This window comes from Dyella sp. (assembly GCF_035685805.1).
GTDB lineage: Bacteria > Pseudomonadota > Gammaproteobacteria > Xanthomonadales > Rhodanobacteraceae > Dyella_A.
This window is the reverse complement of record NZ_DASSAB010000045.1, coordinates 168,977-226,361: the sequence shown is the minus strand read 5'-3', so window position 1 is coordinate 226,361 and position 57,385 is coordinate 168,977. Positions and strand designations below refer to the sequence as shown.

The following is a 57,385-nucleotide window of genomic DNA, read 5'->3' as shown; positions in this document are numbered from 1 at the left end:
CCACTGGCTGCGGCGGCGGCGGTGCTGGGAGCGCTGCTGGCGGGCCTGTTGAGCACCGCACTGACGCTGCGCGAGACGCGACTGGCGCAGCGCCTGGCCGAACAGCGCCAGCACCAGCTCGAGCGGATCGTCCAGTTCCAGCAGGCCACGCTGGACAGCGTCAATGTCGATGCGATGGGCCATGCCATCGCCCAGGCCAAAGGCAGCGCATCGGACCTGTCCGAGGCGGGCTTCACCGATGTAGCCCGGCACGCGCTGGACACCTTCGTGGTGACCCATGCGCTCGATCGCCTGGATCATGACTTCGCCGACGCACCGCTGCTCGCCGCCGATCTGCGACAGTCACTGGCGCGGGTGCTGGTGGGCATCGGCAGCTACGCGCACGCGGCCACGGAACTGGGCAAGGTGCTGACCGCCCGCCAGCAGCTGGCGCCCGGTGACGTGCCGGCCCTGCTGGGAGCGCGCATCGACCTGGCCGACGCACGCCTGCGCCTGGGCGACACGCCGGCGGCAGCCGGGCTCTACAAGAGTGCATTGGCCGTCGCCGCGTCACGGCCGCAGACGGATCCACTGCGGATCCAGGCCGAAGCCGGCCACGCGCGCGTGCTCTTCGAGCAGGGGCACCTGCCGGCGGCGCAGGCGTTGCAGGAGCGCCTTTACGACAACCTGCGCCAGCACCTGCCGGAAGCCAACCCCCAGTTGCTGCGGCTGCGGCGCGACCTGGTCTCCACGCTGATCGGCATGGGGCTGCGCGACGAAGCCCTGGCGCAGGCCGAGCCGCTGGTGGCACTCGATCGCACCACCTTCGGCGCCGAGGCGCGGGAGACGCTCGACGCGATGGTGACGCTGGCCCAGCTGCAGCACTACCGGCACAACTACGAGCAGTCGCTGACGCTGGCCCGGGAGGTCGCCGCGACCCGGCTGAAGCAGCTGGGTGGCGACCACCCCGACACGCTGCGCGCCCAGTACATGGTGGCCATGGACGAGGTATATCTGGCGCAGGACGAGGCGGCGTTCGAGCGAGCCGGGGCCGACCTGCAGCGGGTGATCGACGCGCGTCGCCGGGTGCTGGGGCCGGATCATCCCGACACCATCGCCGCCATGACGCTGCAGGTGCGGCTGCTGGCCAAGCGCGGCAAGGCCAGCGACGACCCGCAGGTCTCTCACCGCTACATGGTGCTGGCGATCGCGCTGGAGCGGCAGATCCTCGCCTCGCACCAGCAGCAGCTCGGCGAGGATCACCCGGACACGCTGATGGCGCACGGCAGTCTGGCCAACCTGCTCAGTTACGATGGCCAGTACGCGGACTCCGTGCGCGAGGCACGGCTGACCCTGGCCGGGCAGCAGCGCGTGCTGGGGCCGGACCATCCCATCGTGTATTCCACCTACAACCTGCTCGGCGACATCGAGGTGGACGCTGGCCACTGGGCCGCCGCCCGCGAGCCCTACGAACACGCGCTGGCGGGTCGCGCCAGGCTGCTTGGTGACGACGATGCGCATACGGTGGAAACCGCCTCACGCCTCTACGAAGTGCTTGATCACGTGCGCGACGCCCCCGCCGCGCTGGCGCTGCGTCAACGCTATCTGGACCCGATCGTGGCGAAGGACCCGTCCACCCTCAACGCCAGCCTGAAGGATGTGCGGCAGTCCGCGCTGGATGCCGTGGCGCAGCGTGTGGTGCCGCAGGGGCCGTAACCGGCCCGTTGATTCGGCGGACGGGCGCGGGGCGCAATCGGCAAACGCCGCTGCACGGCGGCTGCGCTCGTCATCTCCCGATAGGCCAGCGCTGGCCGCTCGCTGCCAAAGAAAAAGCCCCGCGGCGGACCGCGGGGCCTTGGGTTTCGGCGCTGAGGCCGCTCTTACTTCAGCTTGGCGTCGGCGCGCAGGGCCTCGGCCTTGTCCGTCTTTTCCCACGAGAACGCGGTGTAGGTGCTGCCGTCGGCGGCCTTCACCTCGTACGGCGTGCGGCCGAAGTGGCCGTAGCTGGCGGTCTGCTGGTACATCGGGTGGATCAGGTCGAGCATCTTGATGATGCCGTACGGACGCAGGTCGAAGTGCTTGCGGATCAGCTTCTCGATCTTGTCGTCGCTGATCTTGCCGGTGCCGAAGGTGGTGACCGAGATCGAGGTCGGCTCGGCCACGCCGATGGCGTAGCTCACCTGCACCTCGCAGCGGTCCGCAATGCCGGCGGCCACGACGTTCTTGGCCACGTAGCGCGCGGCATAGGCAGCCGATCGGTCGACCTTGGACGGATCCTTGCCCGAGAACGCGCCGCCACCGTGGCGGGCCCAGCCGCCGTAGGTGTCGACGATGATCTTGCGGCCGGTCAGGCCGCAGTCGCCCACGGGCCCGCCGATGACGAACTTGCCGGTCGGGTTGATGTGGAACTTGGTGCCCTTGTGCAGCCACTTCGCCGGCAGCACGGGCTTCAAGATGTGCTCGCGCACGGCCTCGATCAGGTCCTTCTGCTTGACGCCCGGATCGTGCTGGGTCGACAGCACGACCGCGTCGATCGCGGTGGCCACGCCGTCCTCGTAGCGCAGCGTGACCTGGCTCTTGGCGTCCGGGCGCAGCCACGGCAGCGGCGAGTTCTTCTTCTTGCGGATCTTCGCCTGCTGCTCGACCAGGCGGTGCGAGTAGTAGATCGCCGCGGGCATGAAGTCCCTGGTCTCGTTGGTGGCGTAGCCGAACATCAGGCCCTGGTCGCCGGCGCCCTGTTCCTCGGGCTTCTTGCGATCCACGCCCTGGTTGATGTCCGGCGACTGCTTGCCGATCAGGTTGAGCACGCCGCAGGTCTCGCCGTCGAAACCGACCTCGGAGGAGTTGTAGCCGATGTCGACGATGACCTTTCGGGTCAGCGCTTCGAGGTCGATCCACGCGCTGGTGGTGACCTCGCCGGCCACGATCGCCACGCCGGTCTTCACCAGGGTCTCGCAGGCGACGCGCGCGCGCGGATCCTGCGCGAGGATCGCGTCGAGGACGGCATCGGAAATCTGGTCGGCGACCTTGTCCGGGTGGCCTTCGGAGACCGACTCGGAGGTGAAGAGATGGCTGCTCATCGCGGGTTATATCCTTCCTTTCGGATAAAGAGATAAATCAGGGCTGCGCATCATACAACGCCTGCCCGGGGTTTGCAGTGCGCGAAGCGGTGGCGGGTGCCTGCCGTTCAGCCGTCTGGACGGCCGCCCGGCGGGCGTCGCTCAGTCCAGCTCGCAGCGGTTGCGGCCGCCGCGCTTGGCCCGGTACAGGGCGCCATCGGCACGCTCGAAGGCGGTGTCGGGCGTGTCCTCGGGGCGCAGTACGGTCACGCCGCACGACAGGGTGATGCGCACCGGGCGCTTCTGGCCGTGGAAGCCGAGGTTCTCGATCCGCTTGCGCAGCGACTCGGCCACCCGCATGGCCGGCTCCGGCCCCGCGTTGGCCAGGATCACCACGAACTCTTCGCCGCCGTAGCGGGCGAGCATGTCGTCGGAACGGATACCGGCGCGCAGCTGCTCGGCCACGATGCGCAGCGCACGATCGCCGGCGGCGTGGCCGAAGTTGTCGTTGATCTGCTTGAAGCGATCGATGTCCAGCACCAGCAGGCTGGTCTGGGTGCCGGTGCTGGCCGCATGCAGGCAGGCCTGCGCCATGTGCTGTTCGAAGGCCAGGCGGTTGGCCACGCCGGTGAGCGGGTCGGTGGAGGCCAGCGCCTGCTCGTGCCGCAGCGAGTTCTCCATCGTGCGCGCGGCGCGCTCCAGATCCCGGATGCGTTGGCTCATCTCTTCGGTGCGCGCCTGCCACTCGCGCTCGCGCGCTTCCTCGCGCTGGCGGAATGTCCGCAAGTGGCCGGAGATTGCCCCCAGCCGCTGCTGTACCTGGCTCTGCAGTTCGCCCAGTTCACGCGCCTGCATCACCTGCTCGCCGAGCGCGCTGATCTCGCCGACCACTTCGCGGTCGAGCTGCTCGCGCGCGCTCTCGCCGTCGCGGTGGGACATGTCCTCGCGCGCCAGATAAACGGCCAGCTCCTCGAGCTGCTCGGTCACGTGCTTGAGCAGCCGCTCGGCAGCCAGCCGCGCCTCGCCCAGGCGCAGGCAGTGCCGGTTGACCAGGCTGGCCAGTGCCTCGGCCTGTACCGCCAGGACGCCGGCATCGGAGGTCGAGCAGATGGTGTCGCGCAGCGCGTCCAGCCGCTCGATCGCGGCGTCGTCCAAGCGCAGACGGTCCAGCAGGGCCAGCAGGATCTGCCCGGTGGAGAGCGACTCGGTGAATGTGGCCGGTGTGACTGGGCCCTTCGGCGGCGCCGGTGTCGGGACCTCGTCGAGCGTCTTGATCGCCTCGCTCAGCTCCGACAGCAGCGGCTCCAGGCCGGCTTCGTCGAGCGGATCGCGCACCTGTCGACGGATGCTGGCCAGGGCGCTGTCCAGCCGCGGCACGCGGCCGTCGGCGGCGTAGGTCAGCCGGGTGACCAGTCGCCGAAGCAGTACGTCGAGGCGCGACCAGCGTGCTTCGCTCTGGGCCAGAAGCTCGATAGCGTCCTGCTGTGAGAGGGGGTGACGAGCATCCATGAAGTGATTGCAGCGGCAGGGGTCGGGCTATCCTACGCGGCCGGCCCGAGGTCTGCACAAGTTCCTCGGAACCGGCTTTTTCTCCGGGACCGGGCGCGGCTCAGCGTGCGAGGTCGCCGCCGAAGTACTGCTTGAGCCGCTCGTGCCAGTCGCCGCGGTTGATCCGCTTGAGCAGCGAGCTGTTGATGTCGCGTCGCAGGGTGCTGTTGCGGGGCAGGGCGAAGGCGTAGTCCTGCCGGGCGAGCACCAGCGGCAGCACCTGCAGGCGTCGCGCATAGCGCTGGCTGATGGTGTAGCGCATCAGCGGCGCGTCGTAGACCACCGCATCGACAGTCCCCGCGTCGAGCGCGGCCAGGGCCTGGTCGAGCGTGTCGCTGTCCACTGCCTGCAACTGGTGGGTCTGCATCCATGCGGCGCTGGTGCTGCCGGGCACGCTCGCCACGCGCATGCTGGCCAGGTCGTCCGCACTGCGCACGCGCTGGCTGAGCTGGCCGACGGTGAGCGCGGAGGTGATCGAGGCGGTGAAGAACGACACCACGATCAGCGCGGTCAGCATCCACACCATGCCGAGCAGCCGTCCCGGTACGGTGCGCGGGGCAATGTCGCCGTAGCCGACCGTGGTCATCGTCACCATCGCCCACCAGAAGCCGGAGAAAATGCCGCGCGCCCGGCCATCGCCGAACTGCTCCGGGTTCTTGTGCCGCTCCAGCAGCCACATGCCGAAGCCGATCGCCAGCAGCAGCAGGCTGAGCGTGCCGATCACCTTCAGGAACGCCGCGGACACCAGCGCCTGAGCCACCGCCAGCCAACCTGCCGCCTGTTCATTGCGCACGGCAATGCCGAGGCCCGAGCTGGTCAGGATGTGCGAGAAATCCATGTGCTGCTCGCGTGCCGCCGTGGCGGTGATCGCACCGAGCCCGACGTCGACCTTGCCCTCGCCGACCGCGTCGAGCAGGCCGGCCAGGTCGTACGGCTGATAGCGGAACGTCCAGCCGTGGTCGGCGGCCGCTTCCTCCCACAGGTCGATCGCCAGGCCGTGGTAGTGGTCTCCGTCGGCGATGACGAACGGCGGCGCGGGCTTGACCCCCACCACCAGCGTACGTGGCGGTGCGTCCGCTGCCGGCGCCGGTGCGGTGTCGGCGGCACCGGCCGCGCATGTCAGCATCAGCGAGGCGATCAGGACGATCCATTGCAGCGTGCGGACCATGCGTGGGCACTCCTGTCTTTGCGGCAAGAGTGGCCCAGCATAACGGCTCGGCTCTGCAGCCGCGGCCGCACCCAGCGCAGGCCGCAATCAGCCGGCGCTCAGGCAGCGAGCTCGAGCGTGCCGGCAGCCAGCGCGGCAAAGTAATCCCGCGTGAGCGCCAGCTGCTCGTGCGCTGTCTCGGCCCGGTTGACCACCTGCCGGAAGGCCGCGTTCTCCGGCCGGTCCTTGGCATACCAGCCAAGGTGCTTGCGGGCGATGCGCACGCCGGCGGGCTCGCCATAGAACGCATGCAGGTGTTCCAGGTGACCGAGCAGGATGGCGGCCACTTCATCCGGGGTCGGCTCCGGCAGCGTCTCGCCGGTCGCCAGGTAATGGGCGATCTCGCGGAAGATCCACGGCCGCCCCTGCGCGCCGCGGCCGATCATCACCGCATCGGCACCGGTTACCGCCAGCACGTGCCGGGCCCGTTCGGGCGTGGTGATGTCACCGTTGGCAAGTACCGGGATGCGCACGGCGGCCTTGACCGCGGCGATGGTCTCGTATTCGGCTTCGCCCTCGTACTTGTCGGCGCGGGTGCGCCCGTGCACCGACAGCGCGGTGATGCCGCTGTCCTCGGCGATGCGCGCGATGGACAGCGCGTTCTTGTGGTCGCGATCCCAGCCGGTGCGGATCTTCAGCGTCACCGGCACCTCGACCGCCTCGACCACCGCCCGGCAGATGCGCGCGACCAGCGGTTCGTCCTGCAGCAGGGCCGAGCCGGACCACACGTTGCACACCTTCTTGGCCGGGCAGCCCATGTTGATGTCGATGATCTGTGCACCACTGGCGACATTGAAGCGCGCCGCCTCGGCCAGCATCGCCGGGTCGTAGCCGGCGATCTGCACGCTCACCGGCTCGGGCTCGCCGGCGTGATCCATCCGCCGCAGCGACTTGCGCGTGTGCCACAGCGTGGGATCGGCGGTGGTCATTTCCGACACGGCCAGCCCCGCGCCCAGCCGCTTGCACAGCAGCCGGAACGGCTTGTCGGTGACGCCCGCCATGGGCGCGAGCACCACGGGCGGGTCGATGCGGTAGGGGCCGATCTGCATCCGCCCAGTTTACCCGGCGGCGGCTCGTTCAGTGCCGCCGGCGCGTGCGCGCGCGCCAGAACAGAAACCCGGTGATCGCGAAGAAGGCTGGCAGCAGGCCACCCGCCACCACGGCGGCGCGGTACCCGGTGCCGCCGACCGTGCCGGCATGCAGCGGGTAGATCATGCCGTCGACGCGGGCGGCGGTGTCGCCTGCGCCGGCGTCGCGCACGGCCAGCACCCGAGCCGTGTACGGATCGAGCCAGATCATGCTGCGCCCGGTCTCGTTCCACTCGCCCGGCGCTCGCGCGCGCACCACCACCGTGGCATCCCCGCGCCGGCCCAGGCTGATGCGCGACAGCGTCGCGTGTGGCATCGCCGCCTGCGCGTTGTGCAGCAGCGTCGCCCAGTCGACCGGCTGGTCCCGGCTTGCCAGCGTCGGCGGCGGCGCGGCGCTTGGATCCTTGCCCAGCGTTGCTTCCAGCACCCGCCGGGTCGCGCCGTGGTAGGCCATCAGTGTGCCGGTGAGGGTGAGCAGCAGAAGCAACGGCAGCGTGATCGCGCCCAGCGAGCGGTGCCAGGTCAGCCAGCGGCGTATCGGCGGCTGAGCATAGGGCCGCAAATGCGCGCGCAGGCGTCCGCGCGCCGGCCACCAGAGCACCAGGCCGGAGCCCAGCAGGAACAGGCACACCCAGCCGATCACGCCGAGCACGTTCTCGCCGGTGCGCCCCGCCAGCAAATGGGTGTGCCAGTTGCGCAGGATCAGCAGCGGGTCTGCCCCGGCGTGGCGGGTGAGCAGCAGCTCGCCGCTGGCCGGGTGGAGATAGCGACGGCTGCCGTCGGCGAAATACAGCTGCCACACCGGCAGCGCGGCATCGGGCAGGTCCGCGCCGCGCAGTCCCTGCGGAGCCCACTCCCGGCTGACCCGCGCCATCACCTGCGCGCGCTGGGCCGCCGTGGGCAAGGGGTGCAGCGCGAGCTGGGGTTGGCTGATCCGCAGCAGCGGCTGCTGCAGCGCCAGCACGCTCCCGCTGAGTGCGATCAGCGCAAAGACCACGCCGACGCTGAGCCCGAGCCACAGGTGCAGACGCTTCAGCCACGCCTTGGCGCCGGCGCGGCGGGGTGGAGCCGGCGCCACCATCAGAACGTCTGCTGCCAGCTCAGCGACACCGTGCGGCCGCGCCCGGCGAAGTAGCTCGCGTCGTCGCCCACGGTCTGGGAGACGTAATTGATGTACTGGCGATTGGCCAGGTTCTGCACGCCCAGCGTCCACTCGCCGACATCGCGGCTGTGCCAGCGCACGAACGCATCAGCGGTGACATAGCCGTCGAAGTGGCCGCTCGCCACGCCGAGCGTGGCGAAGTCGCGGCTGGCCAGTCGCGACACCTGCAGCATGCTCGACCAGGCGTCGTCCCAGCGCTGGGTCCAGCTCAGGTTGAGGCGGTTCGGCGCGATGTTGGCGCCATCGAGGTCGGAGTCGACCCGCCCGTCGCCATTGCGGTCGGAACGGCCGTGGTTGATCGCGTAGCTCATCGCCAGCCGGGTGCCGTCCAGCGGCTTCCAGCCCGCACGTGCTTCCCAGCCGCTGATCTCGATGCGCTGGCGCGCCACGTTGTAGACCTGGTTTGCGGCATCGAACACCAGCACCGAGCCCAGGCGCGAGGTGGAGCTGTAGTGGCTCACCCGCGCCGAGAACGGCCCGTTGTCGAAGTCCGCTCCGACCTCGCGGTTGTCCGACACCACCGGCTTGAGGTCGAGAAACTCCGCCACGCTTTGACCCGGGCGGTTGATCGCCCGCAGCACGCGGCCCACGTCCGGCAGCGTGTAGCCCTCGGCGTAGCTGGCAAACAGGTTCAGGTGATCGCCCAGGTACCAGACCGCTCCCAGGTTCGGCAGGGTCTTGGTGAAGCGGGTCGAACCGCCCTGCACGGTCACGCCGTTGTAGAACGCCAGCGTGCGGAAGGTGGGCACGTTCAGGCGGCCGTGCTCCTGGCGCAGGCCGCCATTCACCGACAGCGACGGCAGCACCCAGTATTCGGCCTGGAGAAAGGGTGCCCAGCCGGTGTACGTGCTGTCCGGCACCCAGTTGCGGCCGGTCTGGATCAGTTCCTGATGGGTGGTATCGCGGTAGCCATCGACGCCGGCCAGCACGTTCAGGCGCTCGTCCAGCAGCCCACCGCGCGCCCAGGACAGCCGCGCGCCGCGCTTGAGCGACACGTTCTGCGACTGGTCGAACACGGTGGCGCCGTAGGCGGGATCCTGGAAGGTGCCAAAGGTGCCGCCGCCGAACAGTTCGCGGTTGCTCTGGTAGTAGAGCTGGGCACGCAGCTCGCCGCCGGCCAGGTGCGGGTCGCGGTAATCCACGCTGCTGGTCAGCACGCGGTTGCGCGGGGCTTCGCCCGGCTGGCTGCCGCGCACGGAGGTGGTCGGCACGCCGGCATCCATGTCGCCGGGCACGGCCAGATAGTCGCCGTGGCCCTGCAGCTGGAAGTGATTGATCGTCAGTTGCAGGTGCTGCTCGCCGGCGAAGTCGTAGCCGAGCTTGGCGAAGGCGTCCTTGCTGGTGGAATCCATCAGGTCGCCCTGCGTTCCGTCCACGCCGATCAGCCGGCCCTTCGCGTCGGAGTACATGCCGCGCTCGCGTTGCGACACGCCCACGACGGCATCGAAGGCGCCCTGACGCACGCCCAGAAGGTATGCGCCGGCGTAGCCCAGCCCGTCGCTGCCGCGGGTGGGAGCGCTCGCTTCCAGCGTCACCCGCTGCTCCACGCCGTCGGTCGTGGGCGGACGGCGCGTGATGATGTTGATGATGCCGCCCGACGCACCCAGCCCCTGCAGCGCGTTGGCGCCTTCGACGATCTCGATCCGCTCGATCATCGCCGGGTCGATGGTGTAGGCGTCGCGCGAGCCGTTGCGCAGCGGGCTGGATTGCGGCACGCCGTCGATCATGTACAGCGGGTTGCGCCCGCGCAACGTCTCGCCGCGGCTGCTGAGCTTCTGCGTGGCCGGCGAGAACGACGGCAGCAGCGCGCCGATCGCCTGGGACAGATCAGGCGTTATGGCCAGCTGCTGGCGCAGGTCTTCCTGGTCGATCACGGTGATCGTCATCGGCAGCGCCCCCTGGCTGCGCGGCATGCGCACGGTGCTCTCGGAAACCTCCACCCGTTGCAGTTGAACCGTCTGCGGTGCTTCGGCAGCCCGGGCTGGTGCGGCCAGGACAGATAGCAGGGCAAGGGCGAGCGGGCGAACAGCGGTCATGCGAAAGCTCCAGATCATTTCGCGAAATCTTAATGGGAACGATTCGCAATAACAATGAATCTGGACATGGGAGGCCCGCGCAGCCCGGGCTTGTTGTCCGGCACGACCGGCGCTTGTGCAGCACCGGTGAGCGTTGGGCGTGACATTGTCTGCACTGCGGGCGATCGCGCAGTGGCCGAAGTCTCGGGAGTCGGGCGCGATTGCCTGTTCGCCGTGCGGCTGCCGGATCCACGGGTGTGGCAAACGGGCAAGGCACGTACGGGTCAACGCGCGTCATGGCGGCGCCTGCAAGCGCCGCCGAACCCGCTGGCGCGCGAACGCGTTTCCGCGCCGCGTCGCCAGCGCGATCGCTGGTGCAGCGATCTAGTGCGCCAGGCTGGCGCCGCTGCCGAGCCCTTCGCCACGCACGTGCCGGTGACGGAACAGCAGCAGGAACAGCACCGCCACGACCGCGGCGTACAGCGCAAAGCTGATCCAGATGCCATGCCAGTCCTTGGCTCCGTCCGGCGCGGTGAAGAACGCCTCGATCACCAGGCCGCTGATCGCGCTGCCGAGCACGGCACCCACGCCGTTCGTCATCATCATGAACAGCCCCTGGGCGCTGGCGCGGATCGCCGGGTCGCTCTGCGACTCGACGAACAGCGAGCCGGAGATGTTGAAGAAGTCGAATGCCATGCCGTAGACGATGCACGACAGCACGATCATCCAAAGCCCGGGGCCCGGGTTGCCGTAGGCGAACAGGCCGAAACGCAGCGCCCACGCCGCCATCGAGATGAACATCACCGTCTTGATGCCGAAGCGCTTGAGGAAGAACGGGATGGCGAGGATGAACAGCGTTTCGGATACCTGCGAGATCGACATGATGATCGCCGGATACTTCACGGCAATCAGTCCGGCGTAGGCCGGCACCGTGGCGAAGTCGTGCAGGAAGGTGTCGCCGTAGGCATTGGTCAGCTGCAGCGCCGCGCCGAGCAGCATGGCGAAGATGAAGAACACCGCCATCTTGGCGTTGCGGAAGAGCTTGAACGAAGTCAGGCCGAGCGTATCGAGCATCGAGCGGCTCGAGGCGATGCGGTCCAGCTTGGGCGGGCACGGCGGCAGCGTGAACGCATACAGCCCCAGCACCAGCGCCGCCGCGGCGGCCACGTAGAACTGGCCCGAGGTGGTCTCCAGCTTCAGCAGGCTTACCGTCCACAGCGCAGCGATGAAACCCACCGTGCCCCACACGCGGATCGGCGGGTAGGTGGTCACCACGTCGGCACCGTCTTTCTTCAGCGCGTTGTAGGCCACCGCGATCGACAACGAGATCGTCGGCATGTAGCAGCACATGTTGACCAGCATCACCCAGAACAGCACTGCAGGCCGGTCGATCGCCGGCACGATGCACAGCACGATGGCGCCGGCGATATGCAGCATGCCGTAGAGCTTCTCGGCGTTGATCCACTTGTCCGCCACCACGCCCATCAGCGAGGGCATGAACAGCGAGGCGATGCCCATGGTGGAGAAGATCGCCCCGAACTGGGCGCCGCCCCAGTGCCGGTTCTGGAACCAGTACGCGCCGATGGTGATCAGCCACGATCCCCAGACGAAGAACTGCAGGAAATTCATCACCACCAGGCGGAACTTGATACTCATGGACTTCTTCGTGCGCGGAGTGTGTGGGGCTCCGCGGCGCGGCCGGTTCCGCACCGTCGCGAGGACCCGTGCGTACAGCGACAGCGTCAGGAGTGTCCCCCGGAGGCAGATCCGCACGCGGCGGTTCCACAGACCCGAGGCAGCGTAGACGAGCACGCTGGCGCCGGGCAAGCTGCGGCGCGGGTCGCCGCGCCAACGGCGCGCCGGCCGGTCCGCCAGCCTCTACACTGCGCGACCGCCACCGCAGACGATGCACTTCATGGGCCTGTTCCTCACCATCGCGCTGGTCCACCTGCTGGCGCTGGCCAGCCCCGGCCCGGATTTCCTGTTCGTCTCGCAGACCGCGGCCAGCCGTTCGCGCACACAGGCGCTGGCCGGCGTGCTGGGCATCGTGCTGGGTATTGCGGTGTGGGCAGCGCTGGCGCTGCTCGGGCTGCACGTGCTGCTGCAACGCCTGGCCTGGCTGCAGCGGACGGTCGCCATCGCCGGGGGCGCGTATCTGCTGTGGATGGGCTGGCAACTGTTGCGCGCGGCATGGCGTCAGCAGGCGGTGGTCGCCGGCGGTGCGGCGCCGACCCCCTCGAGCGGCTGGCGCAGCCTGCGCGACGGACTGCTCACCAACCTGGGCAATCCCAAGGCCGTGGTGTATTTCGCCAGCGTGTTTTCCGCACTGGTGGGGCCGGCGGTCACCGCTGCGACGCGCTGGCAGCTGTGGCTGCTGGTGAGCGTGGAATCGCTGGCGTGGTTCGTCCTGGTGGCTACGCTGTTCGCCCTGCCGCCGATGCGCCGCGCATACCTGCGCAAGGCCCGCGTCATCGACGCACTGGCCGGTGCGGTGTTCGTGTTGTTCGGCCTGCAGCTGATGCTTGGGTAGGCGCGCAGCTCCTGCCCGGCAGGAGCTGCGTCCGACCACCCGCTGGCGCATCGCGAAGCTTAAGGAGCGACGCCCTTTTCGCGGCAAGAACGCCGCCAGCGGTTGCCTATCATTCGGCCTCGAAGGCGCTGCGCAGCCAGTGCATCTGCGCCTGATCGCCGACGCCGTCGAAGCTGACCACGTCGAAGCGGCAGGCGCGCTGGCCGTGCTGCGGGTGCGCGGCGAGCCATAGCGACGCGGTGCGCAACAGGCGCTCGCGCTTGCTGCGGGTGATCGACGCGGCGGCGCCGCCCTGGCCGCGACCGCCACGCTGACGTACCTCCACGAAGACGATCATCTCGCCGTCGCGCATGACCAGATCAAGCTCGCCGTGCCGGGTGGTGAAGTTCTGCGTCAGCAGGCGCAGCCCGGCCTGCTCGAGATCGCGGCGCGCTCGTTGCTCGAACTGCGCCCCTTGTGCCCGCATCAGCGGCCGTCGTCACCGGCGACGGAACTGGCCGGCGCCGGCACGCTGTCGTCCGGCACGCTCTGCGGTGGGGCGCTGGACGGCGTGTCGTCGAACTGCAGGCTACCGCTCAGCGGACGCGCGAGGCCGTCGGTGAAGCGCGCCCAGACGAGCACGCGGCGCACGCGGCCGAACTGGTCGGCGGCGAGCTGCCCGGTGGCGCCCGGCAGGTAGCTGCCGGGATGATCGCGCAGCCAGTCCAGGTAGGGCGCGAGGTTCCACGCGTCCATGCCGAAAGCAAACAGGCGCCCGGCACTGCCGCTGGCTTCGGGCAATGCGGTGGCGATGCCGGCGTGCGACGGCAGCCCGGGCTGCGCGTCGAACAGCCAGGGCGCGTCGCAGAATTCCACGCCATCCAGATCGCGGTCGGCACCGGCGTCGTCGATGCCGCCATAGACATGCGAGGTGGCCAGTATCGGCAGCGTCAGGCCTGCGATCCGCAGCTGCGGCACGAGCAGGCGCGCCTGTTCCGGCCGCATGCTGATGAAGATGGCGGCATCGGGGTCGTCGGCGCGGGCGTTCAGTGTGCTGATCGTCGCGGCGTAGTTGATGCTGCCCGAGGCGATGCTGGCGCGCCCGGCCACCTGGCCACCGCGGGCGATCAGCTCGGCGCGGAAGGCGTCGGCCGCGCGCTGCGCGAAGTCGTCGCTGGAGGTCACCACGTAGGCAGTATGCAGGCCGCGTTCGACCAGGTGATCGGCGACCTGCGCTCCCTCGGTCTCCGGCAGCAGGCCGAACTCCATCACCGCGGCGGACGGTGCGCTCCTGCCGTCGGGATGATTCAGTGCCAGCACCGGTGCCGGCAGGTTGTCCTGTGCGATCACCGCGGCGACCTCGGCACGCGTGAGCGGGCCGACCACCAGCTGGGCGCCATCACGCACCGCCTGCTGGTAGGCCTTGACCGCGCCCGCGGCGGTGCCGGTACTGTCGTAGACGCGCAGCGCCGCGCGCGGCGCATGGGTGCGGCTGGCGTCGGCATAGGCGGCGAAAAAGCCTTCGCGGATCGAGGTGGCCACGCTGGCCAGCTCGCGATTGGCCGGCAGCAGCAGCGCGATCTGGCTGGGCATGCGATAGCCCTCGCGCACGTTGGCGTGCGCCCCGGGGAGCATCGTGCCCACGGGCTGCTTCAGCTCCGGCTGCGGGTTGGCCACGGTGATGCCCTGCTGCGAGAGGGCCTCGTTGATCCACGGCAGCATGCGGTCAGCGGACGTCATGGCTGCAGCGCGCTGCTGCAGCTCGGCGACACTGAGGCGCCCCAGCAGGTCGAGAATCTGGCGCTGGTTCTGCGAGCGATCCAGTCCGCTCAGTGCATCATCCATCTGCACCCGCGTGCGGGCGCTGCCCCAGTGGTCGCCGCTGGCGTCCATGGCCCGCGCGCGCAGTTCCAGCACGCGCAGTTGCAGTGCGGGCGGAACGTGAAGGTTGGGTTGGGTGGTGAGGGCCAGTGCGCTGCGCGGGTCGTGCTGGTCCAGCGCGATCTCGGCCCGCAGCAAGTCCAGCCGCACCGGCTCATCGCCGCTCAGGCGCTCCCGGCGCACCGGTGTCAGCACCTCGGCCGCGCGCGTCAACGCGCCTTCCTGGCGGTACGCCTCGGCGGCGTTGAGGCGATAACTGTCGGCATGGCCCGGGCTGTTGGCGGCGAGCGCGAGATAGGCCTGTGCGGCCTGCTCGAACTGGCCCTGTTGGCGCAGTGCATCGGCGCTGCGCATGGCTGCCACTTCCGCGGGCGAACGTTGCGCGGCCTGGGGAACGCAGGCGGCCAGGGCGAGGCTGATCAGCACGGCCAGGCCGGCGGCGCGGTACATGCGCATGGAAGGTCCCTTGGATCGTGATCGGAAAGGTCGGACTGCGCGATGATAGTCGATCATTCCGCCGCTCCGCGGTGAAAGGATTCCTTCGATGTCTTCAGTCCGAGCCGGCTCGCTATGGGTGGTGGCCACGCCCATTGGGCACCGTGATGATTTCTCCGCACGGGCGGTGCAGACGCTGCGCGCGGTGGCCTTGATCGCGGCGGAGGACACGCGTCACAGCCGGCCGTTGCTGCAGCACTACGGCGTCGACACGCCGTTGATCGCGTTGCACGAGCACAACGAGCGCGATGCCGTGGATGCGCTGGTGAGGCGATTGCTCGATGGCGAGTCGGTGGCGCTGATCTCGGATGCGGGCACGCCGCTGATCAGCGATCCGGGGTTCCGGCTGGTACGGGCTGCGCGTGCGGCTGGCGTGCGATGCGTGCCGGTGCCGGGCGCCTGCGCCGCGATCGCCGCGCTGTCGGTGGCCGGACTGCCGAGCGACCGGTTCGTGTTCGAAGGGTTCCTTCCGCCCAAGGCGGCGGCGCGGCGTACGCGCCTCCAGGAGCTGGCCGGCGACCCGCGCACCCTGATTTTCTACGAGTCGTCCCATCGCGTGGCCGAGAGCCTGGCGGACATGCGCGACGTGTTCGGCGGCGACCGCGAAGCGGTGCTGGCGCGCGAGCTGACCAAGCTGTTCGAGACGGTCATCGGCGAACCCCTCGATGAGCTGGCGGCGCGCGTTGCGGCCGATCCCGACCAGCAGCGTGGCGAGTGCGTGCTGCTGGTGGCGGGGCGTGGAGAAGAAGTCGATGCGCGGCTGGCCGAGGGGCAGCGGGTATTTGCCCTGTTGCGCGAGGAACTGCCGCCGGCCAGGGCGGCCAAGTTGGCCGCGGCGATCACCGGCGCACCGCGCAAGGCACTGTACGAAGCGGGGAGCGGCTAGTTTTCGCGGCGACTTGTCCTTGCCGCTCGCGGCTGGAGAGGTTCCGCGTCGCACATTGCATCAGACATCCCGGGCCTTGCGCTCTTCCCGGTTCCCGATCACGTACAATCGGCGGTGGAGTCGGCCGGACAGTCGCGTCGCACGCAAGTGCATCGAGGAAAGTCCGGGCTCCACAGGGCAGAGTGCCAGGTAACTCCTGGGCGGCGTGAGCCGACGGCCAGTGCAACAGAGAGCAGACCGCCGAACGGCATCTTCGGATGCGCGTGGTAAGGGTGAAAGGGTGCGGTAAGAGCGCACCGCGTACGGGGCCAACGCCGTGCGGCACGGTAAACCCCACTCGGAGCAAGACCAAATAGGGGGACGATAACGCGGCCCGCGTTGTTCCCGGGTAGGTTGCTGGAGCCAGGCGGTGACGCCTGGCCGAGAGGAATGACTGTCGCGCCGCAAGGCGTACAGAACCCGGCTTACAGGCCGACTCCACCTTTCCACCCCCGGGCGAGCGATCGCCCGGGGTTTTTTGTGGTCGCGCGCGGCTGAACGGCCGGTTCATGCGCCCGAGGCTCGAACAGGTCGGTTTGCCGACACGTCGGAAACCAAAAAAGCCTGTCATTCAAACGCCTTGCTGCGTTTCCTCATGTAAGGGGTGAATTGCCGTCACCTCTTTGCCTTTACTCCTTGATTCACAAAAGAAATTCCCTTGACAGTCTCAGGGGGCGAGACTATCGTGGGTTTCGGTGTGAAAACGTGGGATTTAGTGGAGTCATACGAGCGTGTTCCAGGGCGAAACCGCCATCACCGTCGACGACAAAGGCCGCCTGGCCATTCCGACCATGTATCGGGAGCAGGTGTCGGGCGCGTGCGCCAATCGTCTGGTGATCACCTACAACCCGTTCGAGCACGGCTGCCTCTGGCTGTTTCCGTACGCGGAGTGGGAGCAGGTGCGCGATCAGGTCAATGCGCTGCCCAGTGTGAAGGCCGCGCACCGCAATCTGCAGATGAAGCTGGTCGGTGCGGCCGCGGTCGTGGAGCCCGACGGCGCGGCGCGCATCCTGCTGCCGGCCAGCCAGCGCGGCACTACGGGCATCGAGAAAAAGGCGGTGCTGCTGGGCATGGGCAGCAAGTTCGAGCTGTGGAGCGAGCAGGCCCATCTGGCCAAGATCCGCCAGACCATCGGCGAAGACGACATCACCCAGGAAATGGCAGATCTGCGCCTCTGATTGTTCAGTGGTCGCAGCGACAAAGTGCGGGACGGGAGCGGAAGTGCGGTATGGCCCAGAGCCGGAATACAAATTCAGGCTCGGCGCCGCTGCAGCACATTCCGGTGATGCTGGGAGAAGCTGTGGAGGGTCTCGCCGTGAAGCCGGGCGGGCGCTACCTGGATGGCACCTTCGGACGCGGCGGTCACGCCCGTGCCGTGCTGTCGCGTCTGGGGCCGCATGGCCGCCTGCTGCTGATGGACCGTGACCCCCAGGCGATCACCGCCGCCCAAGCGCAGTTCGCCGACGACCCTCGCGTGGCGATCCGCCACGGCAATTTTTCCGAGCTGGCCGAGTGGGACGAGACCGCGGCCGGGCTCGATGGCGTGTTGCTCGACCTGGGCGTGTCCTCGCCGCAGCTGGATGAGGCCGCCCGCGGCTTCAGCTTCATGGCCGATGCGCCGCTGGACATGCGCATGGACACCACCCAGGGCGAAAGCGCGGCGCAGTTCCTGGCGCGCGCCGACGAGCGCGAGATCACCGAGGTGCTGTGGCACTTCGGCGAGGAGCGCCACGGGCGCCGGATCGCGCGGGCCATCATGGCCGATCGACAGGTCACGCCATTCACCCGCACCGGCCAGCTCGCGGCACTGATAGAACGCGTGATCGGCCGGCGCGAGCCGGGCAAGCACCCGGCCACGCGCAGCTTTCAGGCGCTGCGGATCCAGGTCAACGGTGAGCTGGATGCGCTCCAGCGTGGCCTCGACGCGGCGCTGGAGCGGCTCGACGCTGGCGGTCGGCTCTCGATCATCAGCTTTCATTCGCTGGAGGACCGGGCGGTCAAGTTGTTCATCCGCGACCAGTCCGGGCGCGTCCAGGGCAGTCGGCGTGGCCCGCCGGTGGCGGCGACACCCGCGCGCCTGACGCCGGTGGGCAAGGCACGTTTTCCGTCGGCGGAGGAGCTGGCGGTCAATCCGCGCGCGCGCTCGGCCGTGTTGCGCGTGGCGGAGAAACTGGCATGAAGGCCTTCGGCGTCATCGCTCTGGTCGGCCTGCTCTGCCTGGTGCTGATCACTGCGCTGGGCGTGGTGTGGACGCGGCACGAGAGCCGCGTGCTGTTCGTGCAGCTCACCAGCCTGCAGAACCAGCGCGACGATCTCAACGTCGAGTACGGCCGTCTGGAGCTGGAGCAGGCCACCTGGGCCGAGCCGCGACGCATCGACGAAGAGGCGCGCAGCAAGCTCGGCATGGTCACGCCCGCGCCGCAGAACATCCAGCTGGTGCGCCGATGACCCGCCCGCGCAAGGTCGTGCCTGCGTCCACCGGCCGTCGCCGCAGCGCCGGGCCCAGCGCGCGTCGGCGCCTGATGCTGGTGGTGGCCCTGCTGAGCCTGGTGTCGCTCGGGCTGGTGGCCCGCGCGTTCGATGTGCAGGTCGTGCGCAAGCAGTTCTATCAGGAGCAGGGTGATGCCCGGTTCCTGCGCGAGGTGCCGATCGCGGTGTCGCGTGGCGCGATCCTGGACCGCAATGGCGAGCCGCTGGCGGTGTCCACGCCGATGGTCTCGATCACCGCGGTGCCTTCGAAGGTGCTCGAAAACGACGATCAGCTGCCTGCCCTGGCGGCTGCGCTGGGTACGCAGCCGGACGAGTTGCGCGAATACCTGCAGCAGCGGGCCAGCCGGGAGTTCGCCTATCTCAAGCGGCAGATGAGCCCCGAGGCGGCGCAGGCCGTGCTCGAGCTCGGCATACCGGGCATCAACGGGCAGCGCGAGTTTCGCCGCTATTACCCCTCCGGCGAGGTAACCGCACACGTGCTCGGCTTCACCAACATCGACGATCACGGCCAGGAAGGCCTCGAGCTCGCCTTCGACGACTGGCTGTCCGGCCAGCCGGGCAAGAAGCGGGTGATTCGCGACAACAAGGGCCACATCGTCGAGGACGTCGAGCAGGTGCGCGAGCCCAAGCCCGGCCGCAACCTGACGCTGAGCATCGATCGACGGATCCAGTTTCTCGCCTACAGCGAACTTAAGGCGGCGGTGGAGAAGTCGCAGGCCGACTCCGGCACCATGGTGATCCTCGACGTGAAGACGGGCGAGGTGCTGGCGATGGTCAGCATTCCCACCTACAACCCCAATGCCGTGGGCGGGAGCAGCCCCTCCGCGCGGCGCAATCGTGCCGTCACCGACGTGTTCGAGCCCGGCTCCACGATCAAGCCGATCCTGATGGCGGCGGCGCTGTCGAGCGGGCAGTACACGCCCACCACGCCCAAGGTGGACACCACCGGCGGTCACTGGTTTTTCCAGGGTCACGACATCCACGACACCCATGACTGGGGGGTGCTCACGCCCACTGGCATCATCACCAAGTCCAGCAACGTCGGCGCGGCGCACGTGGCGATGACGCTCGATACCGCGCTGATGTACGACACCTACCGCGCCTTTGGCTTCGGCAACAGCACCAATAGCGGCTTTCCCGGCGAGGTGTCCGGCAAGCTGCGGATCGGGCGTGACTGGCGACCGCTGGAGAAGGCGATTCTCGGCTACGGGTACGGCCTCAATGCCACGGTGCTGCAGCTGGCAAACGCCTACGCGACCATCGGCGATGGCGGTGTCATGCATTCGCCCACCTTCATCAAGGGCGGTGAGGTCGACGCCAAGGCGATCATCGAGCCACGGATCGCCCATCAGCTGCTGCGGATGATGGAGACCACCACCCAGCCTGGCGGCACCGCCGCACCGTACGCTTGGATTGCCAATTACACGGTGGCCGCCAAGACCGGCACCGCGCACAAGGCCACTGCCGGTGGCTACGCCAAGGACGCCTACGGCGCGGCCTTCGCGGGCATGGTGCCGGCGAGCAACCCGCGCCTGGCCGCCGCGGTGGTGATCGACAACCCGCAGCGCGGCAGCTATTACGGCGGCCTGGTCTCGGGTCCGGTCTTCGCCAAGGTGATGGATGGCGCGCTGCGCCTGCTGGACATCCCCCCGGACAACATCGGGCGCTGGTACGTCGGCGGTCCGCTGCAGGGCGTCAACGGCCTGATCGGCAACAAGCCGCCGGATGCGCCGAACATCGAAGAAGCGCCGGTGGACCGGGTGACGCCATGAGCATGCCCCTGGACCAACTGCTGCCGGGGCTGACCGGCGCCGCCGTTCCGGCCGGCCTTGTCGTTGACGGCCTCACCCTCGACTCGCGCGCGGCGCAGCCGGGCTTTGCGTTCGTCGCACTGCGCGGGCTCAACCACCACGGCCTCGCGTTCGCTGCAGACGCCGTGGCGCGTGGCGCCTGCGTGGTGCTCGCCGAGATGCCGGCTCCGGCCGACGTCGCCGCGCCAGGCGTGCCGGTGGTGTGGATTGACCGGTTGTCGGCGCAGGTGGGCGAACTGGCGGCGCGCTTCTTCGATCATCCGTCGCAGGCGCTGCGGATCGTCGGCGTCACCGGCACCAACGGCAAGACCTCCACCGTGCAGCTGGTGGCCCAGGCATTGCAGCGGCTCGGCCACCGTGCCGCGAGCATCGGCACGCTCGGCGCCGGGCTGGTCGGGCAGCTCGACGCCGGCGAGCGCACGACTCCCGATGCCATCCGCGTGCAGGCGCAGCTGGCCCGGTTTCGCGCCGCCGGCGCCAGTCACGTGGCGATGGAAGTGTCGTCGCATGCGCTGGCCCAGGGCCGCGTCAACGCGGTGCGTTTCGAGGTGGCCGCTTTCACCAACCTCACCCGCGACCACCTGGACTACCACGGCACCATGGAGGCCTACGGCGAGGCCAAGGCGCAGCTGTTCGCCTGGCCTGAACTGCGCTCGGCTGTGGTCAATGTCGACGACGCCTTCGGTGCGACGCTGGTGCAACGCCTGCCTGGCCCGGTACAGCGCCTGCGCACTAGTGCCGCAGGCGATGCCGATGCGGAGGTCCGCGCGACCGAGATCGTCACTTCCGGCGAGGGGCTGGCGTTCCAGCTGCACACGCCGTGGGGGTCGCGTGCCATCCGCAGCCCGCTGCTGGGCCGGTTCAACGTGGCCAATCTGCTCACCGTGGCCGCGTGCCTGGGCGCGCTGGGCGAACCGTTCGAGCAAGTGGTGGAGACGCTCGCGGCGCTTGCGCCCGTCAACGGCCGCATGAATCGTCTCGGCGACGGTCTGCGCCAGCCGTTGGTGGTGGTCGATTACGCCCACACGCCGGATGCGCTCGAACAGGCGCTGACCGCGCTGCGCGCGCACTGCGCCGGCCGCCTGATCTGCGTGTTCGGCTGCGGTGGCGAGCGTGATGCCGGCAAGCGCCCGCTGATGGGGGCACTGGCCGAGCGGCTGGCCGATCTGGCCATCGTCACCGATGACAATCCCCGTGGCGAAAGCGGCGACGCGATCGTGGCGCAGATCGCGTCGGGCTTCGCCGACCCGTCGAGGGCGGTGGTCGAGCGCGATCGCGAGCGGGCGATCCGGCAGGCGCTGACGCTGGCGGATGCCGGCGACGTGGTGCTGATCGCCGGCAAGGGCCACGAGAACTATCAGGAAGGCGCCGGCGGCCGGCGCCCATTCGACGATATGGACGTGGCGCGTCGGGCGCTGGAGGCCGAAGCATGATGCGTCTGGACACCGTGGCTCTGTGGACGCGCGGCCAGCGCATCGGCGCCGATGTGCCGGTGACCGGGTTCGCCATCGATACCCGCAAGCTGCAGCCGGGCGACCTGTTCGTGGCGCTGCGCGGCGAGCACGTGGACGGGCATGACTTCGTGGCCGATGCGATCGCCCGCGGCGCCGCCGCGACCATGGTCACGCGCAAACTGGACATCGCGCTGCCGCAGGTGCTGGTCAACGATGCCGCCGCGGCGCTGGGCGACCTGGCCAGCGCCGTTCGCGCACAGCGGCAGGTGCGGGTGGTCGGCATCACCGGTTCCAACGGCAAGACCACGGTAAAGACTCTGGTGGCCGCGATCCTGGGGCGGCACGGCCGCACGCACGTCAACGCCGGCAACTACAACAACGAGCTCGGCCTGCCGCTCACCCTGCTGGCGATGCCGGAGGATGCGCAGTATGCGGTGCTGGAAATGGGTGCCGGCAAGCCCGGTGACATTGCCTACCTGGCCGCCATCGCCCGCCCCGACGTGGGCCTGATCACCTGCATCGCGCCGGCGCACCTGGAGCGCATGGGCAGCATCGAGGGCGTGGCCGAAACCAAGGGCGCGATCTACCAGGCGCTGCCGGTCGACGGCGTGGCGATCATCAACGCCGATGACGCGTTCGCGCCGTTCTTCGCGGGCCTCGCGGGCTCGCGGCGCGTGCTGCGCTACGGGCTGGGTCGGCCTGCCGATGTCACTGCCACAGTAATCGAGCAGCGCTTCGACGGCTCGCGTTTCGTGCTCCATACGCCGCAGGGCGAGGCCGAGGTGATGCTGCCGCTGGCCGGATCGCACAACGTCGCCAACGCGCTGGCCGCCGCCGCCGTGGCGACCGCGCTGGAGGTGCCGCTGGCCACCATCGTGGCAGGCCTGGCCGGTGCCGATGGCGTGGCGGGACGATTGAAGGTGGAGCCGATGCCGGGCCACTGGACCCTGATCGACGACAGCTACAACGCCAACCCCGGCTCCGTCACGGCCGCCATCGACACGCTGGCGCTGGCGTCGGGCGAGCGCATGCTGGTGCTCGGCGATATGGCCGAGCTGGGCGTCGATGCACGCGCCATGCATGCCCGGGTCGGTGCACACGCGAAGGCGCGGGGCATCGAGCACCTGCTGGCGGTCGGGCCACTCAGCGCCGCTGCGGTGGAGTCGTTCGGTGCCGGCGCGGCCCACTTCGACAACAAGGCCGCGCTGCTCGGCGCGATCGAGGCGCGGCTGCGCGCGGGCGTCACCTGCCTGGTGAAGGGGTCGCGCTCGGCCGGGATGGACCAGGTCGTGGCGTCGCTGCGCCTTGCACGCGCACGTGGAGGTGCCACCGATGCTGCTTGAACTGGCCGACTGGATGGCACGGCATTTCACCGCCGTGCACCTGTTCCAGTACATCACCTTCCGCACCATCATGGCCGCGCTCACTGCGCTGGCCATGTCGCTGCTGTTCGGTCCGGCGGTGATCCGCCGGCTGGCCCTGCTCAAGGCGGGCCAGGTGGTGCGCAGCGACGGTCCGCAGACGCACCTGACCAAGGCCGGCACGCCAACCATGGGTGGCGTGATGATCCTGCTGGCGGTGGCGATCGCCACGCTGCTCTGGACCGACCTGCACAACCGCTACGTGTGGCTGGTGCTCAGCGTCACGCTGGGCTTCGGCGCAATCGGCTTCTACGACGATTACCGTAAGATCGTGTTGCGCGACAGCCGCGGGCTGGCCTCGCGCTGGAAATACTTCTGGCAGTCGGTGCTGGGCCTGATCGCAGCGTGGTTCCTGTTCCACACGGCGCAGCTGCCGGCCGAGACCGCACTGTACGTGCCGCTGTTCAAGCAGGTGGCGATCCCGCTGGGCGCGCTGTTCGTGGTGCTGGCCTACTTCATGATCGTGGGCTTTTCCAACGCGGTGAACCTCACCGACGGACTCGACGGGCTGGCGATCATGCCCACGGTGCTGGTCTCCGGTGCGCTGGGCGTGTTCGCCTACCTGGCCGGCAACCGGGTGTTCTCCGAGTACCTGGGCATCCCGTCGATTCCCGGGGCCGGCGAGCTGGCGATCTTCTGCGGCGCGCTCTCCGGCGCCGGGCTCGGCTTCCTCTGGTTCAACACCTATCCGGCCCAGGTCTTCATGGGCGACGTGGGCGCGCTGGCGATCGGCGCGGCGCTGGCCGCGATCGCAGTGATCGTGCGCCAGGAGATCGTGCTGCTGGTGATGGGCGGCGTATTCGTGATGGAAACCGCCTCGGTGATGATGCAGGTGGCGAGCTTCAAGCTCACCGGCAAGCGCATCTTCCGGATGGCGCCGATCCACCACCACTTCGAGCTCAAGGGCTGGCCCGAGCCGCGCGTGATCGTGCGCTTCTGGATCATCAGCGTGGTGCTGGTGCTGATCGGTCTTGCCACGTTGAAGGTGCGCTGATGTTCGGCTTCGGCACCACCCAGGCAGTGAAGCGCCACGGCCCCCGTGGTCGGTTCGACCAGCTGTTGTTGCTGGCGCTGGTGGCGCTGGCCAGCCTGGGCGTGGTGATGGTCGCCTCCAGCTCGATCGCGGTGGCGGACAGCCAGCACATCGGCGCGTTCTACTACCTCAAGAAGCACCTGTTCTATCTCGCGCTTGGCCTGATGCTCGCCGGGGCGGCGATGCGCACCGAGCTGAAGCTGCTGGAGAAGCACGCGCACCTGCTGCTGCTGGCAGCGCTGCTGATGCTGCTGGCGGTGTTCGTGCCTCACTTCGGCATGCGCATCAACGGCGCGCGGCGCTGGGTGAACCTGGTGGTGACCAGCTTCCAGCCGGTGGAAGCGGTGAAACTGATCCTGGTGGTGTATGTGGCCAGCTACCTGGTGCGCCACCGCGAGAGCGTGGAAACCCGTTTCCTCGGCTTGTTCAAGCCGCTGATGGTGGCGGGCGTGATCGTGTTGCTGCTGCTGGCCCAGCCCGATTTCGGCTCCGCCACGCTGGTGATCGCGGTGACCATCGCGATGGTCTGGCTCGGTGGCGCACGGCCGGTGTTCCTGTTCGGCATGGGCCTGCCGCTGATGCCGCTGCTGGCGATCGCGGCGACCAGCGAAAGCTACCGCATGAAGCGGCTCACCTCGTTCATGGACCCGTGGAAGGATCCCTTCAACGACGGCTTCCAGCTGACCCAGTCGCTGATGGCGATCGGGCGCGGCGAGTGGACCGGCGTCGGCCTCGGCTCGAGTGTGCTCAAGCTGTCCTACCTGCCGGAGGCGCATACCGACTTCATTCTCGCGGTCATCGGCGAGGAACTCGGGCTGGCCGGCGTGATCGCCGTCGTCGGACTGTTCACGCTGCTGGTGACGCGCGGGTTGACGCTGGGCCTGCGCGGTGTCGAGGTGGGTCAGCGGTTTGCCGGCTACGTCGCGTTCGGTATCTCGCTGATGATCGGGCTGCAGGCGATGGTGTCGATCGGCGTGAACCTCGGTGCGCTGCCCACCAAGGGCCTGACGTTGCCACTGATCAGCTCCGGTGGCTCGTCGGTACTGCTGACTTGTGCCATGGCCGGCGTGCTGCTGCGTGCCACCTTCGAAATCAATCGCGCGCTGGATGCCCGTCACATGGCCACCCGCATGCCGGCGCTGGCCGTGGCGGACGCCAATGCCTCGACCGCGACGCCCGAGCGACAGGCGGTGGCGGCATGAGCGCACGGCCGTTCAATGATCGTCGCCCGGTGCTGATCATGGCCGGCGGCACCGGTGGCCACATCTTCCCGGGCCTGGCCGTGGCCGATGTGCTGCGTGCGCAGGACGTGCCGGTGGCCTGGCTCGGCGCGCGCGGCGGCATGGAGACCCAGGTGGTTCCGGCTCACGATATTGCGCTGCACACGGTGCCGGTGGGTGGGCTGCGGGGCAAGGGCTGGGCGACGCGGCTGCGCGCGCCGCTGATGCTGGCCAGCGCGCTGGTCGCGTCGCTGGCTGCGCTGCGTCGGCTGCGCCCGCGCAGCGTGCTGTCGATGGGCGGCTACGTGGCTGGGCCCGGTGGCATTGCGGCACGGCTGTTGGGGGTGCCACTGCTGGTGCACGAGCAGAACTCGGTGGCCGGATACACCAACCGCCGCCTCGCCAGCTTCGCCCGTCGCGTCATGACGGGCTTTGCCGACGCGCTGCCGCGTGGCGAATGGGTGGGCAATCCGGTGCGCTCGACCATCGCCGCGTTGCCGCCGCCCGCCGAGCGCATGCGCAACCGCCTCGGGCCGCCGCGCCTGCTGGTGCTGGGTGGCAGCCTTGGCGCTCGCGCGTTGAATGTCGCCGTGCCCAAGGCACTCGCGCTGCTGCCCCCCGCGGCCCGGCCGCAGGTGCTGCACCAGTGCGGCAGGCGCGGCCTCGAGGAGGCGCGCGCCGCCTACGCCGCTGCCGGCGTGGACGCCGAAGTGGTTCCCTTCATCGAGGACATGGCCAGCGCCTATGGCCAGGCCGACCTGGCCGTCTGCCGTGCCGGCGCGCTGACCCTGGCGGAGCTTACCGCTGCCGGACTGGGCGCCCTGCTGGTGCCGTTTCCGCATGCGGTGGACGACCACCAGACCCGCAACGCCGAGGCGCTGGTCGCCGCCGGCGCCGCCGAACTGACCAAGGAAACCGATCTGGACATACAGACATTGGCGCACCGCCTCGACGCGTTGCTGCAGGATCCGCCCCGCCGGCTGGCGATGGCCGCCGCGGCGCGCGCGCTGGCCAAGCCCGACGCGGCGACCGCCATCGCCCGTGCCTGCCTGGAGGTAGCCGCATGACCGCGCGCCGCATGCAGGCCCATGATGACCTGATGACCACCTTCCGCCGCGTGCACTTCATCGGCATCGGTGGCGTGGGGATGAGCGGCATCGCCGAGGTCCTGAACAACCTCGGCTACGCCGTGTCCGGCTCGGACAAGGCCAATTCAGCCACCGCGCAGCGCCTGGCCGGCCTGGGCATCGACGTGCGCATCGGCCACGAGGCGGGGCACGTGCGGGACGCTGACGTGGTGGTCACCTCCAGTGCAATCCGTGCCGACAACCCCGAACTGATGGCGGCGCGCGAGGCGCGCATCCCGGTCATTCCGCGCGCCGAGATGCTCGGTGAGCTGATGCGTTTCCGGCGCGGCATCGCGATCGCCGGGACCCACGGCAAGACCACCACCACCAGCCTGGTCGCCAGCGTGCTGGCCGAGGCCAACTACGACCCGACCTTCGTGATCGGAGGCCAGCTCAACGCGGCCGGCGCCAACGCCCGGCTGGGTACCGGCCAGTATCTAGTCGCCGAGGCGGACGAGTCCGATGGCTCGTTCCTGTTGCTGTCCCCGGTGATCGCGGCGATCACCAACATCGACGCCGATCACCTGGAGAACTACCACGGCGACTTCGCCGAGGTGAAGAAGGCGTTTTCCGATTTCCTGCACCGGCTGCCGTTCTATGGCCTGGCGGTTTTGTGCATCGATGACGAGGAAGTAGCCGCGCTGGCGCGCGACATTCCGCGCCGCGTACTCAGCTACGGGATCGACTCGGTGGATGCCGACGTCCGCGCGACGCAGGTGGTCCAGCGCGGCTTCACCATGCATTTCGACCTGGTGCTGCCCGGCCACGAAGGCGCGCTGCCGGTGCAGCTGAACCTGCCCGGACGGCACAACGTGCTTAACGCGTTGGCGGCTGCGGCGATCGGCTGGCAACTGGGCGTCGAGGGCGAGGCGATTGCACGGGCGCTGGCGCAGTTCCAGGGCGTCGGCCGGCGCTTCCACGCCCGCGGCGAGCTGACCCTGGAGCACGGCAGTGCCTTGCTGATCGACGACTACGGACACCATCCGCGCGAACTGGCGGCGGTGTTCGCCGCTGCCCGCGGCGGCTGGCCGGACCGCCGCCTGGTGGTGGGCTTCCAGCCGCATCGCTACAGCCGAACGCGGGATCTGCTGGACGACTTCGCCAATGTGCTGGCCGAAGCGGACGTGCTGGTGCTGACCGAGGTGTATCCGGCCGGCGAGGCGCCGATCGCGGGCGCCGACGGGCGTGCGCTGGCGCGCGCGGTGCGCGCGCGGGGCAAGGTCGATCCGGTGCTGGTCGAGCATCCGCGTGATTTCCGGGACGCCCTGCCGGCGCTGCTGCGTGACGGCGACCTGCTGATGCTGCTTGGCGCAGGCGATATCGGCGCTGCGGCGCTCGAGTTGTCGCAGCAGCCCCACCTGAGGAGCCCGAAGTGACGAACAAGATCACCGATCCGGCCCAGTTCGGGCGCGTCGCCGTGGTGATGGGTGGCAGCTCCGCCGAGCGCGAGGTGTCGCTCGACTCCGGCCGCAACGTGCTCGCCGCATTGCAGGCGCGCGGGGTCGACGCCCACGCCATCGACGGTATCCCGGCGCTGCTGGACGCGCTGCGCGCGGGCCACTTCGCGCGCGTGTTCAACATCCTGCACGGCCAGCACGGCGGCGGCGAAGACGGCGTGCTGCAGGGCGCACTCGAGTCGCTCAACGTGCCCTACACCGGGTCGGGCGTGCTCGGCTCGGCACTGTCGATGGACAAGACCCGCTCCAAGCGCGTGTGGCAGTCGCTGGGCCTGCCCACGCCGCGTTTCGTGGCGTTGCCACGGGGTGGCGACGTACATGCGGCTGCGCGCGAGGTCGGCTTCCCGCTGATCGTCAAGCCGGCGTGCGAAGGCTCCAGCGTGGGCGTGACCCGCGTCTTCGAGGAACGGGACCTGGATGCGGCGGTGGCGCTGGCTGCCCGCTACCCGGGCGACCTCTTGATGGAAACCCTGATCGAGGGCGACGAGCTGACCGTGGCGATCCTCGGGCGCGACGTGCTGCCGTCGATCCACATCGTTCCCCAGGGTGCGTTCTACGACTACAACGCCAAGTACATCGCCGAGGACACCCGCTATGTGTGCCCGGGCCTGCAGGGCGAGGCCGAGGCACAGCTGCGTGCGCTGTCGCTGCGCGCATTCGATGCGCTCGGCTGCAGCGGCTGGGGCCGCGTCGACGTGATGCGCGATCGCGCCGGTGGCAACTGGCTGCTGGAGGTGAACACGGCCCCGGGCATGACCTCGCACTCGCTGGTGCCCAAGGCGGCCGCGGCCGCGGGCATCGGATACGAGGAGCTCTGCTGGCGTGTGCTCGAGACCAGCTTCGAGAAGGACCGCGGCATCGACGCCGGAGGGCTGCGCGCGTGAGGGGAGCCATCCGCCTGATTGCCTGGTGCCTGGCCATCGCCCTCGTGGTGATGCCGGTGGTGGGCGTGCTGCGCGGGTGGTTTGCCGCCGACCGGTGGCCAGTGACCCAACTCACGGTGCAGGCGGAGTTCCACCACCTCAAGGCCGAGCAGATCCGCGATGTGGTGCGCCCGCGTCTCGGCCACGGCTTCTTTGCGCTCGATCTGGACGACGTGCGGCAGGCGGTATCGGCACTGCCCTGGGTCGAATCGGTCGAGGCAAGCAAGCGCTGGCCGGACACCCTGCTGCTGCGGATCTACGAACGCCAGCCGTTCGCGCGCTGGAACGGCAGGCAGCTGATCAGCCGCCAGGGTCAGCTGTTCGACGTACCAGACAACGAGGTCGCCGTGGCTCTGCCGGATCTGCGCGGCCCCGACGCACGGCTCGCCGAAGTGGTGAGTTTCTACGCCGACACGCGCAGGGCTTTCGCCGGCACGCACCTGGACATCACCGGCGTGGCGCTGACCGAGCGCGGCAGCTGGAGCCTGACCTCGGCCAGCGGTGCCCAGATCGTGCTCGGGGACCGCCAGCAGGCCAACCGGCGCCTGCGCCGTTTCCTCGACGTGTATCCGCAGCTGCTGGCCGGCCACGACAACGGCTTCGCCTACGCCGACCTCCGCTACACCAACGGGTTTGCCGTGCGCTGGCTGCCGCCGGCTGCCGCGACTCCCTCCGATACGGGCGCGCCCCGCACATGAAGACGTTCCTATGAAGACGCGCAGCGACAAACAGCTGGTGGTTGGCCTCGATATCGGCACCTCGAAGGTGGTGGCGATCGTTGGCGAGTACGAGCCGGGTGAACCGATCGAGGTGATCGGCATCGGCACGCACGTCTCGCGCGGGCTCAAGCGCGGTTCGGTGGTGGACATCGAGTCCACGGTGCACTCGATCCAGCGTGCGGTCGAAGAGGCCGAGCTGATGGCCGGCTGCGACATCCGCTCGGTGTTCGCGTCGATCTCCGGCAGCCATCTGGAGACACGCAACTCGCACGGCACGGCGGCAATCCGTGACCGTGAGGTCACGCCCGGCGACCTCGACCAGGTGCTGGAGGCGGCGAGCGCGGTAGCGATCCCGGCCGATCGCAAGGTGCTCTACAAGGAGTCGCAGGAATATCGCATCGATGGCCAGGACGGCATCCGTTCGCCAGTCGGCATGAGTGGCGTGCGGCTGGAAGCGTCGGTGCATCTGGTCACGGGTGCCGCTGCGGCGGTGCAGAACATCACCAAGTGCATCCAGCGCTGCGGGCTGTCGGTGGACGAGCTGGTGCCCTCGGCGGTGGCCAGCAGCAAGTCGGTGCTGACCGACGACGAGCGCGAGCTGGGCGTGTGTCTGGTCGACATCGGCGCCGGTACCACCGACATCGCGATCTACACCCAGGGCGCCATCCGCTACACCCGCTCGCTGCCGGTTGGCGGCGACCAGGTCACCAACGACATCGCCTACGGCGTGCACACGCCGACCGCGCACGCCGAGGAGATCAAGATCAAGTACGCCTGCGCGCTGGCCCAGCTGGCGCATGCCGACGAAACCATCCAGGTGCCCAGCGTGGGCGATCGTCCGCCGCGACGGCTGGCCCGCCAGTCGCTCGCGCAGAGCGTGCAGGCGCGCTACGAGGAGATCTTCGAGATGGTGCAGGACGAGCTGCGCCGTTCCGGCTACGACAGCCTGATCGCTGCGGGCATCGTGCTCACCGGCGGCGCCGCCCGCATGGAGGGTGCGCTGGAGCTGGCCGAGGAGCTGTTCCACAAGATGGTGCGCGTGGGCGTGCCGCAGCACGTCAGCGGCCTCGGCGAAGTGATGTCCAACCCGTTGCACTCCACCGGCGTGGGCCTGCTTCTGCACGGCGCGCGCAACGGCGGAGCGCGCCACGGCGGGCCGGCGGGCGGCAGCGTGGGCGGCTCGCTGGACAAGCTGCGCGGCTGGTTCAAGAAGAACTTCTGAATGCATTTGGCGATGCCGGACGCATCGCCACGGGCGAAGGGAAACGCCCACCACCACGGCCCGACAGGAGTCATCCGCCGCGGTTACAACGACAACTAAAGCTCTATGGAGGACGGGAAATGTTTGAACTGATCGATAAATTGACCCCCAATGCAGTCATCAAGGTCATCGGCGTGGGCGGTGGCGGCGGCAACGCCGTGGCACACATGCTCAATGCCAACATCGAAGGCGTCGAGTTCGTCGTCGCCAACACCGACGCGCAGGCGATGAAGAGCTGTGGCTCGCGCACCCACCTGCAGCTCGGTGCCAACGTCACCAAGGGGCTGGGTGCAGGCGCCAACCCCGAGGTCGGCCGCCAGGCCGCGCTGGAAGACCGCGAGCGCATCGAGGAGATGCTCGAGGGCGCGGACATGGTGTTCATCACTGCCGGCATGGGCGGTGGCACCGGTACGGGCGCCGCGCCGGTGGTGGCGCAGCTGGCCAAGGAGAAGGGCATCCTGACCGTGGCGGTGGTGACCAAGCCGTTCCCGTTCGAGGGCCGTCGCCGCATGCAGGTGGCGCTGAAGGGCATCGAGGACCTGTCCCAGCACGTGGACTCGCTGATCACCGTGCCGAATGAGAAGCTGCTGTCGGTGCTCGGTCGCGAGGTGACCCTGCTGAATGCGTTCAAGGCCGCCAACGACGTGCTGCAGGGCGCCGTGCAGGGCATCGCCGACCTGATCACGGCCCCGGGCCTGATCAACGTCGATTTCGCCGACGTGCGCACCGTGATGTCCGAAATGGGCATGGCGATGATGGGCTCGGGCACCGCCCGCGGCGACGATCGCGCCCAGGCCGCCGCCGAGGCGGCGATCAACAACCCGCTGCTGGAGGACGTGAACCTCAACGGCGCCTGCGGCATCCTGGTCAACGTCACGGCCGGCCCGAACCTCACCATGCGCGAGTTCGACGAGATCGGCCGGGTGATCCACGATTTCGCGTCCGAGGACGCGACCGTGGTGATCGGCACCTCGCTTGATCCGGAGATGCAGGACGACGTGCGCGTCACGGTGGTGGCTACCGGCCTCAACCGTGCGAACGTGCGCCAGCCGGTGCGGCCGGTCCAGACCCAGCAGGTGGAGATGCGCCAGCGGCCGCGCCCCGTCGTGCTGCGTACCGGTACCGGCAACGAGGTGGTGGATTACGCCCAGCCCGAGGTGGTCACCACCACGCGCCACGATGCGACGCCTGCGAAGGGCACGGATACGAGCTTCGATTACCTCGACATTCCGGCGTTCCTGCGTCGCCAGGCTGACTGACGACGTGACCGTCGATGTTGGAACCATCCCTTCGTTGTTGGGTCACAGGTCGTTCGGGACGACACACTTGTTCGTGGGCTGCGCGCGTCTGGCAGGCGGCGAACGTCCCGTAGGACCGGCGAAAATGTGAAGGGGTAATCAATGCTGCGAGTCGGGATGACTTGCGGCAAACCTCATGGCCGGACTCCCGTCCCCGGCCATGAGGTTCTGTTTTTGCTCAATCTGTTTGATCTGCAAGGACATTCCCGGATACTCGGGAAAGCGTCGGGATCGCCGCAGCATGAAGGCCGGTTAAAGACTGTACGGTTCGGTTTGCTATTGTCTTAGGTTAAGACTGTGTTAGCATCTCCGTCCAATTCTGGCTGCTGCCTCCACGAGAACCCATAAAAATGATCAAGCAGCGTACGCTCAAGAACATCATCCGCGCGACCGGCGTGGGCTTACACACCGGCGACAAGGTCTACATGACCCTGCGCCCGGCAGCGCCCAACACGGGCATCGTGTTCCGTCGCACCGATCTCAACCCGCCGGTGGACATCCATGCGCGTCCGGACTGCGTCGGCGACACGCGGCTCTCCACGACGCTGGTGAATGGCGACGTCCGCGTCTCCACCGTCGAGCATCTGCTCTCTGCCATGGCCGGCCTGGGCATCGACAACGCCTACGTCGACCTGTCTGCGCCTGAGGTGCCGATCATGGACGGCAGTGCAGGACCGTTCGTGTTCCTGCTGCAGTCGGCCGGTATCGAGGAGCAGGCCGCGGCCAAGCGCTTCATCCGTATCAAGAAGCCGGTCAAGGTGCAGGAAGGCGACAAGTGGGCCAGCTTCGAGCCCTTCGAGGGCTTCAAGGTGGGCTTCTCGATCGAGTTCAACCACCCGATCATTTCCAAGCGTACCTCGCGCGCCGAAATCGACTTTTCGACCACTTCCTTCGTCAAGGAAGTGAGCCGGGCCCGTACCTTCGGCTTCATGCGCGATATCGAAATGCTGCGCGAGCACAACCTGGCCCTCGGCGGGTCGATGGACAACGCCGTGGTGCTGGACGATTACCGTGTGCTCAACGAGGACGGTCTGCGCTACGAGGACGAGTTCGTAAAGCACAAGATCCTCGATGCGATCGGCGACCTGTACCTGCTCGGCCACAGCCTCGTCGGCGCATATCACGCCCACAAGTCCGGCCATGAGTTGAACAACAAGCTGCTGCGTACCCTGATGGCGGACGCCACCGCGTGGGAAGAAGTAAGTTACGAGGATGACCCGGCCACCGCGCCGATCTCCTACGCGCATCCGGCCCAAGCAATCTGATCTCTGGAGCGGATTTCTGCCGCTTCGCCGCTCACGGCCATGCGTTTCGCATGGCCGTTTTCTTTTGAGCCCCGCTTCACAACCGACGTCACGATTGCTTCACGGTGTGAACACGTCGGGGTTGCCAGGCACTCATGAGCCCATGTTATAAACCTCCCTCCCACGGAACGGTCCGGGGAGTGATGGGCGCGCACGCGCAAGATGAGAGGTTGCCGTGGCCTCACCGCCGGCGACCCGCAGGGGGCTCAATCAGCAGTTTCGGCGAGGGACGCCAGCTCCAGGAACAGGGCCCGCAATTCGGGGTCTGTGACTGACACTGCGGCCGCTTTGAGATGCACGGCTGCAGCAGGCGAAAGCGGTTTTGACCGATCCGGTTCCGTTGCGACCGGCGGTTGGGGGGCCACTTTCACGGTGACTGAACTGGCGCACGTGCCCAGGGCACGGGCGGTGGCAAGAAGCTGCGTCTGCATCAGGCGCAAGCGGGAGGCCCAAGCCGGGGAGGACGCCAGAAAGACGAGGCGGTCGTAGCGCGCGTGTGCAAATCGCACGTGTTCGCGCAGCGATGTCGGCAGCGTCTGGCGCAGGGCGCGATCCAGCGCATCCAGCTCGCCGGCCTTGGTGGCCAGACGGGCAAACGCGCCGCACTCGGCAAGGGATTTCGGTCCTGTGCCACTGCGGCGGGGGATGGGTGGATCGGCGCGCTGCATGGCCGGCACTTCAACGTGGAAAAGCATGCAAATCATACTCGTGTCGCGCACCAAGAAGGTGCCCAGGACTCTTGATCTGGCCAGTCGCCGCATGCGCTGGCGGATCGGCGCCGTGGCGGCGGTAGCGGTTGGCGCCTGCATGGCAGCCGGCGCCGCAGCGGCCCTGATGGTGGCCAGCCCGCGCGATCGCGCGCTGTCGGAGATCACGGCCCTCAGGGCCACGGTCAGCCAGCAGACCCGGCAGCTAGCCGACGTGCAGCGCGATGCCCAACGTGATCTGGACGCACTGGCAGTGAAGCTGGGGCAGTTGCAGGCGCAGTCGACGCGACTCAATGCGCTGGGGGAGCGGCTCGCCCAGATGGGCAAGCTCGACGACGGCGAGTTCAACTTCGACCAGGCTCCGCCGGTGGGCGGCGTGGAGGAGATCAGCGGCTCCGGGTATGCCTTGCCGCAGACGCTCGACAGCAGCATTTCGCAGCTGGCAAGCCAGTTCGACGGGCAGCAGGCCCAGCTCACCGCGCTGCAGAGCCTGTTGATGGACGCGCGAATCGAGTCGAACCTCAAGCCTACCGGTATGCCGGTGCAGGGCTACATCTCGTCGTATTTCGGCGGTCGACCGGATCCTTTCAGCGGGCACAGCGCCCGCCATACAGGCATCGACATCGCCACGCCGCTGGGTACCCCGGTACATGCGGTGGCCGAGGGCATGGTGACCTTCGCCGGCATCCGCAGCGGCTACGGCGATGTCATCGAGATTGACCACGGCAACGGCTACATGACCCGTTACGCACACAACAGCAAGTTGCTGGCACACCCCGGACAGCGGGTGCGGGTGGGCGACGTGATCGCTGACGCCGGCTCCACCGGTCGCTCCACCGGCTCCCACGTGCATTTCGAGGTCTGGTACAAGGGTCGCGTGGTCAACCCGCTGGCCTACGTGCGCAACCACCGATAAGCCACTGCCCGGCAAGCAGGCGGCGGGCCCGCGCCACCGCCTCTTGAAACGCGATGCGCCCGACGCCACACCGGATGAGCGGTGCGACGGACCGGGCGTGATGGCTGTCCCGTGCGCGGTGTCATGCGTTTGGGATAGCTGCGTGACCCTAGTATCATCGCGAGTTTGGCTCGGCCGGCACGACGCTGGTGGGCTTTCACGTCTCCAGTATCCGGATGATCGATGTTCAATCGTGCCCTGACGAGCCTCTTTGGCAGCCGTAACGAACGCGTTTTGCGGCAGCTCTCCAAGTCCGTCGCCCGCATCAACGCCCTCGAGGCCGAGTATGCCGCCCTGGCCGATGACGCCCTGCGCGCCAAGACCGACGACTTCAAGCGGCGGGTTGCCGAAGGCGAAACACTCGACGCGCTGTTGCCCGAGGCCTTCGCGACGGTTCGCGAGGCGGCCAAGCGCGTGCTCGGCATGCGGCCGTACGACGTCCAGCTGATCGGCGGCATGGTGCTGCACATGGGCAAGATCGCCGAGATGCGCACCGGCGAGGGCAAGACGCTCGTGGGCACGCTGCCGGTCTACCTGAATGCGCTGGAAGGCAAGGGCGTTCACGTGGTGACGGTGAACGACTACCTCGCTCGCCGCGACTCGGCGCAGATGGGCAAGCTCTACAACTTCCTGGGGCTCACGGTCGGGGTGGTCTACCCGGGCATGGATCATGCGGACAAAAGCGCCGCCTATGCCGCCGACATCACCTACGGCACCAACAATGAATTCGGCTTCGACTACTTGCGCGACAACATGGCGCTGTCGAAAGAGCAGCGTTACCAGCGTGCCCTCAATTACGCGATCATCGACGAGGTCGACTCGATCCTCATCGACGAGGCCCGCACCCCGTTGATCATTTCCGGCCCCGCCGAAGACTCGCCGGATCTGTACATCGCGGTGAACAAGATCGTGCCCCGCCTGATCCGTCAGGAGAAGGAAGACGGCGCCGGCGACTATTGGGTCGACGAGAAGCAGAAGCAGGTGCACCTGTCCGAAGAGGGCATGGCGCACGCCGACGAACTGCTGCGGCAGGCCGGCGTCATCGATGCCGAAAGCGGCCTGTACGACTCGAAGAACCTGGCGGTGGTCCACCACCTCAACGCAGCCCTGCGCGCCAATGCGATCTACCAGCGCGACGTGGACTACATCGTCCGCGACGGCGAAGTCATCATCGTCGACGAGTTCACCGGCCGTACTCTGGCCGGGCGCCGTTGGTCAGATGGCCTGCACCAGGCGGTCGAGGCGAAGGAGGGCGTGCCGATCCAGCGCGAGAACCAGACGCTCGCCACTGTGACCTTCCAGAACCTGTTCCGCATGTACACCAAGCTGGCCGGCATGACCGGCACGGCGGACACCGAGGCGTACGAGTTCCAGCACATCTACGGGCTCGAGGTGGTGGTGATTCCCACCCACAAGCCGATGATCCGCAAGGACAACCCGGACATGGTGTTCCTGGCCCAGAAGGCCAAGTACAACGCCGTGATCGAGGACATCACCGATTGCCACAAGCGTGGGCAACCGGTATTGGTGGGCACGACCTCCATCGAGGTTTCCGAGCTGCTGTCCGGCCTGCTGACCAAAGCAAAGATCAGGCACGAGGTGCTCAACGCCAAGCAGCACGAGCGCGAGGCCCACATCGTGGCCCAGGCCGGTGCCCCCGGGTCGGTCACCATCGCCACCAACATGGCCGGCCGCGGCACCGACATCGTGCTGGGCGGCAGCCTCGAGGCGGCATTGGCGGAATTACCGGCCGACGCCAGCGAGATGGATCGCCAGCGCGTCAAGAGCGAATGGCAGAAGCGCCACGACCAGGTGCTTGCAGCCGGCGGCCTGCACATCATCGGTACCGAGCGTCACGAGTCCCGCCGCATCGACAACCAGCTGCGTGGCCGCTCCGGCCGCCAGGGCGATCCCGGCTCGTCCCGGTTCTACCTGTCGCTGGAGGACAACCTGCTGCGCATCTTCGCTGGCGACTGGGTCGGCCGCTGGATGCGCATGTTCGGCATGAAAGAAGACGACGCGCTGGAAGACCGCATGGTCAGCCGGCAGATCGAGAAGGCGCAGCGCAAGGTCGAGCAACACAACTTCGACATCCGCAAGCACCTGCTCGAATTCGACGATGTGGCCAATGACCAGCGCAAGGTCATCTACAAGCAGCGCGACGAGCTGCTCGAGGGCGAGGACGTGTCGGCCACCATCGCGGACATCCGTGAGGACGTCGCCGAGCAGATCACCCGCCGCCACGTGCCTGCCGACAGCATCGACGAGCAGTGGGACCTCGCCGGCCTGGACCGCGAGCTGGAAACCGAGTTCGGCCTGCACGCGGGGCTCAAGGCCTGGGTCGAGCAGCAGCACGAGATCGACGCGGAGGCGATCATGCAACACGTGCGTGAGCTGATCGACGCACTGTTCCGCGAAAAGGAAGCGCAGATCGGCGCAGAAACGATGCGCCAGCTGGAAAAGCACATCATGCTCAGCGTGGTGGACAACGCGTGGAAAGAGCACCTGGCGAGCATGGATTACATGCGCCAGGGCATCTACCTGCGCGGCTATGCCCAGCAGGACCCGAAACAGGCATTCAAGCGCGAGTCGTTCCAGCTGTTTTCGGACATGCTCGATCGCATCAAGGGCGAGATCGTGCAGATGCTGGCGCGTGTGCGCATCCGCAGCGAAGCGGAAGTGGCCGAGATGGAGGCCGAGCAGCAGCGGATGGCTGAGCGGCTGCAGCGTCAGATGCTGGCCACCGGAGGCGGTGCGCCGCCCTCTCAGGCCGCCAGCGACGCGCCGGCCTCGATTGCGCCCGCGGATGGCCCGAAGGTCGGCCGCAACGATCCGTGTCCGTGCGGCTCAGGCAAGAAGTACAAGCACTGCCATGGTCAGCTGAGTTGATCCATCGGTAACATGGCAAACAAGAAAGCGGGAGGCCCGGGCCCCGCTTTTTTGTTTGCCGGGACGGCGTGACTAGTCCTCGCCGCCCGGCGGGCGCTTGCGGTGCGGCTCGGCATTGACGGTGACATAGCTCGGCTCGTCTCCGTCCAGCCGCAGCGCGGTGAGCTGTCCTCCCCACACGCAGCCGGTGTCGATGGCATAGACGCCAAGACCGGCGAATCGCCCCAGGGCGGACCAGTGGCCGCACACCACGCGGGTCTCGCGCCGTCGCATGCCCGGTACCTCGAACCACGGATACATGCCCGGTTTCTGCGTACCGGGCACGCCCTTGCCTTCGAAGTCGATGCGGCCCTGTACGTCGCAGTAGCGCATGCGGGTGAGCGTGTTGATCGAAGCACGCAGACGTTCGACGCCCTGGAGCCGGCTCGACCAGGCCGCCGGGCGATTGCCGAACAGGTTCTTCAGCAGGCGTGGGTAGCGCGGGCTGGAAAGCTCCCGCTCCACCTCCTGGGCCGAACGTTGCGCCTGGCGCAGGGTCCACATGGGTGCCAGGCCGGCATGAACCATCGTCCAGCCCAGCGCCTCGTCGTGATGCAGCAGGCGTTGCGAGCGCAGCCACTCGAACAGGACCGGTGCGTCATCGGCGAACAGCACCGAGCGCAACTCGGGGTTCACCCGTGCCTGTGCATCAGGCTTGCGCAGCGCGATGGCCAGCAGGCTGAGATCATGGTTGCCCAGGGTGACCACGCATGACTCGCGCAGGTCGTGGATCAGCCGCAGCGTCTCCAGCGACTGGCCGCCCCGGTTGACCAGGTCACCGCAGAACCAAAGACGATCGTGCGCCGGATCGAAACGCAGCTTCTCCAGCAGGCGTTGCAGTTCCGGATAGCAGCCCTGCACGTCGCCGATTGCGTAGGTGGCCATCAGTGCAGCGTGCGCGGAATCGACAGGGTGAACACCGCGATGGGGGCGTCGAACTCGGTGCCGTCATCGGCCAGCATCTGGTAGCTGCCGGCCATCGTGCCCACGGCGGTCTCAAGCACCGCGCCGGAGGTGTATTCGTAGTCGTCGCCCGGCCGGATCCACGGTTGCTCGCCCACCACGCCGTCGCCGCGCACCTCGTCGACCTTCCCATTGGCGTCGGTGATGACCCAGTGACGGGTGATCAGGCGCGCCGGCAGCTGGCCCTCGTTGCGCAGCGTGACGGTATAGGCGAAGACGAAACGGTTGTCGTCGGGCTTGGACTGGTCGGGGACAAAGCGGGTCTGGACCCGTACATCGATCGTGTAGGGGGATTTCGCATTCATGCCGCGATTGTACGGCCTTGCCGATGCCATCGGGTCGGGCCGCGATCGCTCCGCTTCAGCTTTGCTCCGCATGCGCGACGGCGACCTTTGCCAGACTGACGAATTCCTGCGGCGACAGCGTTTCGGCCCGCGCTCCGGGATCGACGCCCGCCTGCCGGATCGCATCGGCGCTCATCTGCTGCTTGAGTCCGTTGGACAAGGTCTTGCGGCGCTGCGCGAAGGCTGCCTTCACGATGTTGTAGAGCCGCTCGGGGTCCGCATCATGGCGTTCTGCCGGAGGCAGTGGCACCAGTCGAACCACGGACGAATCGACCTTGGGCGGCGGCCGGAAAGCCTCCGGCGGCACGTCGAACAGCGGTGTCACCCGGCATGCCAGCTGCAGCATCACCGACAGCCGTCCGTACACCTTGCTGCCCGGCGCGGCGGCCATCCGTTCCACCACTTCTTTTTGCAGCATGAAGTGCATGTCCTGGATCGCGTCAGCGTGCTCGACGCAGTGAAACAGGATCGGGCTTGAAATGTAGTACGGCAGATTCCCTGCAACACGCAGCTGCGCAGCACCCAGTCGCTTGGCGAGGGTCCGGAAGTCGACCTTGAGCACGTCGGCCTGGATTATCTCCAGCTTGCCTACGGCAGCGGCGCGAACCGCGAGGGCGGGAATAAGGTCGGTGTCCAGCTCGATTGCAGTAAGTTGGCGTGCTGCAGCCAGCAGAGGAAGGGTGAGCGCGCCTTCTCCGGGGCCGATCTCCACCACCGTGTCGCCGTCCCGCGGGGCGACGGCGCTCACGATGCGCTCGATATAGCGCTTCTCGTGCAGGAAGTGCTGGCCAAAGCTTTTCTTGGGACGGGCGTTCATGAGGAGCTCGAGTGTGAATGTGTGCAGGTATCGCGAACAGTGCGCCTCAGGCCAGATCGCGCGCCCGCTGCACCAGCTCCAGTGCCATCCGGGCGGCCGCCATCAGGCTGGAGGGATCGGCGCGTCCGGTCCCCGCCAGGTCGAGCGCCGTGCCGTGGTCCACCGAGGTGCGAATGAACGGCAAACCCAGGGTCAGGTTCACGGTACGGTCGAATGCCTCCGCCTTCAGCACCGGCAGGCCCTGGTCGTGATACATGGCCAGCACCGCATCGTAATGTCCTCGCATGGCAGGCACGAACGCCGTGTCGGCCGGCAACGGGCCGAGCAGATCCATGCCCTCGGCCCGCAGCAACTGCATCACCGGCACGATCGTCTCGATCTCCTCGCGACCGAGATGACCCCCTTCGCCGGCATGGGGATTCAGTCCCAGCACGGCTATGCGCGGCGCGTCGATACCGAACTTGCCGCGCAGCTCGGCGTGCACGAGGCGGAGCACGCGTGTCAGTCGCGGCGCCGTGATCGCCGCGGGAACGGCAGCCAGCGGCAAGTGGGTGGTGGCCAGCGCCACGCGTAGTTCCGGACTGGCCAGCATCATCACCACGTCCGCGCCAGCGCGATCGGCGAAGAACTCGGTGTGCCCGCTGAAGGCGATACCCGCGTCGTTGATGGTCGACTTCTGCAGCGGCGCCGTGACCACCGCGTCGTAACGGCCGTCCAGGCACCCGTCGGCTGCCAGGGCCAGCGTGGTCAGGACATGCTGCGCGTTGCGCGGGTCAGGATGCCCCGGCCGCTCGTCCACCGCCAATGGCACGTGGCGCACGCGAAGCTGCACGGCGCTGGCGCGCGGCGGTGCCGCGGCGTCCTCGTCGATCAGTTGCAGATCCAGTCCGCAGCGAGCCGCAGCCCGTTCGAGCAGCGCGCGATCGGTGATCGCCACCAACTCGGCATCGAACGGTATGCATGCGAGGCGTGCGAGCAGCTCGGGCCCCACGCCGGCCGGCTCGCCGGCGGTCAGCGCGAGGCGAGGCCGTGGGCGCTCCTGGGACATCGCTCAGGAGGTCGTGTCGTCGGACTGGCCGGGATCACGCAGCTCCGGCACCAACACCTTGATGTAGGCGCTCGCCTTGAGCTGACGCAGGAAGTCGTCGTAAGCCTGCTCGGCCTTGCGGTTGCCGATCGCCTGGCGCGCCTGGTTTCGCGCAATCTCGTCGGTCCGATCGGCCTGGCGCGTTCCGAGCAGCTGCATGATGTGCCAACCGGCCTGGCTCTGGAATGGCTTCGACACCTGGTCCGGCTTGAGCGCCGCCAGTTGCTGGGCGACGGTGCTGCCCCAGGCGTCCTGCGCAAACCAGCCCATGTCGCCACCGGCGTTGGCAGTGGTGTCGTCCTTGGAGTTCTCCTTCGCCAGCTTCGCGAAGTCCTCATGCTTGTTGACGATGCGGTCGTACAGTTCCTGCGCCTTCTGTTGCGCCTGCTGCTCGGTGACGAGCTCGCTGGGCGAAATCAGGATCTGCCGGGCGTGGTACTCGGTGACCATCTGCCGCTCGGGCTGGCGCTGGCCTTCCAGCTTCAGGATGTTGAAGCCGGTCGGGCCGCGTAGAGCCGGCGTGACGTCGCCCGGTTTCATCGCGGCGATCGTGTCGGTGAATGCGGGCGGGATCTCGTCCATCCGGCGCCAGCCCAGGTCGCCGCCGTCCAGTGCGTCCTGGGCGTCGGAGTAGCGGATCGCCGCGGCCTTGAAATCCATCCCGCCCTGGATCGCCTTGATCGCCTCGGCCGCCTTGTTCTGTGCAGCTTCGATATCGGCCGCGGTACCGCCGGCGGGAATGCTGATCTGGATATGCGCCAGATGCACTTCGCCCGCCTTGTAGCCCGGGCTGCTGAGCAGGTTGCTGATCTCGCTGTCGGTGATCTGCACCGTATCGCGCACAACGCTTTCATGCAGCCGCTGTGCCGTGATCTGTTCGGCAAGCTGCTGGCGGAAGCTGGCGAAGCTGGCGCCGCTCTGTTCCACCGCAGCGCGCAGCTGCTCGGGCGTCAGCTTGTTCTGCTGCGCCACGCCGGCCACCGCCTGGTTGATGTCGGCGTCGGAGACGCGGATGCCCTGCTCATCGGCCTTGTTCACCTGCAGCCGCATCAGGATCAGCCGGTCCAGCACCTGCCGCCGCAGCACGTTGATCGGCGGCAACTGGCCCGGACTGCTGGCGTACTGCTGCTGGATGGCACGCACGGCATCATCCAGCTCGCTCTGCAGGATCACGCCATCGTCGACCACCGCCACGATCCGGTCGAGCGGCTGCGTCCCGGCGGGCGCCTCCTGCGACGCCTGCGGCAGCAGCTGTGCGTGGGCGGGCGTCACGGCCGCGGCGGCGATCGCGAACAGGAACAGCGCGAGAGGTTGCTTCATCAGTACGGTGCCTTCGATCGCCATCGGACGATGGAGAGATTATTGATAGCCAAGAATACCACGGCGCAAAAAGTCCTCGGCTTGGCCATTGAACGCGCCAAGGCCCTTGAACTGCAGTTCGAACATCACCGCGTTGTTGCTTTCCGGGCGGGTGGCGACGACGTTGTATTCGTCGACGTAGTGCCGTCCAACCAGGCTGACGATCACGCAGCAGCTCTCGTATTGCAGCCCGGCCAATGCCTCCACCGTGCGCCGGTCCTTGACCGAGTAGGTCCAGCGCGCCAGCAGGCGCCAGCGCTCGGACACGGGGTAGACCGTGGAGGCGTCGTATTGTTCCAGCAGCGGATTGTTGGTGCCGGGGGTGCGACGAAAGCGGTAGGAGAAGTTGAGGATGCCGTCGCCCTTGATCCGACGCTGCAGCGCCAGCGCCCCCAGGTCGGTCAGCCGCGTGTTGGGGTTCCACTGGTAGGACGAATTCGCCCGCCACTGGTCGTTCAGCTGCACCGCCACCTGTGCCACGTAGTCCGAGCCGGTCCAGTCGGTGGTCGGGCGGCCTGGCAACTGCACCCGCTGCGGATTGAAGTAGCGGATCTGTCCGAGACTGGCGGAGAAGCGTTCCACGCCGTTTTCGTCCAGCAGGCGGGAGGTAAGCGCGCCGGTGAGGTTGTTCGCGTTCATCTGCCGATCGGCGCCGGAGAACTGGTTGGGCGAGAACAGCTGCCAGTAATCGAAGCTCAGCAGGCGCGTGTCGAAGATCGGCAGGTTCGCCTGGTCCCGATACGGCACATACAGGTAATACAGGCGGGGCTCCAGCGTCTGGGTGTAGCTGGAGCCGAACAGCGTGGCGTCGCGATCGAAGATCAGGCCGGCATCGATACTTGCGATCGGAAGCGAGCGACTGGGGCTGCGCTGTTCGAAAGGCGAGCGCTGATTCCCTCGCAGCAACCCGCTGTAGCCATAGCGCGAGTAGTTGGTGTCCAGCTGATAGCCGGTGTAGCGATACGCCAGCTTCGGCCGCACGAACCACGCCGCGCCCTGGAAATCGCTGGCAAGATACGGGTAGAGATCAACTCGCTCGCCTTCGACGAAACCGTTCTTGCGGAAGCTCACCGCCTCGTTGTCCATGCCGAACTCCAGCCACGATGCCAGCGGCACATCGAGGTTGAGCGTGGCGCGCGGCCAGCGCTTGTATTGCAGGCTGCGATCGCTCAGGAACGGATCGGCGTTCTGGTAGCTGTCCACGCCCAGCGAAGCGCTCCACCAGTTGCCCGAGCCCAGAACATAAGCATTGGACGATAGCGATCTCGTCGCCGCGGTATAGATGTCATTGCTGAAATCGTGCAGGTAATTGGCATCAGAAACGCGGTTGATGCGCGTGCTGAATACCCAGGGGCCGCCCAGGCGGGTCTTGTCGATGAACCTCAGGAAGTAGCGTTGCTTCCCCTGCGTGTCGAGATCGGACGTGGCGAGGCTCTCGCCGTGGTCCTTCGCCAGATACTCGAAATTGAGCTGTCCGCTCGTGCCCGGGAACAGGTAGCGCAGCTCGCCCGCCAGCATGGCGCCCCGCTGGGTGTAGATGCGCGGTTCCAGCGTGGCGTCGTAGTTCGGCGCCAGGTTGAGGTAGTACGGCACGCTGGCCATGAAGCCGGAGTGGCTGGAGTTGCCGAAGGTCGGCGCCAGGAAGCCGCTCTTGCGGCGGTCGTCGATCGGAAAGCTGAGGTACGGCAGGTAGAGAAACGGCACGTCGGCAAAACGCATGGTGGCGCCACGGGCTACCCCGACGCCGGTGGTCTTGTCCAGTCGCATGCTCTTCGCACGTACTTCCCACAGGCGATGGCCGACGTCGCAGGTGGAGTAGGTAACTCCTTCGTACTCGCTGTGCTGCGTGTCGAGCAGGGTCGCCTGGCGCGCCACGCCGTTGCCGCGCGACTGCAGCAGCTGATACGTGACATCGTCGGCCACCCCGCGCTTGCCCTCGCTGTTGCCGCGCAGATGGCTGGCCGAAAAAAGCTGCCCGGCATCCTGATAGCGGACGTTGCCGCGCGCGTCGTAGTCGGTGGTCTGGTCGTTGTAGTCGACGCGATCGGCGCGCAGCAGCTGATCGGCGCGCTGCATGCGCACATGGCCCGTCAGCAGATACCGGGCCTGCTCCGAACTGTCCACTCGCTCCGCGTCCACGGCGGTGTTCGCGCTGTCACGCAGGCTGCTGTCCTGCGGCAGGCCGGGGTCGTAGAAATCGAGCAAGGCGTTCGGGCGGCACATCGCGTAGCTGATCGGTCGCGCCGGGCAGTGGAACGAGCCGAGGGCACAGGTCGGCTCGCCCGTCGCAGCACCGGGCATCGGCGTGGTCGCGTCGACCGGCGCGGTCTGCGCGGCAAGCGGTGGGCCGATCAGGGCTAGGGCTGCAGCAACCGCCAGCAGGCGGCGCGGGGGCAACGGGCGCGGCGTCAACGTCACGATGGCAGTCTGTCGGCGGGAAGGGCTCGTTAAGCTAGCAGAAACGGCCGCTAGCAGGCAGGCGGCGCCGGGCGCCGGGGCGGTGCGATTCAGTCACCCAGCGGCTGCAAATCGGCTAGTCGAGCAGAGCTTCCACATGCGCGGCTGCGCTGGCGGCCAGCGCCTGCAGATGGTAGCCGCCCTCCAGCGACGAGACCACGCGGCCGCCGGCATGAGTGCGTGCGAGCTCGACCAGCTGGTGGGTGATCCAGGCGTAGTCTTCGGTGCCCAGTCGCAGGTCGGCCAGCGGATCGTCGCGGTGCGCGTCGAAGCCGGCCGATATCAGCACCAGCTGTGGCTTGAAGGCATGCATCTGCGGCAGCAGCTGATCGTGCCAGGTGTGCCGGAACTCCATCGAGCCACTGCCGGGCGGCAACGGCGCATTGATGATGTTGCCCACGCCGCGCTCGTGCGCGAAGCCCGTTTCCGGGTAAAGCGGCGACTGGTGGCTGGAGACGAACAGCACCCGCGGATCGCTGGCGAAGATGTCCTGCGTGCCGTTGCCGTGGTGCACGTCGAAGTCGGCGATGACGATGCGCTTAAGGCGGTGCTGCGCCATCGCGTGGGCGGCGGCCACGGCAATCGAGTTGAACAGGCAGAAGCCCATCGCTTCGGTTGGCGTGGCGTGATGCCCGGGCGGCCGCACCGCACAGAACGCGCGAGCAACATCTCCCGCGAGCACGGCGTCCACCGCTGCACAGGCGGCACCGGCTGCGCGCAGTCCGGCTTCGTCCGAGCCCGGCGACATCCAGGTGTCCGGATCGAGCTGCTGGCGGCCTTCGGCCGGCGCGCTGCCCAGCACGCGATCGACGTGTGCTGCCTCGTGCACACGCAGCAGCTGGTCGCGGGTCGCGCGGGGCGCCTCGATGCGGTCGAGGGCAGCAAAGCGATCTGAATCGAGCGCCTGCAGCACCGCCCTCAGTCGCTGCGGCGATTCCGCATGTCCGACGCCCGGATCGTGGCGCAGGCAGCTCTCGTGGGTGTACAGGCGCAGCACGGAGGCGTCAGTCGTGGGTGGCGGCAGGTTTGCGCCGGCGCTCGTGCTGCCAGAGCACCTCGCCGTGCCCGCTGTCGCGAGCGAGCACGCGCGCCAGCACGAACAGCAGGTCCGACAGCCGGTTCAGGTAGCGCGACGCCTGCGGGCGAACCTTCTCGACCCGCCCGAGCGCGACCACCTCGCGCTCGGCGCGCCGGCACACGGTGCGCGCGAGATGGCAGGTGGCTGCCGCCATGCCGCCGCCGGGCAGGATGAAGTCCTTCAGCGGCGGCAGCGGGTCGTTGAAACTGTCCAGCACCTGCTCGAGGCGCGCGATGTCGCTCTCTTCGATCATCGCCATGCCGGGGATGCACAGCTCGCCACCGAGGTCGAACAGCTCGTGCTGCACCTGGGTGAGGGCCTCGCGTACCGCGTCGGGCATCGCGTCGCATGCCAGCACCATGCCCACGGTGCTGTTGAGCTCGTCCACCGTGCCGTAGGCGCTGACCCGGGGCGAATCCTTGTCCACCCGCGAGCCGTCACCCAGCCCGGTGCTGCCGTCGTCGCCGGTGCGGGTGTAGATCTTTGACAGCCGGTTGCCCATCAGCGGCTGCCCGTGATGCCGCCCTGCGCGGTTGGCGCCGTGCGCGCCAGCAGCACCACGATCACATGCAATACGGCGCCGATCGCCACGTAGAGCGCGGTCGTCTGCAGGAACGGCAGATACCAGTCGCCGAGGTTGGCGAACCAGGCGTCGAGCGTCCGCGGCATCGGCACGCTCGAGGCGAGCCAGTAGAAGCTGCCATTGGAGAGCAGGTAGCACACCCCCTCGCTGACCAGCAGCGAGATCGCCGCGAGTCCGAGCGTGCTTGCGCGCAGGCCGTTCTGATGGCGGGCAAGCCAGCTGCCGCCGAGCCACAGGGCGAAGTACGACGGCAGCAGGCACCAGTACGACAGCGACACGCAGTAGTGGCTCCAGAAGCTGAGCCCCTGGCTGGTGATGGCGAAGAAATCCACCAGCACGGCCTCGGCCATCAGCAGCGGGAAGGCCCATCGCGCGGAACCGCGCAGCCAGAACCCGGCGAGGAAAAACACGCCCCACGACGCATCGGGCAGGGCATCGAAGTGGTGCAGGCGCGTGGCGGCCATCACCAGGGCGAGAGCGCTGAAGATGCCGAGGCGCTGGGACTGCGTCATGGCCATGAAAGCTCCATCAAAACGGCGGAAATTGATCCCGTAGTCTATCCCAATGCGGCACCGGGTCGCTGCGGCCGGGGCGCCCCGGCGCGTATCATCGGGGGATGAACGCACCACACCCTGCTGCGCCTGCCGGCGTGCTGATCGTTGGTGGAGGCCTGGTCGGCGCCAGCCTCGCCATTGCCCTGGACGCAGCCGGCCTGCGCGCCACCCTGGTCGACGCCGCAGCGCCGTCCCGCGATGCCGCCGCCAGCTACGACGAGCGCAACCTCGCGCTGGCCCGGGCCAGCGTCAACGGGCTGACCTCCCTGGGCGTGTGGCCGCATGCGGCGTCCAGTGCCACGGCGATCCGGCGCATCCACGTCAATCGCGCGGGCGAGTTCGGCAGCGCCCGCCTGGACGCGGCCCGCCAGGGCGTGGACGCGCTGGGATGGACGCTGCCGGCACGCGAGCTGGGCGCGGCGCTGGCGCGCCGGCTCGACGGCTGCACGCGCCTGACCCGGCATGCGCCGGCCACGCTGGTCGCGCTTGATCCGATCGAGGGCGGGTGGCGTGCGCTCGTCCGCGACGGGCAAGGCACCCGTACCGTGGACGCGGCCCTGCTGGTCGGTGCCGATGGCACCGAGTCGTTCGTGCGCGAGCGACTCGGCGTGGCGGTGCAGCGGCACGACTACGGGCAGAGTTTGTTCGTGTGCACCATTACCCCGGCGCGTGACCACGCAGGGCAAGCGTTCGAGCGGTTCAGCGACGAGGGGCCGGTCGCCCTGCTGCCGCTGACCCAAGGGCGCTGCGGCCTGGTGCTGACGGTTCCGGCGGGGCAGGCCGACGCCGTCGCCGCGCTGGATGACGAGGCCTATGCCGCGCTGGCCCAGCGCCGCTTGGGCTGGAAGCTCGGACGGCTTGCGCGGCCCGGGCGACGCCAGTTCTATCCGATCCGGCGGGTGGCCGCGACGCGACTCACCGGGCCGCGCGCAGTGCTGGTGGGCAATGCCGCGCAAACCGTCCATCCGATCGGCGCGCAGGGATTCAACCTGGGCTTGCGCGACGCGCTCACGCTGGCCGAGTTGCTTCAGAACGCTGCCGATCCGAGCGCTCCGGCGCTGCTGGATGCCTACGCTGCGCGACGTCTCCCCGATCGCGAGGGCACCATGACGATGAGCCACGGGCTGGTCCAGCTGGCCTGCCTGCCGCAGCCGCTGCTGGCGCCGTTGCGCTCGCTGGCGTTACTCGCGTTTGATCGTGTGCCGCCCCTGCAGCAGACGCTGGCGCGGCGCGGCATGGGTTTCCGCGGCGAGCCGCCGCGCGCCGTGCTGGAGCCCCTGCCATGAGCCGTCCTCTGGCTACACGCGAGGCCGGCGCCGGGCGGCGGCGCGGCCCGGAGCTCGACGTCGCGGTCGTCGGCGGCGGCATGGTTGGCGCGGCGGCAGCACTGGCGCTGGCCCGCGCGGGCTTCGCCAGCGCGCTGATCGAGGCACGCGAGCCGGCGCCTTGGCGCAGCGAAGACGAGGTCGACCTGCGTGTAGTGGGCCTGGCGCCATCGTCGATCGGCCTGCTGGATGACCTGGGCGTCTGGACTGCCATTCGCCAGGCCCGCGTCGGGCCGTATGCACACATGCACGTGTGGGATGCCGGCAGCGGCGCCGGCATCGACTTCGATGCCGCTGCCAATGGCCAGTCCGAGCTCGGCTGCATCGTGGAAAACTCGCTGGTGCAGTCGATGCTCTGGCAGGCGCTCGACGCGGCGGGCGTGCGGCGCCATTGCCCGGCTGCGGTGGCCGGCTTCGAGGTGCGCGAAGATCGGGTGCAGCTCGCGCTGGCGGACGGCGCGACGCTCGCCGCGCGCCTGCTCATCGCTGCCGATGGCGCGGGTTCGCCGCTGCGCGCGATGGCCGGCATCGGCACACGTGGACGCGACTACCACCAGCGCGGCGTGGTTGCCCACGTACGCACGGAACGGGGGCACGCCAACACGGCGTGGCAGCGCTTCCTGCCGACCGGGCCGCTGGCACTGCTGCCGCTGGCCGACGGGCGCTGCTCGATCGTGTGGTCGCTGCCCGAAGCGCAGGCGGCACGCGTGCTTGACCTCCACGAGGCGGCCTTCTGCGAGGCGGTCGGCGTGGCCAGCGATTTCCGCCTCGGTCGCGTCACCGCCACCAGCGAACGCGCCGCGTTCCCGCTGCAACTGCAGCTGGCCGAACGCTACGACGCCGAGCGTTTCGTGCTGCTCGGCGATGCTGCCCACGCGGTACATCCGCTGGCGGGGCAGGGCGTGAACCTGGGCCTGCGCGACGTGTTCGAGCTGCGCGACACGCTGGTCGCGGCCCGTGCGGGCGGACGCGATATCGCCGCGCCCCACGTGCTGCGCCGCTACGCGCGCCGGCGGCGCAGTGCCAACACGCTGGACGCGCTGGGCTTCGACGCGCTGGCACGCATCTATGCCTGGCAGGCGCCGCCGCTGGTTGCCATGCGCGGGCTCGGCGTGCGCCTGCTCGATCGCCTTGATCCGCTCAAGCAGCTCGTTGGCGGCCACGCTGCCGGCCGCTGAACCTTTCCGTCCCATGCACCCGGAGTTCCACGCCATGCGCCTGCTACGCCTGACCTCGCTGCTGTTGCTCTGCTTCGGTTCGTTCGCCGCCCACGCGGCGATGGTGCACAAGCCCGTCACCTGGACCCGTGACGGCACCACCTTCCGCAGCGTGCTGATCTACGACGATGCCGTTTCCAGCAAGCGCCCCGGCCTGGTGATGGTGCCGAACTGGTATGGCGTGAACGATGCGGCCGTGAAGAAGGCCGAGATGATCGCCGGCCAGCAGTACGTGATCCTGCTTACCGACCTGTACGGCGAGGGCGTGCGGCCGACCGACAACACCCAGGCGCAAGCGGCGACCAAGCCGCTGTACGGCAACCGCCCGCTGCTGCGCCAGCGCATGAACACGGCGCTGGCGCAGCTCAAGGCGCAGGCCGAGGACGCACCGATCGACCTGGCACACCTGGCGGGCATCGGCTTCTGCTTCGGTGGCACCGCCGTGCTTGACCTGGCGCGCAGCGGTGCGGACATCGCCGCGGTGGCCTCCTTCCATGGCGGCCTGACCACCGATGATCCGGCGCTGGCCAAGCAGATCAAGGCGCGCGTACTGGTCATGAACGGCGCCGACGACAAAGGCACCATGCCCGACGCGCCCGCCTTCATGGACGAGATGCGCGCCAGCCCGGCGGACTGGCAGTTCGTGGTGCTCGGCAACGCCGTGCACTGCTTCACCGAAACCGACCAGCACAGTCCCGGCTGCAGCTACGACGCCCGCGCCGCCGCGCGCAGCTACCGGCTGATGCACGACTGGCTGGACCACGCCTTCGCCGGCACCGACTGAGCCAGGTCGCCCTTGCGATGAAGAAGGCGGGCCTCGGCCCGCCTTCTTGCTTTCAAACCTGCATCGACGGCGGCCGGTCTGCCGGGTCGCGTCCGAACGCCGGGTCAGGCGTGCGGCCCATCGCGAACGAGAGCGTGCCGCCCTTGACCAGATCGCCGTGGCTGATCCAGCTCTTGCGCCACGGCTGGCCGTTCCAAGTCACCGACTGGATGTACGGCGTGTCGTCGCCGTTGCCGGTGGCCTTGATCACCAGCGTGCGGCCTTCGCCGAGGTCGAGCTCGGCGCGATCCAGCAGCGGGCTGCCGAACACGTAGTTCGTGCTCACCGGATCGACCGCGTACAGGCCCAGCGCGCCGAGCACGTACCAGGCGCTCATCTGGCCGCAGTCCTCGTTGCCGGCGAGGCCGTCGGGCTGGTCGGCGTACATGGTCTGCAGCAGCATGCGCACGCGGGCCTGGGTCTTGTGGTGCGCGCCGGTGTAGGCATAGAGATAGGCCACGTGGTGGCTGGGCTCGTTGCCGTGCGCGTACTGGCCGATCAAGCCGGCGACGTCGGGCGGGGTGTCGCCGACCTGGCTGGAGTCAGTGGTGAACAGCGCATCGAGCTTGCGCTCGAAGCCGGCGTCGCCGCCGAACATGTCGATGTAGTGGTGCAGGTCGTGCTGGTTGAGGAAGGTGGCCTGCCACGCGTTGGACTCGGTGAAGTCGCGCCAGCGCGAGCCGTGGCCGACGGCGCGCGGGTCGAACGGCTCCAGCCACTGCCCGTCCTCGCCGCGCGGGCGCACGAAGCCGAGCCTTGCGTCGAACACGTGGGCGTAATTGCGCGAGCGCTCGCGCAGTGCTTTCGCGTCGTCATGCGCGCCGGCGGCGCCGGCGAGGTGCGCCACCGCCCAGTCGTCGTAGGCGTATTCCAGCGTCTTGCTGACCGCCTCCCAGTCCTTGTCGCTGGGGATGTAGCCGAGCTTCCGGTAATACGGCAGGCCGCGGTAGTCGTCGGCCATCGCGCGCTGGCGGAACAGCGGCCAGGCCTTTGCCACGTCGATTCCCGGGAAGCCCTTGGCGATCGCCTCGGCCACTACCGCGGCGGAGTGGTAGCCGATCATGCAGCCGGTTTCCACGCCCTGCAGCGGCCACACCGGCGGGCCGTCCGGGCTCTCCGCCGCCATCCGGATCAGGCCGTTGACCAGGTCGGGCACGCGCTCGGGTTGCACCAGGGTGAGCAGCGGATGCAGCGCGCGGTAGGTATCCCACAGCGAATAGGTGCTGTAGTTGTGCGAACCGGCGGGCAGCGTGTGCACCGCGAGATCCATGCCGCGATAGCGGCCGTCCACATCGCTGAAGAGCGTGGGCGCGAGCAGGGTGTGGTACAGCGCAGTGTAGAAGGTGCGCCGGGTGGACTCCGAGCCGGCGTCGATGCGGATGCGGCCGAGCTCGCGATTCCATTCGGCCAGCGCGGCGTCGCGGGTGGCGTCGAAGTCCCAGCCCGGCGACTCGGCCTCCAGGTTGCGCAGCGCGCCGTCGATGTCCACGCCGGACAGGCCGACCTTCACCAGCAGCGGCGCGCTGGCGACCTCGTCGACGTGCAGGGCGGCTTTCAGGTGGGTACCGCGCGCCTCGGTGGCATCGCCGAGCGCGGCGTCCTCGCGGTACAGCGTGGCGTGCGCGAACGGACGCGAGAGTTTCATCGCGAAATGGATCTGCCGGCCGTTGGCCCACTGGTGCACGTGGCGGCTGCCGACCAGGGTGTCGTTGCCGACCACCCGCAGCAGCGCATCGGACACCTTCGCCGGCTCGTCACCGTCGTGGAAGCCGTGCGCAAGATCGACCAGCAGGTGGCCCGCGCCGTCGCCGTGGAAGGTGTAGCGGTGCAGGCCGGTGCGCGCGGTGGCGGTGAGCTCGGCGAGGATGTCGTGGTCGGTGAGATGCACGCGGTAGCTGCCCGGTTGCGCCTGCTCGCTGGCGCGGTCGTAGCGCGAGCGATAGCCGGGGCCGGGCGCGATCGCCGCATCGACCGGCGGTTGCTGCACGCCCTTTGGCGGCATGCCGTCGAACTGCGAGCGGTAGTTCACCTCCGGGCGACCGCGGGCGCCGGGGTCGAGTCGCACCGGCCCCTGCGCCGGCATCACCAGCACGTCGAGCATGTCGCTGGCGCCGGTGCCGCTGAGGTGCGTGTGCGAGAAACCCATGATCGAGCCGTCGCCCTGGTGGTAGCCCGAGCAGGCGTCCCAGCCCTGGTCGTGGGTGTCCGGACTGAGCTGCACCATGCCGAACGGCCGCGTGGCGCCGGGAAAGGTATGGCCGTGCCCGCCGGTGCCGATGAACACGTCCACGAAGCGTGCGAGTCCGCCGGTGGCGGCGCCGGGCGGCGCATCCGGCTGGCGCGCCCCGGACAGCGCGGCGGCGAGCGGTGAGGCGGGCGCCAGGCGCGCGCCCAGCAGGGTGAGAGCGGTGGCGGAACCTTGCAGGAAGCGGCGGCGGGTCACCATGGGTTCTCTCCGTGGGGGCGGCCGGCACGCGACCGCGGGGACGTGGGATGGATCAGGCGGTCAGCAGGTGCGGCCGTTGCGCGGCGAGCGTGATGATCAGCTCGCCGAACAGGCTGTTGGCCCAGGCGAACCAGCTTCGGGTGTACTTCATCGGGTCGTCCTGGTCGAACGCCTCGTGCATGAAGCCGGTGCCGGCGTGGGTGGCCTTCAGCCAGCGCAGGCACTGGGCGATCTCGGCGTCGCTGTCGCTGGTCAATGCGCGCATGGTGATCGACATCGGCCAGATCATGCGCAGGCCCTGGTGTGGCCCACCGATGCCCTGCGCGGCGCGGCCAGCGAAGAAGTACGGGTTGCGGTCGCTCCAGGCCAGCGCGCGGGTGCGTCGGTAGCGCGCGTCCCGACGATCGCAGGTGCCCAGATAGGCGAGGCTGGACAGGCTGGGCGCGTTGGCGTCGTCCATGAACAGCTGGTTGCCGAAGCCGTCGACCTCGTAGGCCCACACATCGCCGTGGGCATCGCCGTGCATCGGCGCGTGGCGTTGCAGCGCCTGCGCCACTTCGTCGGCCAACGCGCGGCAGTCCGCGGCGAAGCGCCGGTCGTCATGGATCGCTTCGCTCATCGTCGCCAGTTGCTGCAGCGAGGTGACGGCAAAGAAATTCGACGGTATCGACAGCGGATACAGGCAGGCATCGTCGGACGGCCGGAACATCGAGTGGATCAGCCCGACCGGCCGCGCCGGGTTGCCGTAGCCGCCCAACGGCGGGTTCTCCGCCGCGTTCTCCGACAGTCGCTGGAAACGGTACGGCCCGTGCCCCTCCTTGCGCTGCTGCACACGGAAGGTGGCGAGCACGCGGTGCATCGCCGCGCGCCAGTCGTCGTCAAAAGGCTCGGTGTCGCCGCTGGCCCGCCAGTAACCGTGGGCGAGGCGGATCGGCCAGCACAGCGAATCGATCTCCCATTTGCGCTCGGCCACGCCGGGGCGCATCTCGGTGTCGTCGTGCAGCGCCCAGCTCAGCGCCGCGCGGCTGCGCGGGTCGGCCAGGAAGGCGTTGGCGTACGGATCGATCGCGATGCAGCGCGCCTGGCGGTGGATCAGGCCGCGGTAGAGCCGCCGCAGCGCCGGGTCCTCGCGCACCAGCGGCAGGTAGGGCCAGACCTGGGCTGCGGAATCGCGCAGCCACATCGCGTCGATGTCGCCGGTGACGATGAAGCTGTCCGGCCGGCCATCCAGCGTGCCCATGTGCACGGTGGTGTCCAGCGTGTTCGGGTAGCAGTTGCCAAACAGCCAGGCCAGTTCCGGATCGCTCATGCGCGCTGTCGTGCGCGCCAGTTGCCGCTCGACCGCAGTGCTGGTGAACAGCCGCTTGCCCGGCGGCGGGCGCTGGCTGATCCGCGGCAGGCCAGAAGCGCCGGCCGGCGTGCGGCGCGGCCAGGCGCCGCCAAGCAGGCTGCCCGCGGCGAGGAGGCCGGCCCGCTTGAGCAGGTCGCGTCGGTGCATCGTCATGGGCAGCTCTCGGGGCGGTGCTGGCGTCGACGCACGAGCGTAGCGCCAATGCGGCATCGCCGGCATCAGTGCCGGAACGGCCCGCCGTGCCCCAACGCGGAGTTGCCTGAAGTCGCCGTGTCGCCTGCGCAGGGTTGCCCGTGCAGGGCTGCAAACGCCGAAACCTGCTGCGGCTGTGCGGCGTCAGTGGCTGCGCGACACCGAGTACGTTGCCAGCGCAAGCAGCGCATCGCGGTGGGGCGACGCCGGCAACAGCGCCAGCGCATCGCGCGCGGCCTGCGCATGCTGCTCGGCACGTGCGCGAGTGCGCTCGAGCGCGCCGGAGTCGCGGATGGACGCCACGATGCGATCCAGCGAATCCAGCCCGCCGTGCTCGATGGCATGACGCAGCGACTGGCGCTGCTCCTCGCTGGCCTGCTGCAACGCATAGATCAGCGGCAGCGTCGGCTTGCCCTCGGCCAGGTCGTCGCCGATGTTCTTGCCCAGCGTGCCGGCATCGCTGACGTAGTCCAGCAGGTCGTCGGCGATCTGGAAGGCGTAGCCCAGCTCCATGCCATAGGAGCGCAACGCGGCGACCTGATCATCCGGCAGGTCGCCGAGCAGTCCGCCCAGCTCGGTCGCCGCCGCGAACAGCACGGCGGTCTTGCGCTCGATCACCGCAAGATAGGCCGCTTCGTCGACGTCGGCGTTGCCGATGTTGAGCAGCTGCAGCACTTCGCCCTGCGCGATGGTGTTGGTGGTGTCGGCCAGGATCCGCATGATCCGCATGTCGTCCAGCTCCACCATCAGCTGGAACGAGCGCGAATACAGGAAGTCGCCCACCAGCACGCTGGCCGCGTTGCCCCACAGCGCATTGGCGGTCTTGCGGCCGCGGCGCAGGTCCGACTCGTCCACCACGTCGTCGTGCAGCAGCGTGGAGGTGTGGATGAACTCGATGATCGCCGCGAGCTTGGTGTGGTGATCGCCGCGGTAGCCGGCAGCCCCGGCGGCCAGCACGTGCAGCATCGGCCGCAGCCGCTTGCCGCCGGAGGCGATGATGTGGTCGGCGATCTGGTTGATCAGCACGACATCGGAGGCGAGCCGCTCGCGAATCAGCGCATCGACCCGCTGCATGTCGCCCGCGGCCAGCTCGCGCACGCGGGTGAAATCATCGGGGCGGGAGGCGTCTGCGGGCATCGGCATCATCGGTTGGAAGAGGGTGCAAGCGGCGGATTATAAGGGCTTGGCGGCCTGTTCCGCCGCCGTGACACGCTGCCGCAAGTGGGCACTGCGGCACGATCCGTATAATGGCGGGATGCCTGTTTCCCTTTCGCTCGCCCTGTGAGCAAGCTTTCCCCTCTTGAACGCCGCAGCGCGCTGACCCTGGCGTGCGTGATCAGCCTGCGCCTGTTCGGCCTGTTCCTCATCATGCCGGTGTTCTCGGTCTATGCGAAGGCGCTGCCGGATGCGTCCGGATGGCTGATCGGCATGGCGCTCGGTGTCTACGGGCTGGGCCAGGTGCTGCTGCAGATTCCGCTGGGCATGTTGTCCGACCGCATCGGGCGCAAGCCGGCGATCACGCTCGGGCTGCTCATGTTCGCCATCGGCGGCGTGGTGGCGGCGATGTCGCATACCTTGATGGGTATCGTGATCGGCCGCGCGCTGCAGGGCATGGGCGCGGTGGCCGGCGCCGGCACCGCGCTGGCGGCCGATCTCACCTCGGAAGAAAACCGCGGCAAGGTGATGGGCATCATCGGCGTGTCGATCGGGCTGGCGTTTCTGCTGGCGCTGATCCTCGGGCCGCCGCTGGAGGCGGTCGACGGGCTGTCCGGGCTGTTTGCCGCCACCTCGATACTCGCGCTGCTCTCGCTGGTGCTGCTGTGGCTGATCGTGCCGACGCCCGAGCGGGCGCGCGCGCCGGCGGCATCCAGCGTGGCGGCGGTGCTCTCGATGCTGCGCGACGGCCGCATGCTGGTGCTCAACGGCTCGGTGTTCTTCTTGCACATGCTGCTCACCGCGGCCTTCATCGCGCTGCCGCTGTTGCTGGTCGACCGGCTGCATCTGCCGGTACGGCGCCACTGGGAGCTGTACCTGCCGGTGATGGCCACCGCGGCGTTCGTCATGGGGGCGTGCCTGCACCGCATGAAGGAGCTGGCGCAGAGCCTGCGCATCGTCACTGCGTGCATCGTGGCCATCGGCCTGGCGCTGGTCGGCTTCGCCTGCAGCGGCGATCACCTGGCGCTGCTCGGCGTGGCCGCGGCGATGTTCTTCTCCGGCTTCAATCTGCTCGAGGCCGCCCTGCCGAGTCTGGTGTCCCGACTGGCGCCGGCGGCGCTGCGCGGCGCGGCCATGGGTGCGTATTCCACCAGCCAGTTCCTTGGCGCTTTCGTTGGCGGCGCGCTGGGCGGCATCGCGCTGGGCCGGCTGGGCACCACCGGCGTGTTCGAGGCCGCCGCCGCCATGACATTGGTGTGGCTGCCGCTGGTGGTGGTGGGCGCGCGGCGAATGGTGGCGAGCGCGACGCCTGCGCCCGTGGCGGGCTGAGCGCCGCCCTGCCGCAGCGCCGATTGCAAAGGCGCGGGGGCGGCCCAATCATGGGCGCCTGCGGCCAGTGACGGCCGCGTTGCCGGCCACGCCCATGGCTCATGACCTCATCACGCTGATCGTTCACTACGGCCTGCTCGTGGTGTTTCTCAACGTGCTGATCGAGCAGGCCGGCGTGCCGTTGCCAGCGGTGCCTACGCTGATCGTGGCCGGCGCGCTGTCGGCCAGCGGGCAGCCGCCGATGGGCGAGGTGATTGCGGTCGCCGTGGCTGCGTGCCTGCTCAGCGATCTCGCCTGGTATCTGGCCGGTCGCCGCTTCGGCGGCGGCG

At 68.6% G+C, this 57,385-nt stretch carries 47 protein-coding genes and 1 other RNA gene (2 of these 48 cut by a window edge); 26 read left to right on the top strand and 22 right to left on the bottom strand.

Annotated features, from left to right (window positions below):
- Positions 1 to 1,695 carry the 3' portion of a serine/threonine-protein kinase gene (locus tag VFG40_RS14255; RefSeq protein ID WP_324898635.1) on the top strand. Its footprint begins 1,167 nt before the window's first position, so the window shows 1,695 of its 2,862 coding nt (coding positions 1,168-2,862); its start codon lies beyond the left edge, outside the window; its stop codon occupies positions 1,693 to 1,695.
- A gap of 164 nt (positions 1,696 to 1,859) precedes the next feature.
- Here the strand turns inward: VFG40_RS14255 and metK are convergent, their stop codons facing one another.
- The 7 genes from metK to VFG40_RS14220 all read right to left on the bottom strand — a co-directional run bounded on the left by metK (position 1,860) and on the right by VFG40_RS14220 (position 11,714).
- Entirely contained in the window at positions 1,860 to 3,059 is a 1,200-nt protein-coding gene (gene metK, locus VFG40_RS14250; RefSeq protein WP_324898633.1) for a methionine adenosyltransferase, read from the bottom strand.
- Positions 3,060 to 3,200: 141 nt separating this feature from the next.
- Positions 3,201 to 4,547: a GGDEF domain-containing protein gene (locus VFG40_RS14245; RefSeq protein WP_324898631.1), complete on the bottom strand. Its 1,347-nt coding sequence runs from the start codon at positions 4,545 to 4,547 to the stop codon at positions 3,201 to 3,203.
- Positions 4,548 to 4,647: 100 nt separating this feature from the next.
- Positions 4,648 to 5,754, bottom strand: a complete 1,107-nt coding sequence (locus VFG40_RS14240; protein WP_324898629.1) for a transporter substrate-binding domain-containing protein — start codon at positions 5,752 to 5,754, stop codon at positions 4,648 to 4,650.
- A 98-nt stretch (positions 5,755 to 5,852) separates the two neighbouring features.
- The gene (gene dusB / locus VFG40_RS14235; protein ID WP_324898627.1) at positions 5,853 to 6,842 is read right to left on the bottom strand and encodes a tRNA dihydrouridine synthase DusB; all 990 of its coding nucleotides are present in this window, start codon (positions 6,840 to 6,842) and stop codon (positions 5,853 to 5,855) included.
- A 28-nt stretch (positions 6,843 to 6,870) separates the two neighbouring features.
- A complete protein-coding gene (locus VFG40_RS14230) occupies positions 6,871 to 7,962 on the bottom strand; it encodes a PepSY-associated TM helix domain-containing protein (RefSeq protein WP_324898625.1) in 1,092 nt (363 codons plus the stop codon).
- Positions 7,962 to 10,079, bottom strand: a complete 2,118-nt coding sequence (locus VFG40_RS14225) for a TonB-dependent receptor (protein WP_324898623.1) — start codon at positions 10,077 to 10,079, stop codon at positions 7,962 to 7,964. Before VFG40_RS14225 ends, VFG40_RS14230 begins: the two co-directional genes overlap by 1 nt.
- Before the next feature lie 363 nt (positions 10,080 to 10,442).
- On the bottom strand, positions 10,443 to 11,714 hold the full coding sequence (locus VFG40_RS14220) for a nucleoside permease (protein ID WP_324898621.1): 1,272 nt from the start codon (positions 11,712 to 11,714) through the stop codon (positions 10,443 to 10,445).
- Between the two features lie 259 nt (positions 11,715 to 11,973).
- Between VFG40_RS14220 and VFG40_RS14215 the strand changes: the two genes are divergently transcribed.
- Positions 11,974 to 12,588, top strand: coding sequence for a homoserine/threonine efflux transporter (locus VFG40_RS14215; protein ID WP_324898619.1), 615 nt, complete (start codon positions 11,974 to 11,976; stop codon positions 12,586 to 12,588).
- Between the two features lie 109 nt (positions 12,589 to 12,697).
- Here the strand turns inward: VFG40_RS14215 and VFG40_RS14210 are convergent, their stop codons facing one another.
- Together VFG40_RS14210 and VFG40_RS14205 are read right to left on the bottom strand one after the other, a co-directional pair.
- Entirely contained in the window at positions 12,698 to 13,054 is a 357-nt protein-coding gene (locus VFG40_RS14210; RefSeq protein ID WP_324898617.1) for a YraN family protein, read from the bottom strand.
- On the bottom strand, positions 13,054 to 14,904 hold the full coding sequence (locus VFG40_RS14205; protein ID WP_324898615.1) for a penicillin-binding protein activator: 1,851 nt from the start codon (positions 14,902 to 14,904) through the stop codon (positions 13,054 to 13,056). Before VFG40_RS14205 ends, VFG40_RS14210 begins: the two co-directional genes overlap by 1 nt.
- Before the next feature lie 88 nt (positions 14,905 to 14,992).
- On the opposite strand from VFG40_RS14205, the gene rsmI reads away from it, so the two are divergent.
- The 17 genes from rsmI to lpxC all read left to right on the top strand — a co-directional run bounded on the left by rsmI (position 14,993) and on the right by lpxC (position 33,347).
- Complete coding sequence (rsmI, locus tag VFG40_RS14200) at positions 14,993 to 15,829, top strand: 16S rRNA (cytidine(1402)-2'-O)-methyltransferase (RefSeq protein WP_324898613.1); 837 nt, start codon at positions 14,993 to 14,995, stop codon at positions 15,827 to 15,829.
- A 116-nt stretch (positions 15,830 to 15,945) separates the two neighbouring features.
- An RNA gene (gene rnpB, locus VFG40_RS14195) (RNase P RNA component class A) lies at positions 15,946 to 16,312 on the top strand.
- 287 nt (positions 16,313 to 16,599) lie between these two features.
- Positions 16,600 to 17,046 (top strand): division/cell wall cluster transcriptional repressor MraZ, encoded by a 447-nt coding sequence (gene mraZ / locus VFG40_RS14190; protein WP_324898611.1) that lies wholly within the window; start codon positions 16,600 to 16,602, stop codon positions 17,044 to 17,046.
- A 50-nt stretch (positions 17,047 to 17,096) separates the two neighbouring features.
- Positions 17,097 to 18,047: a 16S rRNA (cytosine(1402)-N(4))-methyltransferase RsmH gene (gene rsmH / locus VFG40_RS14185; protein WP_324898608.1), complete on the top strand. Its 951-nt coding sequence runs from the start codon at positions 17,097 to 17,099 to the stop codon at positions 18,045 to 18,047.
- Entirely contained in the window at positions 18,044 to 18,316 is a 273-nt protein-coding gene (ftsL, locus tag VFG40_RS14180; RefSeq protein ID WP_324898606.1) for a cell division protein FtsL, read from the top strand. The genes rsmH and ftsL overlap by 4 nt, the downstream gene beginning before the upstream one ends.
- Positions 18,313 to 20,130, top strand: coding sequence for a peptidoglycan D,D-transpeptidase FtsI family protein (locus VFG40_RS14175; protein ID WP_324898604.1), 1,818 nt, complete (start codon positions 18,313 to 18,315; stop codon positions 20,128 to 20,130). Before ftsL ends, VFG40_RS14175 begins: the two co-directional genes overlap by 4 nt.
- Entirely contained in the window at positions 20,127 to 21,602 is a 1,476-nt protein-coding gene (locus VFG40_RS14170; protein ID WP_324898602.1) for a UDP-N-acetylmuramoyl-L-alanyl-D-glutamate--2,6-diaminopimelate ligase, read from the top strand. Before VFG40_RS14175 ends, VFG40_RS14170 begins: the two co-directional genes overlap by 4 nt.
- Positions 21,599 to 22,966 (top strand): UDP-N-acetylmuramoyl-tripeptide--D-alanyl-D-alanine ligase, encoded by a 1,368-nt coding sequence (locus VFG40_RS14165; RefSeq protein WP_324898600.1) that lies wholly within the window; start codon positions 21,599 to 21,601, stop codon positions 22,964 to 22,966. Before VFG40_RS14170 ends, VFG40_RS14165 begins: the two co-directional genes overlap by 4 nt.
- Positions 22,956 to 24,038, top strand: coding sequence for a phospho-N-acetylmuramoyl-pentapeptide-transferase (mraY, locus tag VFG40_RS14160; protein ID WP_324898598.1), 1,083 nt, complete (start codon positions 22,956 to 22,958; stop codon positions 24,036 to 24,038). Before VFG40_RS14165 ends, mraY begins: the two co-directional genes overlap by 11 nt.
- Complete coding sequence (ftsW, locus tag VFG40_RS14155; protein WP_324898596.1) at positions 24,038 to 25,279, top strand: putative lipid II flippase FtsW; 1,242 nt, start codon at positions 24,038 to 24,040, stop codon at positions 25,277 to 25,279. The genes mraY and ftsW overlap by 1 nt, the downstream gene beginning before the upstream one ends.
- The gene (murG, locus tag VFG40_RS14150) at positions 25,276 to 26,364 is read left to right on the top strand and encodes an undecaprenyldiphospho-muramoylpentapeptide beta-N-acetylglucosaminyltransferase (RefSeq protein WP_324898594.1); all 1,089 of its coding nucleotides are present in this window, start codon (positions 25,276 to 25,278) and stop codon (positions 26,362 to 26,364) included. Before ftsW ends, murG begins: the two co-directional genes overlap by 4 nt.
- On the top strand, positions 26,361 to 27,800 hold the full coding sequence (murC, locus tag VFG40_RS14145) for a UDP-N-acetylmuramate--L-alanine ligase (protein WP_324898592.1): 1,440 nt from the start codon (positions 26,361 to 26,363) through the stop codon (positions 27,798 to 27,800). Before murG ends, murC begins: the two co-directional genes overlap by 4 nt.
- A complete protein-coding gene (locus VFG40_RS14140; RefSeq protein WP_324898590.1) occupies positions 27,797 to 28,765 on the top strand; it encodes a D-alanine--D-alanine ligase in 969 nt (322 codons plus the stop codon). Before murC ends, VFG40_RS14140 begins: the two co-directional genes overlap by 4 nt.
- Positions 28,762 to 29,502 (top strand): cell division protein FtsQ/DivIB, encoded by a 741-nt coding sequence (locus tag VFG40_RS14135; protein WP_324898588.1) that lies wholly within the window; start codon positions 28,762 to 28,764, stop codon positions 29,500 to 29,502. The genes VFG40_RS14140 and VFG40_RS14135 overlap by 4 nt, the downstream gene beginning before the upstream one ends.
- Positions 29,503 to 29,512: 10 nt before the next feature.
- Positions 29,513 to 30,745, top strand: coding sequence for a cell division protein FtsA (gene ftsA, locus VFG40_RS14130; protein ID WP_324898586.1), 1,233 nt, complete (start codon positions 29,513 to 29,515; stop codon positions 30,743 to 30,745).
- A gap of 119 nt (positions 30,746 to 30,864) precedes the next feature.
- Complete coding sequence (gene ftsZ, locus VFG40_RS14125; protein ID WP_324898585.1) at positions 30,865 to 32,043, top strand: cell division protein FtsZ; 1,179 nt, start codon at positions 30,865 to 30,867, stop codon at positions 32,041 to 32,043.
- A 389-nt stretch (positions 32,044 to 32,432) separates the two neighbouring features.
- Positions 32,433 to 33,347 carry a UDP-3-O-acyl-N-acetylglucosamine deacetylase gene (gene lpxC, locus VFG40_RS14120; protein WP_324898583.1) on the top strand — a complete coding sequence of 305 codons (915 nt, stop codon included), beginning with the start codon at positions 32,433 to 32,435 and terminating at the stop codon, positions 33,345 to 33,347.
- Between the two features lie 245 nt (positions 33,348 to 33,592).
- Here lpxC and VFG40_RS14115 read toward each other — a convergent pair whose 3' ends face one another.
- Positions 33,593 to 34,081 (bottom strand): DciA family protein, encoded by a 489-nt coding sequence (locus tag VFG40_RS14115; protein ID WP_414649304.1) that lies wholly within the window; start codon positions 34,079 to 34,081, stop codon positions 33,593 to 33,595.
- Between VFG40_RS14115 and VFG40_RS14110 the strand changes: the two genes are divergently transcribed.
- Both VFG40_RS14110 and secA read left to right on the top strand, forming a co-directional pair.
- Positions 34,080 to 35,009, top strand: coding sequence for a peptidoglycan DD-metalloendopeptidase family protein (locus VFG40_RS14110; protein ID WP_324898581.1), 930 nt, complete (start codon positions 34,080 to 34,082; stop codon positions 35,007 to 35,009). The two genes, VFG40_RS14115 and VFG40_RS14110, sit on opposite strands and share 2 nt — an antisense overlap.
- A 222-nt stretch (positions 35,010 to 35,231) precedes the next feature.
- Positions 35,232 to 37,937, top strand: a complete 2,706-nt coding sequence (secA, locus tag VFG40_RS14105) for a preprotein translocase subunit SecA (protein WP_324898579.1) — start codon at positions 35,232 to 35,234, stop codon at positions 37,935 to 37,937.
- Between the two features lie 72 nt (positions 37,938 to 38,009).
- Here secA and VFG40_RS14100 read toward each other — a convergent pair whose 3' ends face one another.
- From VFG40_RS14100 to VFG40_RS14060, 9 genes are all read right to left on the bottom strand, one after another.
- A complete protein-coding gene (locus VFG40_RS14100) occupies positions 38,010 to 38,861 on the bottom strand; it encodes a symmetrical bis(5'-nucleosyl)-tetraphosphatase (RefSeq protein WP_324898577.1) in 852 nt (283 codons plus the stop codon).
- Positions 38,861 to 39,244 (bottom strand): Co2+/Mg2+ efflux facilitator ApaG/CorD, encoded by a 384-nt coding sequence (gene apaG, locus VFG40_RS14095; protein ID WP_324898575.1) that lies wholly within the window; start codon positions 39,242 to 39,244, stop codon positions 38,861 to 38,863. The genes VFG40_RS14100 and apaG overlap by 1 nt, the downstream gene beginning before the upstream one ends.
- 55 nt (positions 39,245 to 39,299) lie before the next feature.
- Positions 39,300 to 40,100 carry a 16S rRNA (adenine(1518)-N(6)/adenine(1519)-N(6))-dimethyltransferase RsmA gene (gene rsmA, locus VFG40_RS14090; RefSeq protein ID WP_324898573.1) on the bottom strand — a complete coding sequence of 267 codons (801 nt, stop codon included), beginning with the start codon at positions 40,098 to 40,100 and terminating at the stop codon, positions 39,300 to 39,302.
- Positions 40,101 to 40,146: 46 nt separating this feature from the next.
- Positions 40,147 to 41,148, bottom strand: a complete 1,002-nt coding sequence (pdxA, locus tag VFG40_RS14085) for a 4-hydroxythreonine-4-phosphate dehydrogenase PdxA (protein ID WP_324898571.1) — start codon at positions 41,146 to 41,148, stop codon at positions 40,147 to 40,149.
- A gap of 3 nt (positions 41,149 to 41,151) precedes the next feature.
- Entirely contained in the window at positions 41,152 to 42,507 is a 1,356-nt protein-coding gene (locus VFG40_RS14080) for a peptidylprolyl isomerase (RefSeq protein WP_324898569.1), read from the bottom strand.
- A 39-nt stretch (positions 42,508 to 42,546) separates the two neighbouring features.
- Positions 42,547 to 44,964 (bottom strand): LPS-assembly protein LptD, encoded by a 2,418-nt coding sequence (gene lptD, locus VFG40_RS14075; RefSeq protein ID WP_324898567.1) that lies wholly within the window; start codon positions 44,962 to 44,964, stop codon positions 42,547 to 42,549.
- A gap of 115 nt (positions 44,965 to 45,079) precedes the next feature.
- Positions 45,080 to 46,000, bottom strand: a complete 921-nt coding sequence (locus VFG40_RS14070) for a histone deacetylase family protein (RefSeq protein ID WP_324898565.1) — start codon at positions 45,998 to 46,000, stop codon at positions 45,080 to 45,082.
- 7 nt (positions 46,001 to 46,007) lie between these two features.
- Positions 46,008 to 46,583, bottom strand: coding sequence for a cob(I)yrinic acid a,c-diamide adenosyltransferase (locus tag VFG40_RS14065; RefSeq protein ID WP_324898563.1), 576 nt, complete (start codon positions 46,581 to 46,583; stop codon positions 46,008 to 46,010).
- Positions 46,583 to 47,182: a hypothetical protein gene (locus VFG40_RS14060; protein ID WP_324898561.1), complete on the bottom strand. Its 600-nt coding sequence runs from the start codon at positions 47,180 to 47,182 to the stop codon at positions 46,583 to 46,585. The genes VFG40_RS14065 and VFG40_RS14060 overlap by 1 nt, the downstream gene beginning before the upstream one ends.
- Positions 47,183 to 47,280: 98 nt before the next feature.
- Between VFG40_RS14060 and ubiH the strand changes: the two genes are divergently transcribed.
- The 3 genes from ubiH to VFG40_RS14045 are packed head-to-tail and all read left to right on the top strand — an operon-like array spanning position 47,281 to position 50,544.
- Positions 47,281 to 48,504, top strand: coding sequence for a 2-octaprenyl-6-methoxyphenyl hydroxylase (gene ubiH, locus VFG40_RS14055; protein WP_324898559.1), 1,224 nt, complete (start codon positions 47,281 to 47,283; stop codon positions 48,502 to 48,504).
- Positions 48,501 to 49,721: a UbiH/UbiF/VisC/COQ6 family ubiquinone biosynthesis hydroxylase gene (locus VFG40_RS14050; RefSeq protein ID WP_324898557.1), complete on the top strand. Its 1,221-nt coding sequence runs from the start codon at positions 48,501 to 48,503 to the stop codon at positions 49,719 to 49,721. Before ubiH ends, VFG40_RS14050 begins: the two co-directional genes overlap by 4 nt.
- A gap of 34 nt (positions 49,722 to 49,755) precedes the next feature.
- Positions 49,756 to 50,544: a dienelactone hydrolase family protein gene (locus VFG40_RS14045; RefSeq protein ID WP_324898555.1), complete on the top strand. Its 789-nt coding sequence runs from the start codon at positions 49,756 to 49,758 to the stop codon at positions 50,542 to 50,544.
- A gap of 52 nt (positions 50,545 to 50,596) precedes the next feature.
- On the opposite strand, the gene VFG40_RS14040 is transcribed toward VFG40_RS14045, so the two are convergent.
- The 3 genes from VFG40_RS14040 to VFG40_RS14030 all read right to left on the bottom strand — a co-directional run bounded on the left by VFG40_RS14040 (position 50,597) and on the right by VFG40_RS14030 (position 55,718).
- Positions 50,597 to 53,029 (bottom strand): GH92 family glycosyl hydrolase, encoded by a 2,433-nt coding sequence (locus tag VFG40_RS14040; RefSeq protein WP_324898552.1) that lies wholly within the window; start codon positions 53,027 to 53,029, stop codon positions 50,597 to 50,599.
- A 52-nt stretch (positions 53,030 to 53,081) separates the two neighbouring features.
- Positions 53,082 to 54,527 carry a glycoside hydrolase family 125 protein gene (locus tag VFG40_RS14035; protein WP_414649306.1) on the bottom strand — a complete coding sequence of 482 codons (1,446 nt, stop codon included), beginning with the start codon at positions 54,525 to 54,527 and terminating at the stop codon, positions 53,082 to 53,084.
- Between the two features lie 189 nt (positions 54,528 to 54,716).
- Entirely contained in the window at positions 54,717 to 55,718 is a 1,002-nt protein-coding gene (locus tag VFG40_RS14030) for a polyprenyl synthetase family protein (RefSeq protein ID WP_324898548.1), read from the bottom strand.
- Between the two features lie 135 nt (positions 55,719 to 55,853).
- Between VFG40_RS14030 and VFG40_RS14025 the strand changes: the two genes are divergently transcribed.
- On the top strand, positions 55,854 to 57,056 hold the full coding sequence (locus VFG40_RS14025) for an MFS transporter (protein WP_324898546.1): 1,203 nt from the start codon (positions 55,854 to 55,856) through the stop codon (positions 57,054 to 57,056).
- 94 nt (positions 57,057 to 57,150) lie between these two features.
- Positions 57,151 to 57,385 carry the beginning of a DedA family protein/thiosulfate sulfurtransferase GlpE gene (locus tag VFG40_RS14020; protein WP_324898544.1) on the top strand. It continues 743 nt past the right edge of the window, so 235 of the gene's 978 nt are visible here — the first part of the coding sequence; its start codon is at positions 57,151 to 57,153; its stop codon lies off the right edge, out of view.

Bases quoted from the DNA above. Each gene is read 5' to 3' on its own strand.
- metK (WP_324898633.1), bottom strand. From the start codon at position 3,059: ATGAGCAGCCATCTCTTCACCTCCGAGTCGGTCTCCGAAGGCCACCCG.
- VFG40_RS14245 (WP_324898631.1), bottom strand. From the start codon at position 4,547: ATGGATGCTCGTCACCCCCTCTCACAGCAGGACGCTATCGAGCTTCTG.
- VFG40_RS14240 (WP_324898629.1), bottom strand. From the start codon at position 5,754: ATGGTCCGCACGCTGCAATGGATCGTCCTGATCGCCTCGCTGATGCTG.
- dusB (WP_324898627.1), bottom strand. From the start codon at position 6,842: ATGCAGATCGGCCCCTACCGCATCGACCCGCCCGTGGTGCTCGCGCCC.
- VFG40_RS14230 (WP_324898625.1), bottom strand. From the start codon at position 7,962: ATGGTGGCGCCGGCTCCACCCCGCCGCGCCGGCGCCAAGGCGTGGCTG.
- VFG40_RS14225 (WP_324898623.1), bottom strand. From the start codon at position 10,079: ATGACCGCTGTTCGCCCGCTCGCCCTTGCCCTGCTATCTGTCCTGGCC.
- VFG40_RS14220 (WP_324898621.1), bottom strand. From the start codon at position 11,714: ATGAGTATCAAGTTCCGCCTGGTGGTGATGAATTTCCTGCAGTTCTTC.
- VFG40_RS14215 (WP_324898619.1), top strand. From the start codon at position 11,974: ATGGGCCTGTTCCTCACCATCGCGCTGGTCCACCTGCTGGCGCTGGCC.
- VFG40_RS14210 (WP_324898617.1), bottom strand. From the start codon at position 13,054: ATGCGGGCACAAGGGGCGCAGTTCGAGCAACGAGCGCGCCGCGATCTC.
- VFG40_RS14205 (WP_324898615.1), bottom strand. From the start codon at position 14,904: ATGCGCATGTACCGCGCCGCCGGCCTGGCCGTGCTGATCAGCCTCGCC.
- rsmI (WP_324898613.1), top strand. From the start codon at position 14,993: ATGTCTTCAGTCCGAGCCGGCTCGCTATGGGTGGTGGCCACGCCCATT.
- rsmH (WP_324898608.1), top strand. From the start codon at position 17,097: ATGGCCCAGAGCCGGAATACAAATTCAGGCTCGGCGCCGCTGCAGCAC.
- ftsL (WP_324898606.1), top strand. From the start codon at position 18,044: ATGAAGGCCTTCGGCGTCATCGCTCTGGTCGGCCTGCTCTGCCTGGTG.
- VFG40_RS14175 (WP_324898604.1), top strand. From the start codon at position 18,313: ATGACCCGCCCGCGCAAGGTCGTGCCTGCGTCCACCGGCCGTCGCCGC.
- VFG40_RS14170 (WP_324898602.1), top strand. From the start codon at position 20,127: ATGAGCATGCCCCTGGACCAACTGCTGCCGGGGCTGACCGGCGCCGCC.
- VFG40_RS14165 (WP_324898600.1), top strand. From the start codon at position 21,599: ATGATGCGTCTGGACACCGTGGCTCTGTGGACGCGCGGCCAGCGCATC.
- mraY (WP_324898598.1), top strand. From the start codon at position 22,956: ATGCTGCTTGAACTGGCCGACTGGATGGCACGGCATTTCACCGCCGTG.
- ftsW (WP_324898596.1), top strand. From the start codon at position 24,038: ATGTTCGGCTTCGGCACCACCCAGGCAGTGAAGCGCCACGGCCCCCGT.
- murG (WP_324898594.1), top strand. From the start codon at position 25,276: ATGAGCGCACGGCCGTTCAATGATCGTCGCCCGGTGCTGATCATGGCC.
- murC (WP_324898592.1), top strand. From the start codon at position 26,361: ATGACCGCGCGCCGCATGCAGGCCCATGATGACCTGATGACCACCTTC.
- ftsA (WP_324898586.1), top strand. From the start codon at position 29,513: ATGAAGACGCGCAGCGACAAACAGCTGGTGGTTGGCCTCGATATCGGC.
- ftsZ (WP_324898585.1), top strand. From the start codon at position 30,865: ATGTTTGAACTGATCGATAAATTGACCCCCAATGCAGTCATCAAGGTC.
- lpxC (WP_324898583.1), top strand. From the start codon at position 32,433: ATGATCAAGCAGCGTACGCTCAAGAACATCATCCGCGCGACCGGCGTG.
- VFG40_RS14110 (WP_324898581.1), top strand. From the start codon at position 34,080: ATGCAAATCATACTCGTGTCGCGCACCAAGAAGGTGCCCAGGACTCTT.
- VFG40_RS14115 (WP_414649304.1), bottom strand. From the start codon at position 34,081: ATGCTTTTCCACGTTGAAGTGCCGGCCATGCAGCGCGCCGATCCACCC.
- secA (WP_324898579.1), top strand. From the start codon at position 35,232: ATGTTCAATCGTGCCCTGACGAGCCTCTTTGGCAGCCGTAACGAACGC.
- VFG40_RS14100 (WP_324898577.1), bottom strand. From the start codon at position 38,861: ATGGCCACCTACGCAATCGGCGACGTGCAGGGCTGCTATCCGGAACTG.
- apaG (WP_324898575.1), bottom strand. From the start codon at position 39,244: ATGAATGCGAAATCCCCCTACACGATCGATGTACGGGTCCAGACCCGC.
- rsmA (WP_324898573.1), bottom strand. From the start codon at position 40,100: ATGAACGCCCGTCCCAAGAAAAGCTTTGGCCAGCACTTCCTGCACGAG.
- pdxA (WP_324898571.1), bottom strand. From the start codon at position 41,148: ATGTCCCAGGAGCGCCCACGGCCTCGCCTCGCGCTGACCGCCGGCGAG.
- VFG40_RS14080 (WP_324898569.1), bottom strand. From the start codon at position 42,507: ATGAAGCAACCTCTCGCGCTGTTCCTGTTCGCGATCGCCGCCGCGGCC.
- VFG40_RS14065 (WP_324898563.1), bottom strand. From the start codon at position 46,583: ATGGGCAACCGGCTGTCAAAGATCTACACCCGCACCGGCGACGACGGC.
- VFG40_RS14060 (WP_324898561.1), bottom strand. From the start codon at position 47,182: ATGGCCATGACGCAGTCCCAGCGCCTCGGCATCTTCAGCGCTCTCGCC.
- ubiH (WP_324898559.1), top strand. From the start codon at position 47,281: ATGAACGCACCACACCCTGCTGCGCCTGCCGGCGTGCTGATCGTTGGT.
- VFG40_RS14050 (WP_324898557.1), top strand. From the start codon at position 48,501: ATGAGCCGTCCTCTGGCTACACGCGAGGCCGGCGCCGGGCGGCGGCGC.
- VFG40_RS14045 (WP_324898555.1), top strand. From the start codon at position 49,756: ATGCGCCTGCTACGCCTGACCTCGCTGCTGTTGCTCTGCTTCGGTTCG.
- VFG40_RS14040 (WP_324898552.1), bottom strand. From the start codon at position 53,029: ATGGTGACCCGCCGCCGCTTCCTGCAAGGTTCCGCCACCGCTCTCACC.
- VFG40_RS14035 (WP_414649306.1), bottom strand. From the start codon at position 54,527: ATGCACCGACGCGACCTGCTCAAGCGGGCCGGCCTCCTCGCCGCGGGC.
- VFG40_RS14030 (WP_324898548.1), bottom strand. From the start codon at position 55,718: ATGATGCCGATGCCCGCAGACGCCTCCCGCCCCGATGATTTCACCCGC.